Genomic DNA, 56,639 nt, shown 5'->3' with positions numbered 1-56,639 from the left:
TATCCGGCGGGCAGGGCCAGCGCGTCGCCATCGCGCGCGCTTTGGCCGGTCCGCCGGCGGTGGTCTTCGCCGACGAGCCCACCGCCGCGCTCGACCAGGCCACCGGGCACGAGGTGATGCAGCAGATCACCGCTGTGACGATGAAATTCGGGGTCACACTCGTGCTGGTCACCCACGACCCGAAGATCGCGCAGTGGTGCGACCGCCGGATCGAGATCCGCGACGGCCTCATCCACACCGAGGGCACCGCGAAGGGAGTCCCGGCATGAGCGCGGTGACCTTACTGAACGCCGCTCAGTCCTCCTCGAGCGAGGGCCGTGCGCAGCGCCAGGCCGGCGAGCGCTGGGTGCGCGCTTTATCGCTCGTGGCGTTCGCCGTGTCCACGTGGATCCTGTGCACTCTGGTGGCCGGCACGTGGATGTTCGCGCAGCGCCACTGGCACCCGCACGAGCGCCTCGTTGAGGTGCAGGAGAGCGCGGGCGGACCACTGTCCATGCCCTATATCTTCCTCGCCCTCTTCGCGTCGTTGCTGGTGGTGCCCACGTTGTTGGGATTGCTCACCCAGGCTGCGCGGGCGAACCTCGGCGGCCGCGAAGAACAGTTGGCGATCCTGCGCCTGATCGGCGCCACCTCCGGGCAGGTGCGCGGCATGATGATTCTCGACGCCCTTCGCCAGGCCCTCGTCGGCCTTGGCATCGGCACCGTTTTGTACCTGGTCAGCATCCCGGCATGGTCGCTGCTGTCGTTCCAGGAGAAGCGCATCGGCGCCTGGGAAATGCTCACCTGGTGGGTCGTGCCCGTCGCCTGGGTGGTGGTGCTCGCCCTCGCCGCCGCGTCCGTGTGGCTCGCCTTGCGCCGTGTGGCTGTTACCCCCTTGGGCGTGACTAAGAAGATTCCGCCGAAGGGGCAGAATGTGGTCACCCTGGTCATCTCATTGGCGGCGGCTATTGCCCTGTACCGCTACTTGAGCACGCTGACGATCGCGCCGGAGGCCGATGCCACCGAGTTCTTCGCGATGCTCGTTGTTGTCGCCGGCGTGCTGATGGTCAATGCTCTCATCGCCGTCGGCGCGATACAGTTGATCGCCCGCGTCAGTTACCTGCTCCCCGGTTCTGCCAACTACGTGGCCACCCGCCGCGTCGGCCGCGGGGTGAGGACGACCTGGAAGCGCGTCGCCGCGCTATACTTCGTCGCGTTCATCGCGGGTGCTGGCAGCGGGTTCTCTGCCGTCCCGCAGGTCGAGGATGACCCCGCCCTGAAGATGGTCACCTCTGACATCCCCACCGGCGTGGCCATCACCGCGATCTTCGGTGCCGTCCTCCTGATCTTCTCCACGCTGCTCACCCAGGCGATGGCCGTGGTGGAGCAAAAGCAGCTGACCAAGTCCCTCTACTTCATCGGTGCTCCAGTGAAATATCACACCTCTGTGGCTATTCGCGAGGTCGGAATCCCGATGGCATTGGTGACTCTCATGGGCTTCGGCATGGGCAGCATGATGGGACTAGTGATCGTTATCGCGCCTGTGGACGCCCTTTTTCTGCGGCACGCCTTCTTCGCCACGCTGATCGTGCTGGCACTCGCCGGCTGCGTCGCCGCCGTCGCCGCCACCGGCAGGCTCCGCGAGCGCGTGCTTTCCGAGACGGGCCGCCTCAACGACTAGCGTCTTGAACTTCCTGGCTCGAGCCCGCCGCGAGTCCCGCTGCGCGCTGCAAGGCACTCCCAGCACTTGCCCCATTTTCCGGACAGCGCAGCCCTGTTCCCGCATTGAACGGGCAAGGGCCCGCTTCGCGTCAGCGGCGTGGCGGGTAGCGGCCGAAAAGCGAAGGGTTCACTCGTTGATGAGGATGTCGGCGGTTTGGGGTGGGCGCCGACGGTTTTGGGTGGGCATGGACTGAATCGCAGGAACTCAATCTCAGGAACTCAACCTCATGAACTGAGTGAACATACGGCTGAGGCAAAAGAAACTGTTCGTCCACACGGTTGATGCTGGTCAGCCCATGGCGGACTACGCGCATCTCATGCCCCGGTGCTCATGCGGCAGTGCTCATGCCCCGGTGCTTATGTGGCACATCTCATGCTGCAGGGGAGGCATCGATGGCTCCGCACCCGCTGGCAGTGCATGCGGACAGTGCCCACCCCCTGGCAGTGCCCACCCGCGGGCAGGCCCACGGTGGGTGTCGCGGGTGCCTAGTAGGGTGAAACCCGTGGCTTTGTACCGGAAGTATCGCCCAGCCTCGTTCGCCGAGATGATTGGGCAGGAGCAGGTGACGCGCCCGCTGTCCACAGCGCTGGATAACGGGCGCGTCAACCACGCTTATTTGTTCTCGGGCCCGAGGGGGACGGGAAAGACATCGTCGGCACGCATTCTGGCACGCTCGCTGAACTGTGTTGAAGGCCCGACGTCGACACCGTGCGGGGTGTGCCCGTCGTGCGTGGCGCTAGCGCCGGGCGGGCCGGGCAACCTGGATGTGACGGAGATGGACGCCGCGTCGAACGGCGGCGTCGACGAGATGCGTGAGCTGCGTGAACGTGCGTATTTCGCGCCTGCGGAATCGCGCTACCGCGTGTTCATCATCGACGAGGCTCACATGATCACTGGTGCGGGCGCGAATGCTTTGTTGAAGATCGTGGAGGAGCCGCCGGAGCACCTCGTGTTCATTTTCGCGACGACGGAGCCGGAAAAAATCATCGGCACGATTCGTTCGCGCACCCACCACTACCCGTTCCGCCTGCTCACGCCGCAGGCGATGCGCCAGCTCGTCGAGCGCACGGTCGCGGCGGAAGGCGTCGCGGTCGACGAGAACGTCTACCCACTGGTCATCCGCGCCGGGGGAGGCTCGCCGCGCGACACGCTGTCGATCCTCGACCAGCTGCTCGCGGGAGCCGGGCCCGAGGGGTTGACGTACGAGCTCGCGTTGCCGCTTCTCGGGGTCACCGATCTTTCGCTTATCGACGCCACGGTGGACGCCCTCGCCGCCCGCGACGCCTCCGCCCTGTTCCAGGCCGTCGACGACGTGATTGAGGCCGGCCACGAGCCCCGCCGCTTCGCGATTGACCTGCTTGACCGTCTGCGCGACTTGATGATCATTCACGCTGTTCCGGACGCCTTCGGCCAGGGGCTCGTAGATGCCCCGACGGACCGTGCCCAGATCCTCGCCGCCGAGGCCGACAAATTCCCCGGCAACCAGCTCGCCGCCCTGGCCAGCGAGGTCAACGAGCGCATCACCTCCCTGCGCGGCGCGACATCCCCGCGCCTGCTGCTCGAGATCATGATGGCCCACCTCCTCGGTGTCGCCACTGGCACACAGACGCCTGCCGCTGTTGCCGGCCTGACTGAGATCCAAGATGCTTCTTCCTCGGCGAACGGCGTGGGCGACCAGCCCCGTGGTGCCGCCGCGGCACTTGCCGCGGCCGCCGCTGTGCAGGCCACTGCGAATGTCACCTCTCAATCGACCCCCGCACCCCGCGAGGTGCCGAAATCCGCCCGTGAGCAGAAGCCGCCGCGGCCGCAGGTAACGCAGGCCCAGGCCGCCAAGTCGGAGGCGGGACAGGCTAAGCCGGTGGCAGAGCAGGCCACGCCGGAACAGCGGGAGCGACCAGCCCAGCCGGAGCCTGAAGAGAAGCCGTCTGAGCAGCAGCCGCCGCACGAACCCGAGGTGCCTGCGGCGAGCGATGCCGAACACCACGTTGAGGATCGCGCTGGGAATCGCTCCGAGGACTCGGGTACCTCCCAGGCCGCTGAGGAGTCCGCGCCGCCGGCGCGGGACGTTGACACCGGTGAGCTCATGGAACGGATCCGCCGGGAGTGGATCACGTTGCGCCAGTCGGTCGGCGAGCGCAACAAGGTCGCGGAGATCATGCTCACCGAGGCGCAGCCACTCGGCATGGATGGCTCCACGCTCGTCGTCGGCCACAACACTGGCGCGCTGGCGAACAGCATCAACTCCAAGCACAACAACGACGACATCGTTGCTGTGCTGACTGAGAAGCTCGGCACCGGGGTCGGGGTGCGCTGCGTGGTGGGTACCGACCCAAAAGCCGCGGGATTTAAGGCCCCGCCACGCGCGCCGCAGGCCTGGAGTCCGGCGCGTCCGGAGCGGGAACCGGAGTCGGAGCCGGAACCGGAAGCGGAGCAAAGGCCGAGTAGCGAGCCTGAACCGGTCGCCGCGGCACAGGACCCCAGTGTCACCGGTAACACCGGTGACACTGGGGATGACCCGTACGCCGCAGATGGCAATGAGCCTACTGATCCGACCCCGACCAGCGACGGCTCGGTGGCCGGTGACCGAGAGGCCGTCACACCGGAACCGGCCCCGGCACCGGTGCAGTACGACCCGTGGGGGACCACTCCGGCGACAACCGGCGGAGCTGGTGCCGGCGCGGCCCCGGGCGCCGGTAGCGCTGCGGCTGCTGCTGCGGCCGCGGCAGCCGGAGCAGCCAACGCGAGAGGAGCGGCGACGCGGCCGGAGGGCGGCAGACCTGTTGGCCCGAAGACGGGGTTTGGCGGCGAAACGAGCTTCAGCAGCGGCGTGCCACTGCCCCCGGAACCGGAGGATGAGCCGCCGGCGGACGAGGAACCGGCGCCCTACACGCGCGAGGACGAGGAGCGGGACATGGTCGACCAGTCCCAGGAAGAAGGCTCCTTCGACCGTCGCAATCCCACGGAAGTGGCGATGGATCTGCTCGCGGAAGAACTAGGCGCACGGCCGTTGTAGGGGACTCGGTACACTAGTTCAAAGACGCCGCCGAGGATGTCGGCTGCGTGAAAAGACACAGTTAGAACACGTTCAAGAAAGGTCCACGACCATGACTCAGCCCGATCAGAACGGTATGCCCGACATGCAGGAACTCATCCGCCAGGCATCTGAGGTCCAGGCCCAGATCCAGCGCGCGCAGGAGGAGATCCTCGCCGCATCCGTCGAGGGTTCCGCAGGTGGCGGCCTGGTGCAGATCACCATGACTGGTGGCGCAGAGATCAAGGATCTGTCCATCAAGCCGGAGGCTGTGGACCCGAACGATGTTGAGACCCTCCAGGACCTCATCCTCGCCGCTTACCGCGATGCCCACACTAAGGCTGGCCAGCTGGCGCAGGAGAAGATCGGCCCGCTGACCAACCAGGGGCAGGGTGAGGGCAACGACTTCACCCAGATGTTCGGCGGAAACTAAGCCGCTCTATGTTTGAAGGCCCTCTTCAGGACCTCATCGACGAGTTCTCCCGCCTTCCCGGCGTGGGGCCGAAAAGCGCGCAGCGCATCGCGTTCCACCTGCTGAAGACTGACCCGGACGACATCGATCGTCTCCGGAGCGCACTCGGTGCAGTGCGAGACGGTGTTACGTTCTGTCGGATTTGCAACAACGTCTCCCGCGAAGAGGTCTGCCGCGTCTGCGCCGACAGCGGCCGCGATGCCGGTTTGATCTGCGTCGTGGAGGATGCCAAGGACATCCAGGTCATCGAGCGCACAGGGGAGTACTCGGGGCGTTACCACGTGCTCGGCGGGGCACTCGACCCGCTGGCCAATGTGGGGCCCAAAGACCTGGCCATTTCCTCCCTGCTGCAACGCATCGGCGGGGTGCTGCCCGATCGGGACGGCGAGGAAGCGCCGGAGATCCACGAGGTCATCCTGGCCACCGACCCTGACACAGAGGGCGAGGCCACCGCGTCGTACCTGGCGCGTCTGCTCAAGGACTTTCCGGACCTGACCACGTCGCGTCTCGCGTCCGGCATGCCACTCGGCGGCGACTTGGAATTCGTCGATGAGCTCACGCTCTCCCGCGCATTGTCGGGGCGCTTGACGCTCTAAAACCGATGAGCCTGCTGAGCCGCTGGATCCGCTGGGCTCGCTGAGCCCGCGTAGCGGCAACGCCGGGGCGTTAACGGCCCATGCGTTCCAAGCGCAGGCGGTCGACCTCGGGCAGCTCCAACGGCTCCAGCTCCGCGAGGGTAATGCCCATGGCTCGGGCGAGCACCAGATCCGCCAGCTCCGGGTTCCGGGCCAGGGCCGGGCCGTGCATGTAGGTGGCGATCACGCTGCCCTGTACGGCCCCTTCGTAGCTCTTTTCACTCTCGGCGCCGCCGTTGCCCTGGCCGTTGGTGACGGAGCCCAAGGGGGAAGCGTCGGTGCCCAGGACTGTCCCGCCCAGGTGGTTCTCGAAACCGGTGAGGGGCTGCGTCAGTTCCTTGGTCACGCCAGCCTTAGTGGGGGTCGAGGCTACCTCGCCGATGGCACGGGAGGGAAGGGGGGCGGTGGTGGCGTCGATAAGCCCTAGGCCCGCGACCTGCTTGCCGTGGGCTCGGAAGCTTTCACCGAGGACCTGGAGGCCGGCGCACACCGCGAAAACCGGGCGGCCGTTCGCCGCGGCGCGGGCCAGGCCCTTGTCTGCAATGAGGTGCTCTGCGGCGAGCACTTGCGCGCTGTCCTCGCCGCCGCCGAGCGTGTAGGCGGCGAGGTCCTCCGGGACAGCTTCGCCCAGTTTGATCGGCAGAATCTCCGCGTCGATGCCGCGCATGCGGGCTCGGCCGCGCAGCACGAGCGCGTTGCCGTCGTCGCCGTACGTGCCCAGCACGTCGGGGAGAATAAGGCCGATCGTCAACGCATTAGCCATGGGAGACCTCCTTCGCCAGCGCCTTTTTTAAGTTGAGCAGCGCAGTGTAGTTCGCCAGCACTTCCACGCGGCCGGGCGGGCAAGCCGCGATGGCCTTGAGCGGGTCGTGGATGAGCTCGTGCTCGATTTCCGCGTAGAGCAGGCGCACAGCCAAGTCGGTGCCGCGCTCGCCGGACGCCTTGACGGCGATGCCCCCGAATTCCTCGAAGCGGACGTCCCACAGCCACGACAGGTCGGCGCCGTCGCCTTCCTGCCCGTTGACGGCGATGACGAGGCCGTCGGCGTCGCGGTCCACCATGGACAGGGCTTCCTGCCACCCCGCTGGGTTCTTGGCCAGCAGCAGGTGCACGTCGTGGTCGCCCCAGGTGACCGTGGTGTAGCGGCCGGCGACGTCGTCGACGCGCTCAGCGGCACTGAGCGCAGCACGCTTATCGACGCCGAACGCCTCCACCGCCGCAGCGATCGCCTGCGCCGCATTGCCGCGGTTCGCGCGGCCGGGCAGGGCGAGTTCGAGCGGATCTGTGGCACCGTCGGGGGAGGTCAGGCCCCCATCGGTGACGCTCCAGTGGGGTGTGGGGCGGCGGAAGGTGCGGCCGTCGGCAAGCGGTTTGGTCGCGTACCAGTCATCGCCGTCGCGCACGATGTAGCCGTCGCCGCGGGGGTTGGACACGGAATCGCCGGTCCACCCTGCGCCGGCAGCGACCCACACGACATTGGGGGCGTCGAAAGCGACGGAGGTGACCAGCACGTCGTCGCAGTTCGCGATGACGGTCATGTCTGGGTGCGCCTCCACCGCGCGGCGGAGGGCGCGCTCGATGGAATTGATCTCGCCGACGCGGTCCAGCTGGTCCCGGGTGAGGTTGAGCAGCACCAGCGCGGTTGGGTTGAGCTTGTCGGCCACGGCCGGGACGTGGAGCTCGTCGACCTCCAGCACCACGTGGGACGCCTTCTCGCCGGCGAGCAGCGCGGAGATGATGCCGGCGTCCATGTTGTCGCCGCCCTCATTCGTGGCCACGGTGTAGCGCGACTTGAGTGCGCCGGCGAGCATGCGCGTTGTCGTCGATTTGCCGTTTGTTCCGGTGACCAGCACCGCGGGGCGCCCGCCGCCGAGCTGCTCCAAGATGCCTGGGTCGATCGCCCCCGCAATGAGGCCGCCGATCATTCCGCCGGCCCCGCGGCCTGTCGCGCGTGAGGCCTTCGTGGCCAGTTTCGCCGCGGTGACCGCAGTTGTGCTGCGCAGACGCTGAAACATGCCTGCCTTGCCCGCCCGGCCGCCGGGGCCGGATGTGCTCGAATTCATGGGCTAAACCCTAGTTCATCGCCGCCCGGTCATTGTTGAGTGACGGGGAGTTGCGCCACCTAGTTTTCGCGCCCGTCCTGCGCGGCGCGCACGGCGGCCAAGAATTGCTCGTCGTTGACCAGCGGGATGCCCTTGCGGTGGGCGTGCATCGCCTTGCCGCGCAGATCGTCCGGGTTTCCGGTCGCGTTGGTGACCACCAGGGAGGTCTCGCGGCTGAGTTTTTCCGTGTACGTCATCTCCAGGTCGAGCACGGCGCGGACAAGCTCGTCGTGGTCGGCGCAAATATCGTCTGAGATGGCCACCTCCATGCCGGGGCGCAGCCCCGACTTGTCGGTGAACTGGCCGGGGTTGCCGTGCAGCGCAGCGGCTTTCTCGGCGTCGACGCGCACCTGGGCGCGCTGCAGTCCGAAGCGGTCGGGGGCCAGCTCATCTGGGGTGCGCACTGCCAACGGACCGGCTTCCTCGAGGGCGAGGTACAGGCCCACCAGCGCCAGGGTGCGTTCGCGGGAGGTCTCCTCCTCGGGCTGCGTGGCGCGCACGACGGATGCTTCCGCGGCCGGGACGGCGACGCCGGAGAGGGAGGCGACGGCTTCGAGGCGTTCGTCGATAAGCACGGCGCCCTGCTTGCGCGCGGATGCGAGCGTATCGACGATTCCTTCCGGACGCGGCACGTGGCCCACTCGCTGCCTGCGGCGGCCTTGACGACGATTCCGCGAACGGTTCGCCCGCGCCGCCGCGTTCATGGCGCGGCGCGCCTCCGAGACGATGAAACCCCACACCAGCGGCGCATCGTGGACGACGAGTGTGCGGCTGTCGATGAATTTATCCAGCTTCTTCAGGTGCCTGGAGAATTTCGCGGCGCGCTCGAAATCGTTGCGGCGGACACCATGCGTGTGCGTCGGTCCTGGATCTCCGCCCACGTTGAACACGGCGTGGAATTCCTCGCCCACCACACCGGACTCGTCGAAAGCGACACCGTCCAGGGTGACCAGGCGTCCACTCGAAGGATGGATGTTGGTGGCCTGCGCCGTGAACGCGGCGAACGGGAATTCCCCGCTCAGGTCCTCCGCCGGCGGAGCGGGGTGCAGCGCGGAATTCGGGGCGGGCTTCACCGTGTCCGTGCCGCCCATATCGGGAGCGCCGGCAGCTGCGGCGGAATCGGCGTTGCGGGAAGAGTCGTTGTCTACCATTGGAGCTCGAAGATCGGTCGTGGTTGAGGGGCGTTTCCGCCACCGGAATCGTTGTCGGGGGGCGCGCCGTTCCCGGAAGGTGCAGGAGCCGGCGCCGGATTCGGCTCGGGAGCAGGGGCGGGCGCGGGTGCAGGTGCCGGTGCATGCGTGGGAGCAGGGGCGTTGCCGGGCTCCGGTTGGGCTGCTGGCCCCGGTCCGGGAGCATGCGCGGGGGCGGGGGCGGCTGGCTCCGCCGGGGACTGCTGCACCGGGGAATCCCCGGAGGAGGTGGCCCCGCTGGAACTGGTGCTGCTGGTCGGGACCGTCGAGCTAGCCGGGCTGGTTGAGCCGGTGGACTGCGTCGAGGTCGGCGGCGCGGAGCTGGTTTCCTTCTGACTTGCAGAGGTCTTGTCGTCGGAATTGATGAAGGCGGTAATCTCCCTGCCGTGCTCGACCACGCCGTAGTAGTAGCCGATCAGGCCAACCAGGCCGATGGCCAACGCGGAGGAAAGCACGGCGACCGCCTGCATATTCCTGCTCCGCGGGGCTTCGCGAACTGCAGTGCTGCCTGCCGGGGTACCCGCAGATTCATCGGCGGCGCGCGCGGCGGCCTCCGCCGCCTTGTCGGCGGCGAAGGGCTCGGTCACCGGGAACGGGTCGGTGGGCACGTGCGTGTTGTCAGCCGCGGTGCGGGCACGTGGTGCCCCCAGCGGGTCGGCGTGCACAGTCACAGCGGGCTCGCCGCCCTCAGTGGTGAACGCGCCGTGGGCGAGAGCGACGAGTCCGCGGGTCTCCAGCAAGCGCAGCGACGGGCTGAGCTCCGCCGAAGTCTCCGCGTCGAAGGCCCCCAAGACGTCACCGTCAATCTTGGCGACGACATCCCCCGCCGGGTCGAAGCCGACCTCGACCACCACGGGGTTGCCGTCGGTGAAGAGGGCTGGAGTGTCGTCGATAAGCACTGTGCGCTGCGTGCCCGAGGGGAGCCACACGCTATTCGTGTGCGGCGAAAGATCAGCGCGGCCGTTGTCGGCCTCGTGCTTAGTCATGCTGATCTCCTCGGTTCAACGCAGTGCACCCCCAGAGAACACTAGTACTGACAGGACTGACGGCAGAAATTAATCCAGTGCACGGTTCACCGCAGACACCATCGCTTTGATCGACGCGCGGGTGGTCGAGCCCGCGATGCCCACGCCCCACGCCGGGGTGCCGTTGACCTCGCTGTGGATGAAGCACGCCGCGTCGGCATCGCCGCCCGCGGTGCGCGCCTGCTGGCGGTAATCCTTGATTTCGTAGCTCAAGCCCAGCGAACGCAGCGCATCCGCGAACGCCGCGATCGGACCGTTGCCCGCGCCGGTGATCTTTCGCTCGTCGCCCTGGTAGACAACCGTCGCCGCGACTTCCGCCTCATCGTCATCCGTTTCGGCAGCGTCGACGTGCAAGCTCGTCAGCTCGAGCTGGCTGTCCAAATCCAGGTACTCGCCGGCGAAGACGTCCCACATGTTCTTGGAATTGACCTCGCCGCCCTCTGAATCCGTGATGGCCTGGACGGTAGAGGAGAACTCCGCCTGCATCTCCTTCGGCAGGTTGATGCCGTGGTCCGTCTTCATGATGTAGGCGACGCCGCCCTTGCCCGACTGGGAGTTGACGCGGATGACAGCCTCGTAGTCGCGGCCAACGTCCTTCGGGTCGATCGGCAGGTAGGGGACCTCCCACACCGTTTCGCGCAGCTCTTCCCACGCGACGTCGGTGGAATTGGCCTCGGGGCGCACCTTCTGGGCCAGCGCGTCGAGGCCCTTGTTGATCGCGTCCTGGTGCGAACCGGAAAACGCCGTGAAAACGAGCTCGCCGCCGTACGGGTGGCGCTCCGGAACGCGCAGCTGGTTGCAGTACTCGACGGTCTCGCGGATCCCGGCGATGTCGGAGAAGTCGATCTGCGGGTCCACGCCCTGGGTGAGCATGTTCAGGCCCAAGGTGACCAGGTCGACGTTTCCGGTGCGCTCGCCGTTGCCGAACAGGCAGCCCTCGATGCGGTCCGCGCCGGCCAGGTAGCCCAGCTCGGCGGCAGCGATGCCCTCGCCGCGGTCGTTATGCGGGTGCAGTGACATGATGATGGAATCGCGCTTGGCGAAGTTGCGGTGCATCCACTCGATCGAATCCGCGTAGACATTCGGGGTGATCATTTCCACTGTCGCCGGCAGGTTGATGATCATCGGGTCTTCCGGCGTGGCTTCCATGATGTCCACTACCGCGTCGCACACGTCGACCGCGAAGTCCAGCTCCGTGCCGGTGAAGGACTCCGGCGAGTACTCCCAGCGCCAGTGGGTGTCCGGGTAATCCCCGGCGATCTCCTTGATGAGCTCCGCGGCGTCGGTGGCCAGCTTCTTGACCGCCGCGCGGTCCTTGCGGAAGACCACCTCGCGCTGCAGTTTCGATGTGGAGTTGTAGAAGTGCACGATCACACGCGGCGCACCCGCGCACGCCTCGAAGGTGCGGCGGATCAGGTGCTCGCGTGCCTGCACCAGCACCTGGATGGTCACGTCCTCGGGGATCATGTCCTCCTCGATGATCTCGCGCACGAAGTCGAAGTCGGTCTGCGAGGCGGACGGGAAGCCCACCTCGATCTCCTTGTAGCCCATCTCCACGAGCAGCTTGAACATGCGGCGCTTGCGCTCCGGACTCATCGGGTCCACCAGCGCCTGGTTGCCGTCGCGCAGGTCCACCGCGCACCACTGCGGGGCGACCGTGATCTTCTTGTCGGGCCACGTGCGGTCCGGCAGCGAGATGTCTTCTACTTCTTTTGCGAACGGCAGGTAACGGTCGAACGGCATCGACGATCCGCGCTGCGTGTTCCATGCGGGTTGGCCCTCGTTGCGGGGGCCGTTCGGTGTGCGGGTTTCTGCGGGTGCGGCGAAGTGTGCGTCGGAGGGGGTCATGGCTTCGAGTCCTTTTCTGCGGGGGTGAGGGTGAATCAAAAATGGGGCGCACGGCCGGCATGCCGAACTCCGCGACGGGGCGCCGGCCGTGAAGAGAGGCCTAGAACCCGCCGCGGCGCAGAAGTAGGGCAGTTCCCGGAAGTGCCGTGATCGCCGTGGTTGCCAATGACATGGTTCACATCCTAGCCACAGTGTGGCGGAGCGCAACCATGGCCCCGTGTTGTGTGCCTACAGCGACTTCCGCGACAGGAAATAGGTGGACACGAACATCGCGGCGACAGCGAGCGCCATCAGGGCCCAGCCCCACACGGTGGTCACCGTGAATTTCTCGCCCAGCAAGGTCATGCCGAGGGTGTACGCGAGCAGCGGTTCGAAGATCTTCATCGCCGGCAGGGACTGGGACAAATCGCCCGCGCTGAACGCGTACTGCTGCACGATCGTTCCCACAACTGCCGCGCCGAGCAGGGCGTACAGCGGCCAGGTGGTCACCATCTCGGGGATGCCTCCGCGCACGAACGCATCGACGGTCGTCTTCGAAAACACCGCGAGGTAGCCGAAAATCGCGCCGCACACCGCGCCCAGCAGAAACGCGCGCAGCACTGACCGCTGCCGCCTCGCCACGGCACCAATCACCGCCATCACCGCAGTTCCGGCGCCCACAGCAACAAGCCATTCGCTTATCGACGCCTCCCTCGTCCCCGGCTCCGGCTTCCCCAACACAACCAGCACGCCCACGGTGATAGTGAGGACCGTGGCCCAGAAAGTCTCGTCGATCTCCATGCCGCGCCGCTCCACCCGCGCCGCCAGCAGCAGGGTGAGCAGCAGCGACAGCACCAGCACTGGTTGCACCACCAAGAGAGTGCCGAAAGCCAGCGCCACAGCCTGGAAGCCGTACGCAAGCCAGGCCAGTGACAACGACAACCACCACGTCGGCCGCTTGATCGCCCCGATCGCCCCCGACGAGCCCTGCTTCCCCTCGTGCTCCGCGTTGTGGCGCAGCACGATCTGGTGGCGCCATACGGTGCCGATCGCGATCGTCAGCGCGGACGCGAACGCGAACAAGACGGCGAGGGCATTACTGTGCACCCGGATCATAGTAGTGGCACCGGATTGCAACTTAATGGCGGGATTTATAGGTGTGTCCGGGTATCCTGATTCACACAGATTGACCGCTTAGCAGTAAAAGCGCACATAGACGCAGAAAGGCGGACCAGGGTGGCACTGATCGTCCAGAAATACGGCGGATCCTCGCTCGAAAGCGCGGACCGGATTCGTGCCGTAGCGGAAAGGGTCGTGGCCACGCACAAGGCCGGCAACGATGTCGTGGTGGTGTGCTCCGCTATGGGCGACACCACCGACGAGCTGCTGGATCTCGCTGCACAGGTCAACCCGACTCCGCCTCCCCGTGAGATGGACATGCTGCTCACCGCCGGCGAGCGCATCTCCAACTCGTTGGTGGCCATGGCGATTGCCGGTCTGGGTGCCCCGGTGCAGTCCTTCACCGGCTCCCAGGCGGGCGTGATCACCACCGAGCGCTACGGCAACGCGCGCATTCTCGAGGTCACCCCGGGACGCGTGCAGGAAGCTATCGACGCAGGAAAGATCGCCATTGTCGCCGGTTTCCAGGGCGTCAACCGGGACACCCGCGACGTGACCACCCTGGGCCGCGGCGGCTCCGACACCACGGCGGTGGCGCTCGCCGCAGCCCTCGGCGCCGACGAGTGCGAGATCTACTCGGACGTCGACGGCATCTACAGCGCTGACCCCCGCATCGTCTCCGACGCCAAGAAGCTCGAGCACCTGAGCTTCGAGGAGATGCTCGAGCTCGCCGCGTCGGGGTCGAAGATTCTGGTGCTGCGCAGCGTCGAATACGCCCGCGCGTTCAATGTTCCCATGCGAGTACGCTCGTCTTACAGCAACGACCCCGGCACGCTCGTGTCCGGAGCGATGGAGGATATCCCTGTGGAAGAAGCAGTTCTGGTCGGTGTGGCCACCGACGATTCCGAAGCCAAGATCACCGTGTTCGGCATTCCCGACGTCCCCGGCGAGGCGGCGAAGGTTTTCCGTGCGCTCGCGGACGCCGAAATCAACATCGACATGGTTCTCCAGAACACCTCCACGCAGGGCGACAACGTCACCGACATCACCTTCACCTTGCCGATCGCGGACGGCCCGCGCGGCATGGAACTGCTCACCGCTCTGGTGAAGAGCGAAGGCTGGGAGGACGTCACCTACAACGACGAGATCGCCAAGGTCTCCCTCGTGGGAGCTGGCATGAAGTCCCACCCGGGCGTCACCGCGGACTTCACGGAGGCGCTCCGCGACAAGGGCGTGAACATCGGGATGATGAACACCTCCGAGATCCGCATCACCGCTGTTGTGCGCCGTGCGGACATGCAGGAAGCGGCGCGCGTCATCCACGAGAAATTTGACCTCGGCGGCGATGAGCCCGCCGTCGTCTACGCGGGCACCGGACGCTAAGCCGCACGGTCGATTCTTCGATTTCCATTCTCGAGCAAAGGAGACATGACATGACCACTGTCGCTGTCGTTGGAGCCACCGGCCAGGTGGGGCGCGTAATGCGGGAGATTCTCCAGGAGCGCGACTTCCCGGCGGACGCAGTGCGCTTTTTCGCCTCCCCGCGTTCTGCGGGCAAGGAGTTCGAGTTCCGGGGCGAGAAAATCGTGGTTGAGGACCTCACCCAGGTCACTGCCGATGCTGTCAAGGACGTCGACATCGCGCTGTTCTCCGCCGGCGGCTCGACATCCAAGGAGTGGGCGCCGGTTTTCGCGGAGGCAGGCGCGGTGGTCGTCGATAATTCCTCCGCGTGGCGCAAGGACCCGGATGTGCCACTCATCGTCTCCGAAGTCAACCCGGGCGAGGCCAGCAACACGCCCAAGGGCATCATCGCGAACCCGAACTGCACGACGATGGCGGTCATGCCGGTAGCCAAGGCGCTTGACGACGCAGCGGGGCTGACCACCATGCGCGTCGCCTCCTACCAGGCGGTGTCGGGGTCGGGTCTGGCTGGTGTCGACACGCTCGCGGCGCAAGTCGCTGACATCGGCGACCGGAATGTCGACCTCACTCACGACGGCTCCCTGCTCAATCCGGCTGACCTCGGTCCGTACGTCGCCCCGATCGCGTTCAACGCGCTGCCGATGGCCGGCAACCTCGTCGACGACGGAACCTTCGAGACCGACGAGGAGCAGAAGCTGCGCAACGAATCCCGCAAGATCCTCGGCCTGCCCGACCTAAAGGTCTCCGGTACCTGCGTGCGCGTACCCGTCTTCACCGGCCACACGATGGTCGTTCACGCGGAATTCGCGCGCGCGATCACGCCCGAGGAGGCGAAGCGCGTGCTTGCCGACGCCCCCGGCGTCACTGTCGTCGACGTCCCGATGCCGCTCGCCGCCGCAGGCAAGGACAACTCCCTCGTCGGCCGTATCCGCCAAGACCAGACTGTCGACGACAACCGCGGCCTGATCTTCGTCGTCTCCGGCGACAACCTGCGCAAGGGCGCTGCGCTGAACACCATCCAGATCGCGGAGCTGCTGGTCTAGACCTCCGCGGCCCCCGGCACCCCACCTCAATCCGCCCCGCCGGCCATGAGGTCCCGCCGCGCACGCGCCACTCGCGAACGGATGGTGCCCACACGCACATTCGCGATTTTCGCCGCTTCCTCGTAGGTGTAGCCGAGCACCTGGGTCAGGATGAGGGCTTCACGGCGTTCGGGAGCCAGCGCGTCGAGAAGCACGCGGGCATCCATCACCTCGGACCACGTGTTCGGGTTGTCCCGGCTCGGCTGCTGCGCCGCCACGTCGTCGTATTCCGCCGCCGCCTTCCGCGGACGCGCCATGTCGTGACGCACCGAATCCACCCACGCCCGCCGCGCGAGCGAGAGCAACCATGTCCGCGCGCTCGAACGGGCCGCGAAGCGGGGGAGAGCCCCCAAAACCCGCAGGTACGTCTCCTGCGTCAGGTCATCTGCCTGCTCCCGGCCCGCCAAGTGGGCCAGCAAGCGCCACACGTCGTCGTGCGTCAACCGGATGAACTCGGACAACGCCTGTTTGTCCCCACGGCCGGCCCGCAAGGCCAAGTCCGTGACATACGCGTCGTCCCTTTTATTCACGGGTGCTGACGTTACCAGCAGCACCCGACGTGACCTGCGAACGATGTTCCCGGTGCCCACTAAAACTGTTGGCCCGACTGCCTCTCGGCTGCCAGTCCGCTGAGACATCAATCAAACAAAGGAATGAGTTAGGGTCAACTTGGTTGAAGGGCCTATAGAGCGTGCGTAGTGTCGGATCTACCAGTGAATCATCTCTGATTTAACGAGGAGGGCCACCTAATGGCTGACAACAAACCCGCAGAAGAAATTGTGAAGAAGGGCGAGCGCGCTGCCGGTAACGGCAAGACCACCCGCCTGGGCGGCCAGCCGGTCGCATCGGAGAACATCTCCGCCACCGCCGGTCCGCAGGGCCCGAACCTGCTCGACGACATCCACCTCGTCGAGAAGCTCGCCCACTTCAACCGCGAGAACGTCCCGGAGCGCATCCCGCACGCCAAGGGCCACGGCGCATTCGGTGAGCTGCACATCACCGAGGACGTCTCCAAGTACACCAAGGCCAAGCTGTTCCAGAAGGGCACCGTCACCCCGATGGCCGTGCGCTTCTCCACCGTTGCCGGCGAGGCTGGCTCCCCGGACACCTGGCGCGACGTCCACGGCTTCGCACTGCGTTTCTGGACCGAGGACGGCAACTACGACATCGTCGGCAACAACACCCCGACGTTCTTCCTCCGCGACCCCGTTAAGTTCCCGGACTTTATCCACTCCCAGAAGCGCCAGCCGGACTCCGGCCTGCGCGACGACGAGATGCAGTGGGACTTCTGGACCCGCACGCCGGAGTCTGCTCACCAGGTGACCTACCTGCTCGGCGACCGCGGCACCCCGAAGACCTCCCGCCACCAGGACGGCTTCGGCTCCCACACCTTCCAGTGGGTCAACGAAGAGGGCGACGCAGTCTGGATCAAGTACCACTTCAAGACCCGTCAGGGTTGGGAGACCTTCACCGACGAAGAGGCAGGCAAGATGGCCGGCGAGAACGCCGACTACCACCGCCAGGACCTGTTCGAGGCCATCGAGCGCGGCGACTACCCGATCTGGGACGTCAAGGTCCAGATCATGCCGTTCGAGGATGCGGAGAACTACCGCTTCAACCCGTTCGACCTCACCAAGACCTGGTCCCAGAAGGACTACCCGCTTGTCGACGTCGGCTACTTCGTCCTCAACCGCAACCCGAAGAACTTCCACGCCCAGATCGAGCAGCTGGCGCTGGATCCGGCCAACATTGTCCCGGGCGTCGGCCTGTCCCCGGACCGCATGCTGCAGGGCCGCGTGTTCGCATACGCTGACCAGCACCGCTACCGCATCGGACCGAACTACAAGGACCTGCCGGTCAACCAGCCGATCGTTCCGGTGAACACCTACGCAGAGCGTGGCCCGATGGCCTTCTTCTTCAACAACGAGGGCGAGCCGAATTACTCCCCGAACCGCACCGACAAGGGTGCCGGTTACCTGGACAACGGTGAGGACTCCTCCTCCAACCACACCACCTACGGCCAGGCTCACGACCTGTACGTGAACCCGGATCCGCACGGCACCGATCTCGTCCGCGCCGCTTACGTTAAGCACGCCGAGGACGACGACTTCGGTCAGGCAGGCACCCTGTACCGTGAGGTCTTCGACGACGCAGCACGTGAGCGCTTCATCGACAACGTCACCAACAAGATGCTGCCGATCCAGGACAAGGACGTCGAGGAGCGCACCTTCGCCTACTGGGGCAAGGTCGACGCTGACCTCGAGCCGAAGCTCCGCGAGGTGCTGGCGAAGAAGCGAGCTGACGCTTCCTAAGCCACTTGCTTTAGGGGCATGAGCCCGGCTGAGCTCTGATCAGCCGCAAACACCCCGCAGGGGGCGAGCCACGATGCTCGCTCTCTGCGGGGTTTTCTCGGTGTGCCGGCTCCACCACACGGTCTGTGCTTCGGCACTCGCGTAGGTGGCGCGTGCAGTAGAGCCGTGTCTCAAAGGCAAAACCAGCTACCTGGATCCAGCTATCTATGCCTTTGGGGCCTGTTAGCTGGATCCAATTAGCTGGATCTGTGGGGCTGAGTTTTTCAAGCTGAGCGCGGCGGGGGAGGGGGCCGCCCGCACGAGCCAGGCCCGGAGTATCGGGTCAGAGCCCTGCTTGTTCGGCGGCGTCCTGCTCGCGGTGGGCTAAGTCGTCGCTGAGGCCGTGGTCCTCGCGGTCCTCGCGGTCCTCACGGTTCAGCACCGCGCGAGGATCGACGACAGTCACGCCGTGGATGGAGCGGCCCATGATGAACGAGCCGACGGAGCCGACAATCCACACACCCAGGATGGCGACGACGGCGCGGATGAAATCGCCCGCACTGAATCCCTCGATGGCCCAGTCGGCGATGAGCTTGGCCAGGATCAAGGACGGGAACGCCAGGCACACGAGCGGGCCCATCAGGTTCACACGCGTCAGGGCGTTGGGGGCGCGCAGCTGCAGGATGAGCGTCGCGACGGTCATAAACACGGCGATCGCGACGAAGATGAGGACGATGATCTGCCACATAGCCATTAGCGGCGCCCCCTCGAGATGATGCGGGACATCGACAGGGTCGGGATCGCGCCGCAGACGAGTGCGGCGAGAATCGCGATCTCGTAGCCGATGAACGTGTCGTGGAACAAGGTCCACACGAAGTAAATGCAGACCATCAGGTAGAAGATGAAATCGGCGAGCACGGCGCGGCTCAGTTCGTCTTTGACGCGCAGGATGGTCAGCATGCCGATGATCAGGCAGACGGCCATGATGCAGATGCAGACGGTGAGGATTGTTTCAAACGTCGAGTCGAACATGGCTAGTTCCTCTCTTTCGCGGAGCGGCCGTAACCGTTATCTCGGCGGTCGCGGGATCGCTCACGTGCGCGGGCGCGACGCTGCCGGCGGGCGTTGTCGGCGGCGTCGACGGGGTCAGTCGCGTTGGGGTCGACGCGGTCGCGGAAGTCCTGGTACGGCTCCCACAGGACCGCCGCCGGGTCGATGGGGGTGTCTTTGACGCGCGGGTTGACATGCTCCTCCATGTCGGCGAGTCCAGCGACGATGTCCTCAGGGTTGGAGCCGAAGGCGGCTTGGACGAGCATCACGCGGGGTTTGCCGGGGATATTGTCGCGGAAGCCGAAGGAGAGGGTCGACGGGGTGGCGGTGACGGAGGTGGAGAACCAGAAGAGCTCCCAGTCGCCGTCGATACGCAGCGGGTAGTAGATGATGATCGGCTCAATGCCGGAGTCCGGCCGGAACGCGGCGAGCGCGGTTGAAACACCGGCGACGACGATCTCCTTGATGATCCAGAAGAAGTAGCCGATGGCGTGCAGGATGGTCTTCATTACTGGCCCCCTTGCAGGCTAGCGGTGTCGGGCAGCCCGACGGGGTCGGGGCCCAAGACGGCGGAGGTGTAGGAGGGGACGTCGAGAAGCGCGTCCACGGAGTCGGTCGCCGCGCCCCACAGCGGGCCCGCGGCGAAGAACATGGCGAGCGAGATGAGCATCAAGCTTGCCGACGGCGCCAGCAGCGCCCCACGCACGTTTAGATTGGCCGGGAACCGTTGCATGGGCTTGCCCCAGAACACGTCGCGCCAGACACGGAACATGGCCAGCATCGCACCGAAAGAGGCGATGATGATCGCCGCGATGACGATCCAGGAGCGTTCGTCGCCGCCGCGGGCCGCCGCGAAGATGATGGTGAGCTTGCCCCACAGACCGGAGAACGGCGGGAAGCCGATCACCGAGAAGGCGCCGGCGGCGAAGACTGTCGCGGTGAGCGGGTCGCGGCGCGCCAAGCCCGAGAGTTTGGAGAGGGTGCCGGTGCCGTAGGTCTCCTCGATGGCGCCGGAGTTGAGCGTCAGCGCGCCGATGGTGACCATGTGGTGCAGCGTGTACATCAGGCCAGCGGCGAGCGCGTAGCGCGGATCATCCTGCGTGAACGCGAGCATGACCAGGATGAACGGCATGCCGTTGACCATCTGGTAGCCGAGCACTTGGCGGATCGTCGATTCCGCGAGCCCCGCATAGGCACCGACGAGCATGGAGACCACCATTACGGCGATGATCAGCCAGTTCCAGCGGGCGTCCATGTCGAAAATGACGACCCAGATGCGGAACAGCATGTACACCGCGACCTTGGTGTGCAGGCCGGAGAAGAGGCCCATGACGGCGGCGCTTGTCGACGTGTACGTCCGCGGCAGCCACGTGTGCAGCGGGAACACGGCGGCTTTCGCGCAGATGGCGGCCACCACGATCCCCATGGCGACGGTGACGGGGCCGTTGCCCGCCGCGGCGCCCTGCAGTGCACCGATATTGACTGCCCCGGTGACCGCGTACACGTAGCCGACACCTGTGACCAGGAACGTCGACGCCGCCAGATTCACGAGGACGAACAGGCGCGCCGACTGCAGGCGGTGCCGCGTGCCGGTCATGGCGATCAAGCCGTAGGACGGCAGCAGCATGACCTCGATCATGACGAAGAAGTTGAACAGGTCAGCAGTGAGCAGCGCACCGGAGACACCGGTGAGGAGCACCAGGGTCAGCGGGGTGTAGTACCGGGCCTGAGTCTCGCCCGAAACGATGGCGAACCAGTTGGAAATCAGCGCCACCAGCATCGTGGTGACCAGCATGATCGCGGAGAACTGGTCGCCCGCGAACGAGATGCCGGCACCGCCCTGGTACAGGCCGATGACGTGGCCTATCGTGCCGTGCTCGGCCGTGTAGGCGTAGAGCCAGACACCGCCGGTGAGGTTGACCGCCGGGATGATCAGCGACAACGCGCTGTTGAGAACCCGCCACGGAGACAGTGCCGTCACCGCCGCGACGATGAGCGGCAGGGCGACGAAAACGGGGAGTAGAGCCTCGGGAGTCATTTAGTTGTGCACCCCCTTGTGGGCGTTGCGGCCGGCCGTCGTCAAGGCGTGCGGGCCGAGCTTGGCTGCCTGTTCGGTGTCGAGAATATTGTCGATGGTGTCGTCGTCACGCCCCAGTGCCGCCAGCAGGAGCAGGATCGTGGTGGTGGCCATCGCGATGACGATGGCTGTCAGCACGAATGCCTGGGGGAGCGGGTCGGCCATCTGGTCCATGGACGTCTGGGAGGGGAACGCCTCCCCGCGCCAGGCGCCGTTGCCCGCAGCGAGAAGCATCAGGTTGCTGGCGTGGCCGAGCAGCGACATGCCGAGGACGATGCGCACCATGCCGCGTTGCATGATCAGGTACACCGCCCCTGCGACGAGGATTCCGATGGTGGCCGCGTAGATCATTATGCGCCTCCGTTCTGGCCGTTGTCGTCCGTCTTCTCCCGTGTCGGGTTGCCGCGCGAGCCGGAAATGACAGCGCGGGCGAGATCCACCGGTTCGGATGACGGGTTGATGGGACGCGGGTGCGGGTCCACTGCCTGGTCTTCCATGTCTGCGGGGATGTCCGGGAGCGGATTTTCCTCGCCGCGGTGGTAGACGAGTTGCTCACGGTCCGCGCCGGGACGCAGGTAGCCGCCCATGCCGTTGATGGCCATGGTAAGCATGCCCAGCACCGCGAGGTAGATGCCGCCGTCGAAGATCAGCGACGTGGTCATGTGCTCCCCGGCGATCTCGCCGTGGATGGCATAGAGGAAGCCGCCCTCGACCAGGCCGAGGAAGCCCGACGAGATCGCGACGATGATGCCGATTCCGGCGAGGCGGATCGGAGTCTTCTCGCCGACGGCATTCGTGTCGGAACCCTGCGAGAGGTAGCTCAGCACGAAGGCGGTGGCCAGCACCAGGGCGGCGATGAACCCGCCGCCGGGGGCGGTGTGGCCGCGGAAGAAGATCAGGACCGACAGCACGACCAGGACCGGGATGATCAGTTTGGTCACCTTGCGCAGAGGCAAGGTGTTCAGGCGCGACTGGCCGAACGGCGCTGGACGGGTGCCCTTCTGGAAGTCGTGGCGGGGCACCGAGGACGTCACCGCGGCGATGACCACGGCGGCCATGCCCAGCACGGACAGCTCGCCGAGGGTATCGAAGCCACGGAACTCCACGATGATCACGGCGACAATATTGTCTGCGCCGGTCATCTTCCCGCCCTCGGTCAGGTACCACATGGCCAGGTCGGAGCGCTCGCGGCGGCCCGTCAGGGCGTAGACACCGGCGAATGCCACCAGGCCAGCCGCGACGGCGAAGATCGCCGACAGCGTCTTGCGGCGCTTGGACACATCCGGGAAGAGACGCGGCTGGTAACGCAGCACCATCATGATCACCACGACGGTGAGCGCCTCCACCGTAAACTGCGTCAGAGCGACATCGGGCGCGCCGAGCAGCAGCATCTGCAGGCTCACGCCGACACCGACGGTGCCGAGCAGGATCGCGGCGGTCATGCGCTTCGGAGTCGCGACCATGCCGACCACCGACACCGCGACAATCGCCAGCGGCAGCAGGTCCCAGTAGTTGTCCAGGCCTTCGGTGCGCGGTGCCGGCACCACACCGTCCACGCCAGTGGTGAACAGTGCGGTCACAGCACCCAGCAGCACAACCACACCGACGAGCCACTTCAGGTGGCGCGACGGGTTGTAGGAATCAGCCATGGAGCCAGCGAAGCGGCCGGCCTTCTCCGAGGCGTTCACGATCATCCGCAGAACGTCGTTGCCGGAGTAGGGGAGAAGCACCCTGTTCTCCAGGGCTGCAAAGACCGTCTTGCGCACGAAGATGAACCCGATGCCCGCAGCCAGCACCAGCGCAGACACGATGAACGGCCACGTGACACCGTGCCAGAGAGCCAGGTGGGATTCGAACGTGGAGCCGCCGCTGATGGAGTGGACGGCGCGGGTGATGGGGGCGTCGATAAGCGAAAGCCCGAAGACCACCGGGACGGACATGAGGCCCGGAACCGCGGCCGGTAGCCACAGCGAGACCGGCGCTTCGTGGACGTGGCTCATGTCGCGCGTGCCGTCGATGAACGCACCGAAGACGATCTTCGCGGAGTACACGAAGGTCAAAAACGCCGCCATGCCGGCGACGACGAGCAGGACCGCGCCGTACCGGCTGGAATGGAACGCCTCCAGAATCGACTCCTTAGACACGAAGCCGAACAGGGGCGGGACCGCAGCCATCGATGCGGCCGCCACAACCACCGACGCGAACGTGAACGGCATTTTGTCGTAAATCTTGCCCAGGCGGCGGATGTCGCGGGTACCCGTTTCGTGGTCCACGACACCGATGAGCATGAACAGCGACGACTTGAACAGCGCGTGCGCGAGCGTGTGCACGAGTGCCGCCGCGTACGCCGCCGGGGTGCCGATGCCCACCGCAGCGACAATCCAGCCCAGGTGCGAGACCGTCGAGTACGCGGTGAGGTGCTTCAGGTCCGTCTTCGTGATCGCGAACAGTGCCGACATCAGAGCCGTGCCCAGGCCGAAGGTGACGAGGATCGTGTTCCACGCCGGGTTCGAACCGAAGATCGTGGAGAAGCGCAGCAACAGGTAGACACCGGCCTTGACGACGGCCGCCGCGTGCAGGAATGCCGATACCGGGGTCGCCGCCGCCATCGCCTCCGGCAGCCAGAAGTGGAACGGGAACTGCGCGGCCTTGGTGAAGCCGGAGAACGCGATCAGCACAGCGACCGTCGTGGTCAGCTGCGGGTCCGCGGCCCACACAGAGGACGACAGAATGCCGTCGAGCTGTGTCGTTCCAGTCTTCACTGCAGCGACCGCCAGTGCCGCGAGCAGGGTCAGGCCGCCGAAGAACGTCAGGGCGAGCGTGCGGAAAGAGCCCGCCTCGCCCGAGGAACCGGAGCGGGCGATGAGCAGGAACGACGCGATCGAGACGAGCTCCCAGCCGATGAAGAGCACGACGACATCGCTCGCGGTGACCAGCAGCAGCACGGACAGCGAGAAGGCTGTCATGATCGTGTAGAAGCTGGTGTTGCCGTCGTTTTCCGGCAGGTAGGCCGCGGAATATAGCATCACCATGCCGCCGATGACGAGTGCGAGCAGCGCGAAGAACAGGCTCAGCCCGTCCGCGCGCATCCCGAGCTCGACCACGGTGCCCGGCCCGAGCAAATCATTCGCCCAGGTGGTTGAGAACGCTGGTGTCGCGCCGCCTTTCGCGGCGTTGGCGAGGATTCCGGCGGCGGCGAAGAACACCGGCCCGATCACCCACCCCGCCCGGCGGTCGATTGCGCGCACCAGCGCGGGCGATAGCACCACTGTCGCGGCGACTAGCCCGAAGACTAAGAGAAGAGCCATGTGTGCTCCAGCCTGTGTAGCGGTTGGCAAACATTTCAAGGGTAACAGTTCACCAGCGTAGAGCCCGATACGCGGTGTGTCACATACACAACATTCGCCACAATCATTACATTGCTCGTTATGAAGTGGAATGTTCTACTCGCCTTCGCCGTCCTTGTCGTCGCAGCATTCGCGCCCATGAATCCAGCCACGACGTGGGTGCCGCGCGGCGCCGAGAACGCATCCGGCGCGCCCGCTGCCTACTCCGGCGCCGACAACCTCGGCAACGCCCGCCGCGCCGCCGGCGACGCCAGCGCCCAAGCAGGGTTCCTCACCCAAGGTACGAGCAAGCTCAAGGACGGCACGGAACAGCTCCGCGACGGCTCCGGCGAGCTCGCCGACGGCGTGAAGTCCGCCAAAGAAGGCGCGGACCAGCTCTCCCAGGGCATGACCGAGCTCCAGGCCGGCACCGGCCAGCTTGCCGACGGAGCGACCCGCCTCGCGGACAGCGTCGGCGGCACCGTCGACCAGGTCGTCGGGTTCGACGCTGTGCGGGGCCAGGTCCTCGCCGCCATCGACGAGACCCTGGAAAGCACCCGCGGCAGCAACGACCCCCAGGTCAAGGATCTGCGCACGCAGCTCGAGGATTTGCGCAAGCAAGTCGACACCGCCGAACTCCCCGCAGACTGGACCGCCCAGCTTACCGAGCTCAAGGATGGTTCCCGTGAGCTCGCCAACCAGCTCTCCACGCCGGGCTACGCCTACCACGACGGTGTGTACACTGCGACCAACGGTGCCGCCGACCTCGCCAATGGCCTCGGCGAGATGAACGACCGGGTCGGCGAAGCAAAGGACGGCGTCAACGAGCTTGCCGACGGCGCCGCCAAGGTCGACGACATGGCCACCTCCACCAAGGACCGCATTGGAGATGTCCAGCGTGCTCTGCCTGCTCCGGCGCCGGTTGCGGGGGCTGGGGGAGCGTCGGCAAGCAATGCCCCGACCTCAGCCCTCCCGCCGCTCGCCGCGATGCTCGTTAGCGCTCTCGCAGTGCTCGGCGGAGTCGCCGCGGCGCACGCCGCCTACGGTGAGACGCGGTCCCGTTGGAGCGTGCTCGGGCTCGGCACACTGCTCGCCGCCGGTGCCGGCACCATCCTCGTGACCATTCTCGGCACTGGGCTGACCCCCACCGCGATCGCGGTCACAGGCGCCGCGCTCGTCCTGGGCACCCTCGCCTCCGCCGGTATCACCTGGGTGCTCCGCGACGCCTTCGGCGAACTCGGCGGCACCGCCAGCGCCGGAATCTTCGCGCTGTTGCAGACCGCCGCCGTCGGCTGGGTGTGGTCCCGCGCCGCCACCGGCGATGTCGCTCCCATCTGGCGCGCCGTGTCCTCCGCGATGCCGATGCACTGGAGCACCTCCGCAATCTCGGCCGCCGGCAACAACGGATCCACCACCGCTATGTGGGTCGGCCTGGGGCTGTCGGCGCTGCTCGCCGCCATCGGACTGGTGGCCATGCGCATGAGCCGCCCCTCCGCCGTCTCCGCGCTTGATGAGGCCGACTCTGACTACGGCTCCGATGACGGCGACTACGGCGACGATCACTACGTCGCCGACGACGAAACCGTTTTCGACGACCGCGGCGACACTGCCGTCCTCGAGGCCGAGGACGTTATCGAACACAAGCGCTAAACCGCGCCCTTCTTCGTCGCGGCCGCCATGTAGGCTCCTGCGCTGTTCCCCACAACCGGGAGGACGCCCCGCATAACTGAACAAAGGAGTCGCGCATGACCACTATCACCGCCCGCCAGATCCTTGAGCGGGAAGGTCGACCGCTCACCGCCGACGTGCTCGGACCCGTCAGCGGTTACCGCCATTCGCCCAACTCTGTGCGCCGATGCTCGAAGTGCTACGACGAGATCATTCTTCACGGCCGCTTCGGATGGCTTCACGCCGAATCGCTCGAGCACGACTGCCTCGACGCCGAGAACACGGCCACCTGCGCCCGCTAGCGGCGGCGCAAAGATCCGGGGCGAGAAACGGCCTTGTGCGCGGATGATTGTAACCGTGCACAAAACCAGCTCTGAGACCGCAGGGCCTCCAAGGTTTTAGCAACCTACTGTTCTCCTGAATGTCTCCTTGCTGTATAGCAGCTGTGTTTTGGTTGGGAATTGGATGGCTTCCAATCCATCTAGTTCTCATTTTCCCAGTCACAGGCACCTTCCCGGAGCCGCAGCGACTACAGCGAACAGGAAGACTTCATGCGCGCAGCAACATGGAAATCCGTGGCCGCGAGTGTGGGCGTCATTGCTCTCACCGTTGCCACGACACCTACATCTCAAGCAGCAATTGATCTTGATTACGAGGGCTACAACGGCAAGCCGTCGTGCATCTCCATCGACAGCAACGGCAACGTCAAGGCTCCGAAGCCTGGCGAATGCGCCCAGTTCGGCAAAGGCGGTCAGGGCCGCTCCGACGAAAAAGCCAAGAACGTCATCATGATCGTCGGCGACGGCATGGGGCACCAGGAAATCACCGCGGCCCGTAACTACCTGCTCGGTGCCGGCGGCCGCTTCGACGGCCTGGACAACCTCACCTCCACCGGTGCCTACACCACCTTCGCCATCGACGAAGACGGCAAGAAGAACTACGTCACCGACTCCGCGGCTTCCGCTACCGGTTGGGCGACCGGCACCAAGAGCTACAACGGCGCGCTCGGCGTGGACATCAAGAAGAACGCCCACATCAACCTGCTCGAGATGGCCAAGAACTCCGGCATGCGCACCGGTAACGTGACCACCTCCGAGATCCAGGACGCCACCCCGGCCTCCATGGGGTCCCACAGTTCGCAGCGCGGCTACTACGCGCCTTCCGGCGACACTAAGCCGGTCAAGGGCGGCGAAGCCCGCGAGAACGGCGGCATTGGCTCCATCTCCGAGCAGCTCATCGACACTCGCGCAGACGTCACTCTCGGCGGCGGTGCCAAGTACTTCGACACCAAGGTGATGGCGGACAGCGGCAACACCAACCCGTTCCTCGAAGGCGACGCGAAGTTCGACACCAAGTGGGAGAAGGACAAGACCGTCGCAGAGAACGCCGAAGCTAACGGCTACAAGATTGTCCGCACCCGCGACGAGCTCGCCGCAGTCACCGAAGCGAACCAGGACAAACCGGTTCTGGGCCTGTTCCACGACAAGAACATGACCCGCCGCTTCGAGTCCTCCACCCCGACCAAGGGCGGCGCGACCGCCGAGCCCACCACCTGTAAGGAAGCCAATATCGGCAACGAGCCGGAGTTGGCGGACATGACCACTAAGGCCATCGAGCTGCTGGACAAGCCGAACGAGGAGAAGGGCTTCTTCCTGCAAGTAGAGTCCGCTTCGATCGACAAGGCCGACCACGATGGCGACGCCTGCGGCTTCATCGGCGAGCTCAAGCGTCTCGAGGATACAGTGGACGCCGCTGTCGATTTCGCCAAGAAGGACGGCGAGACCCTGGTAGTCGTCACCGCAGACCACGCCCACACTGCGCAGATCGTTCCGGACGGCCAGGATTCCCCGGCCGCGACCACCCGCCTGCACACCCACGACGGCGCGAACATGTCCGTCGCATTCGGCACCGTGCCCGTCCCCGATGTGGAAAAGGGCGACTTCTCCATGCAGCACACCGGCGCCCAGGTGCGCATCGCCGCGTTCGGCCCGGCATCGGAGAACGTCTTCGGCCAGATCGATCAGACCGACGCTTTCTACGTCATGGCCAATGCCCTCGGCCTCGGCGACTGGGAGGTCAACACGAACCCGGTCGCGCGCGATGTCACTGCCCGCAACGAGGCTAACGGGGAACTCTGCTACCAGCTCGCACCAGGTGAGGCTCCGCAGGTCGGTGACTGCACGAAGTTCGGCAAGAAGGGCCAAGGCCTCGACGACTCCAAGGCGAAGAACGTCGTGATCATGCTTGCCGACGGCACCGCCGACGCCGACATCACCGCTGCCCGCAACTACCTGCACGGCGCTAACGGCCGTTTCGAGGCCGTGGACAACCTCGAGTACACCGGTTACCACACCACGTACTCCCTGAATAGGGAGACCGGCAAGCCGGATTACGTCACCGACTCCGCTGCGTCCGGTTCCGCCCTCTACTCCGGCATCAAGACCTACAACGGCGGTCTGGGCATCGACAACAACGGCAAGCCGGTTCCGACCATGGCTGAGCTTGCAAAGGCTGCCGGCATGAAGGTCGGCAACGTTTCCACCGCGGAGATTCAGGACGCCACCCCGGCGGCATTCGCCGTCCACGCCCTGGACCGCGCGGACTACGCGCCATCCGGCGAGAAGAAGGTAGCGCAAGACGCACAGCGTCGCGAAAACGGTGGTCTCGGCTCCATCTCCGAGCAGCTTGTCGACGTCCGCGCCGACGTCACCCTCGGCGGCGGCGCCGAGTACTTCGACACCGAGGTGATGGTCGACGGCAAGAACGGCGACACCACCTGGACCAAGGGCAAGACCGTTCTGGACAATGCGCGCGACAACGGCTTCGAGATCGTCAACGACGCTAAGAGCCTCGACGCAGTGAAGAACTCCGACAAGCCGGTCCTGGGCCTCTTCTCCCCGAGCCACATGCCGCGCATCTACAAGGAGACCGTTCCGACGGAAGATGGCGCGATGAAGGAAGCACAGCGCTGCGAGGCTAACCCCAAGTACACCGACGATATCCCGACGCTTGCGGCCATGACCCGCAAATCCCTGGAACTGCTTCAGAATGACAAGGGCTTCGTCCTCCACGTTGAGGCGGCGTCCCCGGACAAGGCCAGCCACGGTGCCGACGCCTGCGGAATGATCGGCGAGATCCGCCAGTGGGACGAGTCCATCAAGGTCGTCCAAGACTGGGTGGAGGAGACCGGTGAGCCGACCCTGATCGTCGCCACCGCCGACCACGCCCAGACCCCGATGATCACCTACAACCAGAAACCGACCGCCGGCTTGACCACCAAACTGAAGACCGCGGACGATGCTGACATGTCCCTGCTGTACTCCACCGCGAAGTCCAACGACCCGAAGGACGCCCTCGGCGGCCAGCAGCACACCGGTGCCCAGGTTCGCGTCGCGGCCTCCGGCCCGGGGGCGGCGAACTTCACCGGCCAGATCGACGAGACCGACATCTTCTTCGGCGCGATGAACGCTGCCGGCGTCGACACTGAGCAGGACATCGACCTCATTTCGCCGTGGGCGAAGGATGGGTCTGGCTCCTCGAATTCGTCTGACGGATCTTCCGGATCTTCCGGGTCTTCCGGTTCGTCGAATGGAAACGCTGGTTCGTCCATTGGCGTGTTCTTCGGCGTGCTCGCAGCTCTGCTGGGTGTGGCTGCTCTCCTGAGCCCGCTGTTCCCGCAGGCACGCGAGATGTTTGAGAACTTCCGCAAGACCCTGCCGTTCTAACGCTGCGCGGGTAGCACTTCCGCTGAAATGCGGCCCCGAGCCGCAGACCTGCTCCCCGCTGGTCGTACTGTGAACACAGATCCCGACTAGCGGGGAGCTTCTGTATTGCGGTGCCTGGGCAGAACGACAAAAGTAGCCGCTGAAATCCAGCGGCTACTTTCTCAATTTGGTCGGGATAACAGGATTTGAACCTGCGACCTCTTCGTCCCGAACGAAGCGCGCTACCAAGCTGCGCCATATCCCGGTGCACTTAATGAGTACCCGGGATACTTTAGCCCACCGCCCCGCCAAGGCCAAAACGCCTGTTCGGAGTGGCTTCTGTGCGGTGGATCGGGCTCGGCTGCAATGGCGGTTCCGGCGGCTTAGCTATCCCGCGCAGTGAGCGTCAGCAGCGCCGCGGACGGGCGGCAGAAAATGCGCACGGGGGCGAATTTCGAGGTGCCCAGCCCGTTAGAGACTTCGAGCCACATGTCGCCGTAGCGGTGCAGACCGGAGGCGCGTTCGCGGTCGATGTCGGCGTTGGTGACCAGGGCGCGTTCGCCGGGTAGGCAGATCTGCCCGCCGTGGGTGTGGCCGGCCAGGGTGAGGGCGTAGCCGTCGGCGGCGAACCGGTCGAGGACGCGCCGGTAGGGGGCGTGGGTGACACCGAGGGCGAGGTCCGCGTCGGGGTTGGGGGCGCCCGCGACAGAGTCGTAGTCGTCGAGGTCGTGGTGCGCGTCGTCGGTGCCGGTGACCGCAAGCCGCAGCCCGCCCACCTTGAACTCGAGGCGCTGGTGCGTGGCATCGCGCCAGCCGCGCTCGATGAACGCGGCGCGCATGCCTTTCCACGGCAGGTCGACGTAGCTGGGTTCGCGTTTCTGGTCGAGCAGGTATTTCACCGGGTTGACGAGACGGGGTGCCCAGTAGTCGTTGGTTCCGAACACGAAGACACCGGGCCGGTCGAGCAGAGGGCCTAAGGCGGCGAGGACATCGGGGACGGCGCGGGCATCGGAAAGATTGTCGCCGGTGTTGACCACCAGGTCGGGGTTCAGGGCGTCGAGGGCGGAGACCCACGCAATCTTGGTGTTCTGCCCCGGGATCATGTGCAGGTCGGCGACGTGGAGGATCGTGAACGGCTCGGCGCCCTCCGGCAGGATGGGCAGTTCGTAGCGCTTCAAGCGGAATTTGGTGAGCTCGCTGACGCCGTGCGCGAAGGTCGCTGCGCCGAGGGCGGCGGTCGCCCCGGCAGTGATGCCGAGACGCTTTAGAAAGCGCGCACCGCGGGTGGTGTCCTGTTTTGTCGTCATTGCTCCGAGGGTACCGGCACCCGCGCTACGCTCGTGGACATGAGTGACTTGAAGAACCAGATCCGCGCCGACCTCAAAGAAGCAATGAAGGCGAAAGAAAAGGAACGCACGGGCACGATCCGCATGCTGCTCGCCGCCATCCAATCCGAGGAGACGGAGGGCACGAAGCATGAGCTCACGGATGAGGAAGTGCTGAAGGTCATCGCCCGCGAGATCAAGAAGCGCCGCGAGTCCGCGCAGGTGTACGCCGACAACGACCGCCAAGAGCTTGCCGACGCTGAACTCGCGGAAGTCGCGGTCCTCGAGGGTTACCAGCCGAAACAGCTTGACGACACCGAGCTTGCCGAGCTTGTCGATGCCGCGATCTCCCAGACCGGCGCCACCTCCATGAAGGAGATGGGCCAGGTCATGAAGGTGGCCACCGAGAAGGCCGCCGGCCGCGCGGACGGCAAGCGTCTGTCCGCCGCGGTCAAGGAGCGCCTGGGCTAACCGAAGAGGTTCGCCAGCTCGTCGGCGAGCTGCCCCAAATCGACCTCAGCGGGGGCCGGCTCGTCCGCCGCGGACGCCCCCGTGGTGGGGGAGGGGGAAGAGGTTGAGGGGCGCGTCGATACGCGTGCCTTCGTGCCGTCGGACACGACGAGCGTGATGGTCGAACCGGGCCCCGCGTCGTCCGCCGAACGGGTGTCCACCACCTCGTCGCGCGGTGCGTTCTTGCCCGATGTCGTGGTCTCGCGGACCTTGAACCCCGCCTCCTCGAGCATCGACCGCGCCTCATCCTTCTTCATGCCCACCGCACGTTTGAGCAGTTCATCGCGCGCCTTCGGGTCGAATAGCGGGCTCGGCGCCGGAAGGCCAGCATCCTCCGCACCCGGCATCCGTTTCGCCATGCGGAACCACGACTCCGCCGCCTCCTGGCCGCCGAACAGCGAGCCCTCCGAGCACTGGCGCACCGGGCCCGTGCACAGCGGGGTCGTTTGAGTGCCGTCGTTGTAGATGTACGTCGCGGCGGCGAACTTCTTGTTGAAGCCCAAGAACGCCGACGACTGGTGCGACTCCGTCGTACCCGTCTTCGCGGCGACAGCACCGTGCCACCCCGCCGAGTTCGCGGCCTTCTTCGCGGTGCCCGAAACGGCGTCCTCCGCCATGCCCCCGGCGAGACCCGCGGCGAGCTCTGGCTCCACCGCCTGTTCGCAATCCGGGCGGTCGATCGCGACTTCGTCGCCGTAACGGTCCACGATGCTCTTGATGGGATTCGGTTCGCACCATTTACCGTCCGAAGCGAGTGTCGCCGCCACGTTGGACAGCTCGAGCGGGTTCACCGCCGTCGGGCCGAGCGTGAAGGAACCGAGGTTGTGCTGGCGGAAATAGTCCGCGACGGAATTCTCCTCGTCGAACGTGCCCTGCTCCTCGTACGAGCGCAGGCCCAGGCGAACGGCCATATCCACCGTCGGTTCCACACCCACGGCCTCGATGAGCTTCACGAACGGCGTGTTCGGCGACTTCGCCAAAGCTTCGCGCATTGTCATCTCGCCCGGGTACCTCCCGGCGTTTTCCACGCAGTACGCCCCTGACGGGCAGTTCTTCGCGCCGCCTTCACCCATGCCGTAGACCACGGCACGGTCCGGCACTTCCAGCTTCGACTCGAGGTTGTAGCCGTTTTCCAGGGCTGCCGCCGCGGTGAAAATCTTGAACACCGAGCCGGCGCCGTTGCCCACCATCGAGGAAGCCTGCGGGAGAACCGTCTGGCTTTCGTCCAAGTCGAGGCCGTAGTCGCGTGACGACGTCATCGCCAAAATATCGTGGCTCTCCTGCCCCGGCTGGATCACGTTGATCACTTCGGCGACACCGGTCTGTCCCGTGTTCACGGCGCTCGTCGCCGCTTCGTGGGCGGCTGCCTGCACCTTCGGGTCGAGGGTGGTGGTGATGGTGTAGCCGCCGTGCTCGATCTCCTCTGTGCTCAGCCCTTTGTCGGCGAGGTACTTCAGCGCGTAGTCGCACAGGAAACCCGCGTCGCCCGCTGTGATGCAGCCGCGGGGGAGCAGCGACGGCTCGTCGAGCACGCCCAGCGGTTCGTCGGCGTACTTGTCTGCGTCGGCCTGGCTTAGATAGCCCGTTCCTACCATGGCCTGCAGCACCGTGTTGCGGCGCTCCTTCGCGCCGTCCGGGTTCGTGTACGGATTCAGCATTTCCGAGGACTGCAGCATGCCCACGAGCAGCGCCGACTGCGGCACTGTCAGTTCCGCGGCCGACGTGTCGAAATAGGTGCGCGCCGCCGCCTCGATGCCGTAGGCGTGGTTGCCGAAGGAGACCAGGTTCAAATAGCGCGCCAGGATCTCCTCCTTGGACAGCTGCTTGTCCAAGGAGGAGGCCATGCGCATCTCGCGTAGCTTGCGCGGCACCGATTGCTCGACGGCCGCCGACTGCTCCTCGGTCGTGTCGGCGTTGACAAGGAGCAGGTAGTTCTTCACGTACTGCTGGTCGATCGTCGAGGCGCCTTCTTCCACGCCGCCGGCCAAGACGTTCCTCACCATAGCGCGGGCGAAGCCTTGCATATCGACGCCATCATGCTCGTAGAACCTGCGGTCCTCGATAGAGACCAGGGCGTCCTTCGCCGACTGGGCGATCTCGTTGGGCTCCACTTCGTAGCGGCGCTGGGCGTAGATCCACGCCATCGGGTCGCCGTTAACGTCCGTGATCGTGGTGACACCCGGAGCCGTCCCGTCCGTCAGGTCGGACAAATTGGACTGCATCGTGTTATCGACGCGCGTCACCGCGGCCCCTCCAATACCCGCTGCGGGGGCGAGGCACAGGGCGATGCCGAGACCCGCGGCGATGAGGCCGAGGAGCAGTTTTCCCAGGGAACTTAGCGCAGACACCTCTCTTACACTACGGCCTTGAATCCGTCAGGGGAATCACCACCTACCCCCGCACGTGTGATCTATTCGACAAAAACAAGTGCGCGTGAATACACTTACATAGGAACAGCTTGGTGATTGAAGCCCTGCTGATAACGGACAGATATAAAGCCCGGAAGGAGACTGTGGTGACCGCAACGATCAGCAACCGCGCACTGGAAAACGCCAACCCAGCCCTACGAGCAGGGCAGCAGGTACGCCAGCGTTCCATTGCCGATTCCGAGAGGTCTTTCGAGCGCGGTGAGTGGGTGACCATGGCGGTCTGCCGTTCCGGCGACCCCGACGCACTGTTCGTCCGCGGTGCTGAGCAGCGCAAGGCCGCAGCGATTTGCCGCCGCTGCCCCGTCCAAATGGAATGCCGTGCCGATGCCCTGGACAACAAGGTCGAATTCGGCGTCTGGGGTGGCCTGACCGAGCGCCAGCGCCGCGCAGTCCTGCGCAAGAACCCGCACGTGACCGACTGGGCTGAGCACCTTGCAGAAGGCCGGGAGATCATCGGGCTCTAAGCGCCCCGCCCGGCCGGTAACGCCTGGGGCCAGTGCTCCGGGCTGTAGGGTGGTGCCCATGAAGAAATGGGAATACGCCACCGTTCCGCTGCTCACGCACGCCACCAAGCAGATCCTCGACACCTGGGGTGAAGACGGCTGGGAGCTCGTCGCCGTTACCCCCGGCCCGAACCCGGAGAACGTCGTCGCCTACATGAAGCGGGAGCTCTAATGGCCGCGAACACCCCCGCGAATATCAAGGCGCGTCTCGACGAGCTCGGCATCCAGCTCCCCCAAGTCGCCGCGCCCGTCGCCGCGTACGTGCCCGCAACCCAGGTGGGCAACCAGGTATGGACCTCAGGCCAGCTCCCCTTCGCCGACGGTGAACTACCCGCCACCGGCAAAGTCGGGGCAGAGGTGTCCGCCGAGGACGCCTACGGCTACGCCCGCACCGCAGCACTCAACGCGCTCGCCGCTGTCGACGATGCTGTCGGCCTGGACAACGTCACCCGCGTGGTCAAGATCGTCGGCTACGTGGCTTCGGCACCGGACTTCGGGAGACAGCCGAGCGTCGTCAACGGCGCATCGGAGCTCATCGGCGACATCTTCGGCGAGGCGGGCGCCCACGTCCGCAGCGCCGTCGGCGTGGCGGTCCTCCCTCTGGATTCGCCGGTGGAAGTGGAGCTGATTGTGGAGGTCGAGGGCGTCGATAAGCGCCCCGCGTAATGCCCGCGTAAAGAACGTGATCGCCGTAACCTGCCGAGAAATGGCTGTTACACGGTGATTGACGGTAGGGTTGGGGGCATGCAGCATCCTGCCTACAGTCAACTGCGTCCTGTCACCCCCAACGCCGCCGTCGTGCTGGCGCCGAATCCCAGCTACGCCGCGCTGGAGGGAACGAACTCGTGGGTCATCCGCGACCCCGAAGACGAGTTCAGCATCGTCATCGACCCGGGCCCGGAGGATGAAGGCCACCTCAACGTTCTGCAGGCCGCCGCGGACAAGGTGGCGCTCGTGCTGTTGACACACCGCCACCACGACCACGCTGACGGTGCCCAGCGATTCCGCCAGCTTACCGGCGTGCAGGTCCGTGCATTCGACGAGCGCTACTGCATCGGCGGTGAGCCCCTCGAAGACGGCGAGATCATCTCCGTCGACGGCGTCACCCCGCGCATCAAGGTCGTGCACACGCCTGGCCACACTCGCGATTCCGTGTGCTTCTACATCTACCCCGGCGACCCGGAGACGACGGAGCTCGAAGGCATTGTCACCGGCGACACCATTGCTGGCCGCCACACCACCATGATTTCGGAGACCGACGGCGACCTCGGCGCGTACCTCGAATCCCTCGCGGAGCTCGAGGAAGAGGGCGCCGGCATCAAGCTGCTGCCCGGCCACGGCCCCGAAGGTGAGGATCTTGCAGAGTTCGCCCGAAAATACATCGACCGCCGAAATTACCGACTCGACCAGATCCGCCAGGTGCGCGAGGAACGCGGCACGGACCTGAGCATCAACGAGCTTGTCGACGCGATGTATGACGATGTCGACCCCGTCCTCCGCGGCGCCGCCGAGCAGTCCACCCGCGTCGCACTGCGTTACCTCGACGGCAAGAACTAAGCTTCGACGCTTATCGACGGGCCCCTTCCCCAAGGTGCCCGTCTTTCCTTTCATATACTGCCGTATATACGGCTTATATATTGCGCGCATGGTCGATCCTGCCTCCCGGCTTTCCAGTAATCGCGAACCCGATGCTGAGCGGGGGTCCGACGCGATTCCGGGGTCAGCCATCGGCCCGGAGTCTCTCCCACGCAGGTATCGGATCTGTGCCCATTGCTCCAAAGGAATCACCCATCCAATTTTTCGATGGGCTACTTTTCAGGGAGCGCTTTGGGCTACTTTCCAAAGAGCGCTGACAATCCGGCCGGATTTTTGCCCAGTGTTTTCGGGCGTGGTTGATCGGCGGTCCTGCGTGGTGTTTCGCGGGATCGCCGTATCAGCAGTCGAGTAGTCGGGTACGCCCCAGCATCAGAGACGCGCCAGTGTCGGGTTCGTCCCAGCAGCCAGGCATGTGTCTGCAATCGGGTGCGTGTCTGCAGGCAAGGAGTCCGGCTGTGCCGGGATGGTGCTTATGGTCCTGCTTGTGTCCCGAAGAGCTGTTTCATTGCCCCGTAGGGGTGGCGGTTATTCGCCACTGGTGTGCCCCTGGGCGATACCCAGGTCGGTGTTCCGGCCCTGATCTCAATCCGGCCCCTAGTCCTCTTGCCCGGGTCATCGTCGTTGGTGCGGTTGTGGTACCTGCACAGCACCGACAGGTTATCCATATTCGTCAACCCACCCCGCGACCAGGCAGTGACATGGTGGACCTCGCAGTTATCCGCCGCGTGCCGGCAGCCTGGTACCGGGCAGGTGGTGAGCACCATCCGGGCTAGATCCCGCTGCTTGGCATTGGCCAAGCGCTTGGTGTCATACAGGTTCACTGCACCTGCCTGTGGGTGGAACACCGCCACTTCCAAGGTGGTGCCGTGAAACCGCGCTAAATACTGCGCCCCGGTCATCGTGGTGCCATCGGATAACCCCAGCACCACATCATCACCGTCACCGGCAAGGATCCTGGTGTACTCATCGAGCGGGATGAGCACCACCGGGCGTGGCACCGCCGCGGCCACACCACCACCAGCACCAGAACCACCAGCACCGGCACCGGCACGGTCGCCGTTGTTGTTGGTGGTGTGGATCAGGTTGACGAACGCGTCATACATCTGGCCTGCCACCGGCCTATCTGGGCGCAGATCACGCCGCAAGGCGAATTCCACCGCTGCTATAACGTGTTCATCCCCGGTCACCGTCATCGTGCGGGTGCCTTTGAAAGACCCGGTGAACCGCACACCCAGTGCAGGGGCACCACGCCCACCATCACCGCCCCCGTCGCTGTCACTGTCGCCGTGGTTGGGGAGGATGTCGGCGGCTTTGCGCTTCAAGGTGTCGTAAGTACCACGCACCGACAACAACGCCAGACGCAACCCCCACTTACCGGCATCATCAGCAACGCCACGTACACAGGACTCGATGAAGACTAACTGGTCCAACGACTTCGATGTTTCGCGTGCCAGGCGCACCGCGTGGCGTTGCTTGCGGGTAAACCGCGTCGGCCCGAAATACACCCTCGCCAAACGGGCCCACCTGCGTACCGTGACCGGGTTGATGCCGGCACGCACCGCCACCTGACGGTCGAACCCCGCCAAGACCCCCATCGGGGAAGACACAGAAGCGATGAAAGCGTCGAAATCGTTCATGACCCCGAGCATAAAAACAACCCCGACACCACAAAACACCCCCAACCCACACCTGTGGATAACTCCCTCTTATCCAGATGCCTCGGCACCATCACCACCCACATCAGGGCGATGACATGCGAAAAGAACCGGTTCCACGAAAAGCGACAAAACTGCGGAATCGGCGGCGGACGCGGCGGCCGAAGCTGCCGGAAGCGGGCTGAGCGAACGCCAGGTGAGCGGGAATGCGAAAACCGCCCCGGAGAACGGAGGGGCGGCGTGAAAGAGCGGTAGGAACTAGCGTGCGCGGCGCGCGAGGTGCTCGGTGTCTACAATGACGACAGACTTGCCCTCGAGGCGGATCCAGCCGCGCTGGGCGAAGGTGGCAAGGGCCTTGTTGACGGTCTCGCGGGATGCGCCGACGAGCTGGGCGATCTCTTCCTGGGTGAGGTCGTGGTTGACGCGAAGACCGGAGCCTTCCTGGGTGCCGAAGCGGTTGGCCAGCTGCAGGAGGGTCTTGGCGACGCGGCCGGGGACGTCGGTGAAGATGAGGTCCGCGAGCGAGGCGTTGGTGCGGCGCAGGCGGCGGGCGAGGACGCGCAGCAGCTGCTGGGAGATCTCCGGGTGGTCGTTGATCCAGGTGCGGAGCATCTCGGAGTCCATGGTGGCGGCTTGGACTTCGGTGACGCACACGGCGGAGGAGGTGCGCGGACCCGGGTCGAAGATGGACAATTCGCCGAACATGTCGGAGGGGCCCATGACGGACAGGAGGTTCTCGCGGCCGTCGGGGGCGTGGCGGGCGAGCTTCACTTTGCCTTCGACGATGATGTAGAGGGTATCGCCGGGTTCGCCTTCGTCGAAGATGGTTGTGCCGCGTGGGAACGACTCGGTCTGCATCTGTGAGATCAGGTTGATCACGGCATCGGGGTCGACGCCTTGGAAGATTCCTGCGCGGGCTAGTGTCTCCTGCACGCTTTGCATCGAAGCTCCTTGTCGTTCGCGGTCTCTGTGGAGTTGGTCACCGGCGCGTCAACTCGCGGGCCAAGTCACACCTGCCAACACTATCATTTCGCCGGTGGTGTGCCCGGCATTTGCCATAGGCGAATTTTTATTGCTCGGTGTGAACAACCGCGATCTCGAGGCGTTCCATGGCGACGAGGAAGACAGCGAGGAACGCGGGCGCAAGTAGCGCGAGGAGAATGCTGAGCATGGTGTCTAAGTATAGTTAACGCCATGTCTGTTTCTGCTTCGACGACGCCTGTGCGGTTCCGTCGTCCGGGTTCGCACCCGGCTGCGCGGGGGACGGAAACGGAGTTGGGACGTGTGCGCCGTGCGCGCCGAGTGAACCGGACGTTGGCGGCGATGTTTCCGGATGCGCATGCTGAGCTCGACTTTTCGACGCCGCTCGAGTTGCTCATGGCCACGATGCTCAGCGCGCAAACGACGGATGTGCGGGTCAACCAAGTCACGCCGACGCTTTTCGCGCGCTTTACGACGGCCGCGGACTACGCCGCGGCGGACCCCGCCGAGCTGGAGAGCATCATCAAGCCGGTCGGGTTTTACCGTGCGAAAGCGGGGCACCTGAAGGGCATCGGGGAGATGCTGGTGGCCAAGTACGACGGCGAAGTGCCGGTGGCGATTGAGGACCTGGTGAAGTTGCCGGGGGTGGGTCGCAAGACGGCGCATGTCGTGAGGGGGAATGCGTTCGGGCTGCCGGGGTTGACCGTCGATACGCATTTCCAGCGTTTGGTGCGCCGCCTGGGTTTGACGGATGAAAAGGATCCTGTGGCGATTGAACGGGCTATCGGCCAGTTGATCGAGAAGCGCGAGTGGACGATGTTTTCCCACCGGATCATTTTCTGTGGCCGCCGGGTCTGCCATGCGCGGAAGGCGGCGTGCGGGGCGTGCCCGTTGGCGTACGACTGTCCGTCGTTCGGGCAAGCGGGTCCGGTCGAGTGGGCGGACGCGGAGAAGCTGGTCACGGGGCCGGAACGGGAGCATATTCTGTCCATGATGGGGGAGGGCCGCGAGTGACGAAGCAGGCCTGGCTGAGCGTTGCCGCCCTGGTGGCGGTGACGGTGCTGGTGGTCGCGGCGGCGGTGTCGCTGCTGCGTCCCGCCGATGCTCCTGATGGGGGAGAACAACCCCAGCAGAGCCACGCTGCGGTCCCGGCGCGGCCGGACTGCCCGGGCGGCGCCGTCGGGGGAGTGGAGCTGCCGTGCCTCGGGGGCGCGGACAGCGGGCGCCCGGACAACGAGATCACCGTGGTCAATGTGTGGGCATGGTGGTGCGAACCCTGCCGGGAGGAGTTGCCGGCTCTCGACGAATTCGCCCGGGAGCACCCCGAGTACACGGTTGTGGGCGTCCACGCGGACACGAACGCGGCGAATGGAGCGGCCCTGCTCAACGATCTGGGGGTGGGTCTTCCCAGCTACCAGGACGACGACAATTCTTTCGCGGGCACGCACGGTCTGCCGGGGGTCGTGCCGGTCACAGTGGTGTTCCGGGGAGATGAGAAGGTGGGGGTTGTGGGGAAGGCTTTTTCGTCGTCAAGCGAAATTGTGGGCGCCGTGGAGGGGTTGTTGTAGATGGCGCTGTGGCTGAACGGGCTGGTGGGGGTGCTGTCGGCGCCGGGTAACGCGAGGCTGGTGAACAAGATGCAGGGGCATATGCGGTTGGCGTCGCGGAAATCGCGTCGGTCCGCGGTGCTGATGTGCTTCACGGGGGATGCTGATGCGCGCGAGCTGCCCGACGACGCGCAGATCCTGCTCACCCACCGCGCGCCGACTTTGCGGAACCACTCGGGCCAGATGGCGTTTCCCGGCGGGCGGCTTGAGCCGGAGGACGCAGGCCCGGTCGAGGCCGCCTTGCGCGAAGCCCACGAGGAGACCGGGCTGGAACCTGCCCGCGTGACAACGCTGGCCGTGCTCGAAGACATCGCTGTCGGCCCCTCCGGCCACCCGGTGAACCCGGTGCTGGCGTATGCGCAGGACCCGGGGGAAGTGTGGTGCGCCAGCCCGGAGGAGAACGACGACGTCTTCTTCGTCGATCTCGCCCAGCTCATCGACCCGGACAACCGTTACCGCGTCGCGCGGCTGGGATGGTCGGGCCCGGCTTTCGACGTCGACGGCTACCTCGTGTGGGGTTTCACCGCCTCCCTGCTCGCGGTGATGATCCGCGAGGCCGGCTGGGAAGAGCCGTGGGAGCACAAGGACGCGGTGGATCTGCGGAAAGCGCTGGGGGAGTCGCGCAACGGCGAGGGACACGGGTTTTAGCCCGCTGCCCGGCTAGGGTAGCCTTCCGTGACTGCTCTCATCGTCGATCTCGTACTCGTGGTGCTCTTCTGCGCCGCGGTCGCGGGCGGTTGGCGGCAGGGAGCTTTTTCGGCGTGTTTCGCGGCGGTGGGGGCATCCGCTGGCCTGGTCGTGGGGCTCGTTGCGGCAGGACTGCTGGTGCGGGTGTCGGACACGACGAGCCTCCGGCTGCTGCTTCTGCTGGCCACGGTGGTGACGTTCGTCGGGGTGGGCAACATCGTCGGCGCGGCCATCGGGGCGACGTTGCGGGACCGGCTGCGTTCGAAGTCGACGCGGCGGTGGGATTCCGCAGTCGGCTCTCTGGTGCAGCTGCTGCTGGCGGCAGTGGTGGTGTGGCTGGTCGCAGTTCCTGTCGCGGCGAATGTTGGCGGTCCGGCGGGTAGTGCGGTCCGTGGTTCGCGTATTCTCGCCGCGATCGACAGCGTGGTTCCGGAGTGGGGAAACAAGGTGCCGCAGCACATGGCCAGGCTCATCGATGTCACCGGTCTTCCCCCGTTGGTGTCCCCGTTCCAGGGCGGCGCCGAAGTGGATGCGCCGGACCCCACGAGCATTGATCCCGGTGTTGTCGAGGAGGTGCGCCCCAGTATTGTGCACGTGCTGGGCGACTCGGAGAGTTGCCGCCGCCGGTTGTCGGGTTCCGGTTTCGTGTCGGCGCCGGACTACGTGATCACCAACGCCCACGTGGTCGCGGGCACGGAGACGGTTGAGCTGGACACTGTGCTGGGACTGAAACGGGTGACGGTGGTGCTCTACGACCCGGAGGCGGATATCGCGGTGCTGCACGTGCCGAATCTGGGCATCGACCCACTGCCTACTGCGCCGGGCACCGCGCGCAGCGGCGACGACGCGATGGTGATGGGTTTTCCCGGTAACGGGCCGTTCGCAGTGTCCGCGGTGCGCGTGCGGGAACGCCTGAATATCTCGGGGCCGGACATTTACGCGACGGGACGCACCGAGCGCGAGGCGTTCACCCTGCGCGGCAGCATCCGCCAGGGCAATTCGGGAGGGCCGCTGCTGTCGCCCTCGGGGGAGGTGCTGGGCGTCGTCTTCGGAACGGCAGTCGACGGCACCGACACCGGCTACGCCCTCACGGTCCGTCAAATGGAGAAGGTCGTGGGGGACTATGTGGGGCTCACCGAACCGGTGGACACCCGCGAGTGCGTGGCTTAACGCAGAAAAGCGGCGAGCGTATCGACGAACCCCGCCGCATCCTCCACATGCGGCACATTCTTCGTTCCGGGGACGTGGAGAACAGTCAGGCCGGATGCGGCCGCGGGGGTTAAGCGGCGTCGGGTCCGGGCGTCGATGCGGTCCCAGACGGACTGGTGGGGGTGGATGAGGAGGACGGGGGCGTCGATAAGCGTGCCCGTTCCTTTCTGTTTGTGCGCTGTGAGCAGGCGCGTGTTGCGGATGATGCCGCGCAGGGCGTTGTCGATGCGCGCGGCTTGAATGCGCAGGCTCAGTGCATCGTCGAATTCGGGTGTGTCGGCGAAACCGGGGGCGGTGTTGAGGACGAGTTCGCGCCGCCAGACTCGCGGGATAAGGGGCGTGCACGCGAGCAGAAGTCCGGTGGGCAGGCGACCCACCGCGAGGCGGACCAGCATGAACATCAATTCCCAGGGCCGGGACCGCACGTGTGCGCGCAGGTCTGCGGGATGCGCCGCGGAAACGGAGACGAGACTCGCGGTACGCTCCGGGTGCGTCGCCGCGTACACCCAGGCCACGGCCCCGCCAGTGTCGTGCCCGACGAGGTGAGCGCGGTCGTGGCCGAGTGCGGTGATCACCCCGTCGATGTCCCCGACGGCGATGAGCATGTCGTCGCCGGCGCGCGCCGGGGGCTTGTCCGACATCCCGTAGCCGCGCATGTCCACCGCCGCGGCATGGAAACCCAGCTCCGCCAACGGCCCGATGACGTGCCGGTAGTCCAGCCACGCCCCGAAGGTGCCGTGGAGTAGCAGCACGAGCGGGTCGGCAGGGTCGCCCGCCACCGTCGCATGCAGGCGGATGCCTCGGGTGTGGAGCCACACATGCTCGAAGGGGCCGTCCACAGCCACCGTTTTCGGCGACACGGGCTGACGGTTGCGCGCGCGCTTCGTGCTGCTGGTCATGGTGCCACCGATTCTGGCATGAAAAAGCGCCCGGGGACACTGCCCGCCGGGCGCTTGGGCGCACGCCGTCCGCGTGCTGGACGCTACGGACCTACTTGACTGCCGTGGAACCGTTCGCTGCGTGGCCACCCGGAACCGTCGTGCCGGTGCCGTAGGAGGTGTACAGCTCCGAGGTGTCCTTGGTCAGGTTCTTCTGGGCCTGGCCCGGGACGAGGTTCTTCAGCTCGTTGACGGACTCGATGGTCTTCTCCGGCTTGCTCATTGCCTTGAAGCGCTTGACGCCGATCAGGGCGAGGATGCCGGCAATGATGAGCATCAACAGGAAGACGATGCCGAAGCCCCAGGCGTCGTTCGTCCAGATGGCGATCAGCTTGGCCAGGAAGAAGAAAAAGAAGAAGGAGGAAAACGCCGCCACGACACCTGCGGCACCGAGCAGGCCGCCGCCGACAGCCGCTTTCTTGGCTTCGCCGACAACCTCGGTCTTCGCCAGCTCAATTTCGCTGCGGACCAGGCTGGACATCTGCTCGGTAGCGTTGGACACGAGGGTGCCCAGGGAGTCGCTGCCCGGCTGCGTCACGTCCGTGTCGCGGAGCGGGATGGAGTCGACCTTTGCCTTGTAGCTGGTCGACCCGCTGGTGTACAGACCCTTGTCGCTCATTTCTCAACCTTCCTCGGGGCGCACCGGCTCTTCCGGTGTGTAGTCAGTTCAAACCGATCTTATAGTAACGCACAGCACATTATGAGGTGGTGCCGCCGCGGCCGCGCTGTGCCAACCAGATGCCGAAGCCGGTCAGGGCGGTCACGGTGACGACGACACCGGCGCCGATGCCGATCTCTTTCGCGCCGGGCGGGTTGAAGAGGGGCTCGGGGTTTTTGAAGCTGCGCATCTCCCAGCCGTTTTCCGTGGCGTGCTTTTTCAACCCGCGTTCAGGGTTGACAGCGACGGGGTGTCCGACGAGGGAGAGCATCGGGACATCGGTGAGCGAATCCGAGTACGCATAGCTGGAGGCAAGGTCGTAGCCGCGCTTATCGACGAGCTCCCTCATCGCCTCCGCCTTCTGCTCCCCCTTGAGGTAGCGGGTGATGGCGCCGGTGAGTTTGCCGTCGATAACTTCGACCTCGGTGGCGACGATGGTGTCGATGCCCAGTTCTTCCGCGATCGGTTCCACCAGGAGTGATGCCGAGGCCGAGAGGATCACGACGTCGTGGCCGCGCTCGCGGTGCCACTCGATGAGCTCGCGCGCCTCCCGGTAGATTGCGGGGGTCACCACCGTGTTCATGGTGTCCGCGACGACGGTGCGCACGTCGGCGACGGGCCATCCGGCCACCATGTCGGCGAGGCGGTCGCGCGTGGCGTCCATCTTCGAGCTGGACTGGCCGTTGAGCATGTAGGATGTCTTGGTCAAGAACAGCTCGAGAGCTTCGGTGCGCGTGATCATGCCACTGTCGAGGAACCCGCGGCCGAATGCGAAGGCCGAGGATGTGGCGATGATCGTTTTATCCAGGTCGAAAAACGCCGCCACGCGGTTTTCAGCGCCCGAATCTGTCATGGGGGATAGTTTACGCCCGTGGTCAAGGTCGGCGGTCGAACGAATATTTGAAGTTCGGCGCGGGTCGCCGTTGTGTTCGGTTGCCGGGGTGTGCCATAATTATGCCCGCACGGCCCCGATATACAGTGCGGCCGGCCCCGGCCCTCCTACCCCCCCCTTGTGGCCGGGTTACGGCGGCCCGCGCACCCCCCGATAGCGCGGGCCGCCCCTTATTTTCCACAGTTTTTTGGTGACGCGTCCCGTAAAACCGGGGTTATCCACAGTTGCGCGGAGGGGACCTTGAGCAGCCGTGGGAGCTGGGCGATGGTGAAGCCATGACCAGCGAAACAGCACCGATTCTCATCGCCGTCGACGACGCGCTCCTGCACCCTGAAGCCACTCACCTAGCGGCGGCGACGGGGCGCCCGCTCATCGATTCGCGGGGGCCCGATGATCTTGTCCGCCATTATGCCCGGGCATTCGCCGTGCTTATCGACCGCGCCCGTGCCCCCGACCTCGACTCCCTTCCCCCGCGTGAGGGCATCTTTTTCGTGAGTGGCGATGCCGACCCGGCGGCGGCCCCTGAGGACACCTTCATTCTTCCCGCCCACGCCGCGGACCTGCTCAAGGCGCTGGGAAAGCTGGCGCTCGCGAGCTCCCAGGGGGCGGGGCAGACACGGGAGCCGCGGTCGGGAAGGAGCGTGGTCGGCCGCCGAGCCGCGTCGCCGACCGTCGGGGCTGTCCTGACGTTCGTGGGTGCCGCCGGCGGGGCCGGCACGTCGACGCTGGCTGCGGCGGTGGCTCGGACGGCGTCGACAGACATGGAACCGGTGGTGGTGGATGCCCACCGCTATTCCGGCGGTCTGGACTTGCTGTTCGGCGTGGAAGAGGAAGTGGGTGCGCGGTGGGGTGAGATCGACATTGGTGAGGGCTCCGTCGACAGAGCCCAGCTGCGCAAGGCACTGCCGCGGACTTCTGACGGAATCGCGGTGCTCACTGGGCCGCGGACAAAAGTGACTGTCTCCACGGCCGGTGCCGCTGCCGCGGGACTGACCGGTGAAGTCGACCGCGTGACCACGGTGCTCGGCGCCGCGGGACTGACCGTGGTGGATGCCCCGCCGGATGCGTTGCCGAACAGGTGCGACCATGCCTTCGTCGTCGTCCCGGCAGAAGTGCGGGCGGCGGCAGCGGCAGCGCTGATCTGCGCGGAATGCCGCGCGGCGGACACCCCGGTCTCATTGGTCCTGCGACACCGTGGGTGGTCGGGGTTGAGCGCGCGGGAAGTGGAACGCGTCGCGGGAGCGGACGTCATCGCGGAGGTCAAACATCTGCCGCGGCTCGTCCGCGGCACCGAGGTTCACGGACTTCCAGTCCGGCTCCCCCGCGCGTTAGCCGCCGCCGCGGAGGCTGTCTTGGAGGTGGCCAATGGATAGGGCATCCATCTTGGCGAAGGTTCAGCGGCGCCTCGCCGACTCCCCGCAGGAGCACAGTCCGGCGCAGCTGGCGGCACTCATCCGCGAGGAAGCGGTGGTGATCAGCGATCTCGACGTCCTCGACATCATGCGGACGCTGCGCGACGAGACCGTCGGCATCGGCCCACTCGAGCAGGTCCTCGCCATCGACGGTGTCACGGATATCTGCGTCAACGGGCCCGACGACATTTTCTTCGACCGCGGCCGCGGCCTGGAGCGCGCGAGCCTCACCCTGGTCGGGGAGGCGGAGGTCCGGCGCTTGGCCACCCGTCTGGCCAGTAGTTGCGGGTGCCGCCTGGACGATGCTCGCCCCTTCGCCGACGGGCATATTCCGCGCGACGACGGCACTGTTCTCCGCTTCCACGCCATCCTTTCCCCCACCGCCAATTGCGGCACGTGCATGTCCCTGCGCGTGCTGCGGAACAAGACAGCCACGCTGGACCAGATCCAGGCCTCAGGGGGCGTGGATGGGGAAAGGGCGGGGGTGCTTAGGGGGATCGTCGAGAAGCGGAAAGCTTTCCTCGTCGTCGGCGGAACCGGGACGGGAAAGACGACCTTGCTCGCCGCGATGCTGGCGGAGGTCGCCGCGCACGAGCGCATCGTGGCGATCGAGGACACCGTCGAGCTCACGCCCGCGCACCCGCACGTGGTGAACCTGACGTCGCGCGGCGCGAATGCGGAGGGTGCTGGCGAGATCACCATCTCCGACCTGCTGCGACAGGCGCTGCGCATGCGGCCCGACCGGATCGTGGTGGGGGAGATCCGCGGCGCCGAAGTCGTCGACTTGCTCGCCGCGCTGAACACCGGGCACGACGGCGGCGCGGGCACCGTGCACGCGAATTCGATCGAGGAAGTCCCCGCCCGCCTCGAGGCTCTTGCCGTGCTCGGCGGGCTCGGCCGTGAGGCGCTGCATTCGCAGCTCGCCGCCGCCGTCGATGCCGTGGTGGTCATGCGGCGCGGCGCGGACGGCAAACGGCGTGTCCACCAGATCGGCGTGCTCGACGGAAACCCCGTGACTCCCCACGTCGTGTGGGACGCCGACACCGGTCCGCGCGAGGGATACAGCGAGCTCAAAGACGAACTGGGGCTGCCATGACACTCTTCCTTCTCGCCGCCGCTGCCGCCGTCGCGCCCGCCCACCCCGCGCGGCGCGTCGGGAACCTGGCGCCCGGTCGTTCGCGTAGCCTCGCTTCACTGCTTCCGGCTCTGCCTGTTGTTTCCGCCACGGCTGTGCCTCTGATCTTGGCTGCCGACCGCATGCTCGTCGTCCTCGCGGCATGCGTGGCGGGCGCGACGGCCGCGCATAGCGTTGTACGCTCCCGCCGGGCGAAAGCCGCCACTGCGCGCATGGAGACCACCGCTGCCTACCTCGGTCATCTTGTCGCCGCGGTGCGCGCCGGATCCACCGTCGCGGACGCGTGCGCGCGTGCCGTCGGCCAGCTTCCCGACGGCGCCCCCGCCGACCTTGTTCGTGACCTTGAACGCGCCGCCGCCCACGCCCGCCGCGGCGGGACCGGTGCGGCCGCACTCGCCGACTCCTCCTCCGCTGAACTCCGCGGCGCGGCGAGCCTCTGGCTCCTGTCGGCCCGCCTCGGCATCCCCATGGCGGACCTTCTGGACAGCGCCCGCTCCCGCATCGACAACGCCCTGCGTCACCGCCACGCCACCTCGGCGGCGCTCGCCGGGCCGCGGGCCACCGCCGTTGTCCTGTCCGTCCTGCCTCTGGCCGGAATCCTCATGGGGCAGGCCATGGGTGCGCGGCCGGTGGCGCTGCTCACCGGCGGCGGGCTCGGCAGTATGCTCCTGCTCGCCGGAACGGTGCTGGTCTGCGCCGGGTTCCACACCTCCCAATTCATCATCGGGAGGGCCGCCGGATGACCGGATTCGCTACCGCCGTGCTGCTCGGTGCCGCCCTCGCCGTGCCTCCCGCCCCGGTCGCCGGGCGTTTCACCCCGCCGGCCGGCGGCCGCGGCGCCGCCGGCTCCAAGACCCCGCGCGACGGTCCACCGGACCGGCACCGGATCGCCAGCGACATCGAGCTGTTCGCCGCCTGTTTCCGCGCCGGGTTGCCTGTCCCCGTCGCTGCCGAGGCAGTGGCCGACAGCTACGGTGCCCCGGGCGCACCGGGGGAGGATGCGGCCTCACCGCTCGCCGAGAAATGGCGCCGCGTGGTTGCTTTCCACCACCTCGGCGTCGAACCGGAACGCGCCTGGTCCGCCATGGACGGGGTGCCCGGGTGCGGGGAGCTCGCGTCGCTCGTCGCGTTGTCCCACGCATCCGGTTCCGCCGTTGCCGACGGGTGCGACCGCCTCGCGGCAACACTCCGCGAGGAAGCCGCCGACGACGCGACCGCAGCCGCCGAACGCGCAGGGGTCCTGATCAGCATTCCGCTCGCCGCCTTCTTCCTCCCGGCCTTCTTCGTCCTCGGGCTTGCACCCGTGGTCATCGGTCTGGGCTCGCAGATGTTCGGCGGGCAATGAGGGGAGGGAACACAACCACAACCGCAGCAATCACTCGACCACCATTTAGCGACCAAACAGACCGACAGCCGGAATAGGCCAACAGGCCGACAAGCACACGCATTCACACAAGGAGAAAACACAATGACCGCAGCAATCACGAACACCACTGAGTCCATCAACGAGAAGATCACCCGCCTCTACATCGAAGCTGCCGCGCGTGCGGCGCGTCTGGGCAGGGACGACGGGATGTCGACCATCGAATACGCCATGGGGAGCCTGGCCGCGGCGGCGCTTGCCGCGGTGCTCTACATGGTCATCAACGGTAACGGGGTGGTGGACGCGATCGAGGGGATCATCACCGACGCGCTGTCGAACAAGCCGTCCTAGGGAGAACGTCATGTCACGGCGCATTCCGCTTATCGACGACCGCGGCTCCGTCACCATCGAAGCCGCTCTCGCCCTGGCTGTTCTGGTCACGGTGGCGGCGGCGATCGTGGCGGGGATCGCGACGTTGGGTGCGTATATCGCGGCGGTGGACATCGCCGGTGCGGCCGCTCGGTCGCACGCCATCGGCGTGCCGTACGAACCGCCGCGCGATGGCGTAACCGTCACCGTTTCGGAGTCCGCCGGGGTGGTGCGGGTGACCGCGCAGGTCCCGGCACCGGTGCGCGCGATGAGCGCCACCGCCGCGTTCCCCGTGGAGGCACCGTGACAACCGCAGCGCGTTCCTGGCTCGTCCGGCGAGCTCGGCGAACCCGCTGCGGGTCCGACTGCGGCTACGCCACCATCGCGTCGGCAGGCATCATCGCCGCAGTGGTGGCGTTGGCCCTGGTCGTCGCGGCGTTGGTGAGCAGAACGGCGGACACGCACCGCGCGCAGGTCGCCGCTGACCTCGCCGCGGTCGCCGGGGCGACTGCCGTGTACGCCGGTTCTGACGCATGCTCAACGGCGCGGCAGACCGCGGAGCTCAACGGGGCGGAGCTTGGTCAGTGCGCCATTACCGGGGCAGACGTCGTAGTTTCCGCCACCGTGGGGAAGTCAGAAGCGGTTGCCAAAGCAGGACCGATCTAGACAAAACCGGGGCTGACTTAAGAAACCGACTGGAGGGATGACCTCCGGCAGTCACGGGCGCGGCAGGAGCACCGGCGAAGGCGGAGCCGATCTAGGAAGCTCCGGTGTCCGCTCCGGCAGTCATGGTCACCAGTGCGCCGAGGAGCTTCAGCGCTCCGGCCTTGTCTAGGGGCTGGTTGCCGTTCCCGCATTTCGGCGACTGCACGCACGAGGGGCAGCCGGCAGCGCAGCCGCAGGACTTCACTGCCTCGAACGTGGCGGAGATCCACTCGTGGAAGCGGTCGTAGCCCTCGTCGGCGAAGCCGGCGCCGCCGGGGTGGCCGTCGTAGACGAACACGGTCGGCAGCATGGTTTCGGGGTGCAGGGCGGTGGACACCCCACCGATATCCCACCTGTCGCAGGTGGCCAACAGGGGCAGCAGGCCGATGGCGGCGTGCTCGGCGGCGTGCAGGGTGCCGGGGGTGTCGCCGGCGGTCACCCCCATCTTCTCCAGGGCCAACGGGTCGATGGTGTAGGCGACGGCGCGGGTGAGAAGCTTCTGCTCGGGCAGGTCGAGGGGGATGTGCTCGGAGGTGGTGCCGTCGGCGAGTGTGACCACGTAGCCCGTGACGCGGTCCGTGACCTCGACGTCGACGCTGGCCACCCACAGTCCGGGCGACGGGTTCCAGCGGGCGTGGGCCTCGCCGATAATTGCGATGTCGGTCGTCGAGCGTGCGGTGGTGCTGTAATCGGGCACTTCCGGGTGCGCGAGCGCGACGTAGTTGTCCAGGTCGAGTTCGTCGGTGATGAAGTACTCGCCTTGGTGGATGTACACGGCACCGTCGTGGACCTGCGACATCGCGCGCGCGGAATCGACGGTGCCGAGCAGGCGGCCGTCTGTCGCGTCGACGATCATGACCTGCTCGCCGGTCCCGCCGCGCAACGATACCGAGCCGTGGGCGGTCTCCGGCGAGATCGGCCCCGTGAGCTGGGGGACCGCGAACCAGCCGCGCGCACGCTTGCGCAGCAGACCGTCAGCTTCCAGCTTGTCGACGACATCCCCCGCCCCCAGCTCCTCCATATCCGCCTCCGTGAGCGGTTTCTCCACGGCGGCGCAGTAGACATGACCACGGAGAATATACGGGTTGGCGGGGTCGAAAACGCTGTTCTCCACCGCTTTGTCCAATAGAGCTTCGGGGTGGTGGACCAGGTAGGTGTCCATGGGCTCGTCGCGGGCGATCATGACCACTAGCGACGACTGCCCGCGGCGCCCCGCCCGGCCGGCCTGTTGCCGGAACGATGCGACGGTGCCCGGGAACCCGGCCATGACCACCGCGTCCAAGCCGCCGACATCGATGCCCAGCTCCAGCGCATTCGTCGTGGCCATGCCCAGCAGGTCGCCGTTGTCCAGGGCACGCTCGAGCGCCCGCCGGTCCTCGGCGAGGTAGCCCGCCCGGTAGGAGGCGATTCGGCGGGCGAAATCGGCGCGCCCGGCTGCCACGAGATCTTCGGAGGCGCGCATCGCAACGGTCTCGCTGGCGCGCCGGGACCTCACGAAGGTCAACGTCCGGGCACCCGCCGCGACGAGGTCCGCCATCATCGCCCCCGCCTCGGTGGTGGCGGCGCGGCGCACCGGTGCCCCGTTCTCGCCCTCGGCGCCCTCGATGAAGCCGGGCTCCCACAAGGCGAAGGTGCGCTCGCCGGTGGGTGCCCCGTCCTCCGTCACGGCGGTCACCTCCCGTCCGCACAGCCTCGCCGCGTGCGCCGCCGGGTCCGCCGCGGTGGCGGAGGCGAATATGAATGTGGGGCGCGCCCCGTAGGCTCGCGCGATGCGGTCGAGGCGGCGCAGCACCAGCGCCACATTCGCCCCGAACACCCCGCGGTAGGTGTGGCATTCGTCCACCACCACGTATTTCAGGTGGCGCATGAACCGCGCCCACCGCACGTGGGAGGACAAGATGCCGGCGTGCAGCATATCGGGGTTGGTGAAGGCGAAGCGGGTGGTTTCCCTGATCGTCGACCGCGCCTCGGTGGGGGTGTCGCCGTCGTAGGGCGTCGGGTTGATGCCTTTCGGGCCGCTCAACCGGGGGTGGCCTTTGATCAGGTTGCTCACCGCCAACAGCTGGTCGGACCCCAGGGCCTTGGTGGGGGTGATGTACAAAGCGCACGCAGTGGGGTCGTCCGCGAGCGTGCTCAGCACGGGTAGCTGGTAGCCCAGGGACTTGCCTGACGACGTGCCTGTCGCCACCACGACGTCCCGGCCTTCCCAGGCCAAGTCGGCGCATTGGCGCTGGTGGATGTAGAGGTGGGGGATGGAGGCGTCGATAAGCGTGTTCTTTAAGTCTTCGTCGACCCAGTCCGGCCACGGTGCCGTCCGCGAGAGCTGCGCGGCGACAGTGCGCACATGCGTGAGCGTTCCCGACGGGAGAGCGCGGGCGAGGCCGTCGATGAGCTCATCGGCGAAACCGCCGGATCCGCTGTGCGGCATGCGATCTCCCTCCCCGCGTAAATTAAGTCCGACGTAAAAGCATAAATCATGGCAAGATAATCAGTGGTCGCAGATTTTGTGTGCGCCTTTCACGGGGTGCTCGCGAGTTTTGCCAGCACGACCGCGAACAACCGGCACAGGCCGGAAATCACGAAAGGTTTGATCACAATGGCTACTGGAACAGTGAAGTGGTTCAACGCCGAAAAGGGCTTCGGCTTCATCGCTCCTGACGACGGCTCCGCCGACGTTTTCGTCCACTACTCGGAGATCCAGGGCAGCGGCTTCCGCACCCTCGAGGAGAACCAGCAGGTCGAATTCGAGATCGGCGAAGGCAGCAAGGGCCCGCAGGCACAGCAGGTGCGCGCGCTCTAACACCTAATAAACGTCCCGCACAACCCCGGCTCCTCCACCCCTTTGAACGGGGGAGGGGCCGGGGTTGCGCTGTTAAATCACGGACGTGCCCCGCCGCACGTCGTTCCACTCCGCAAAACGCAACTGCAGCTTCTGGATGGCGAAGCCGACCAAGGAGCCCAAGGTCACACCCACCAGCATGGCCAGCAGAGGGAAGTCGGAGAGGATGGAGCCGCCGACGTAGCCGACACCGACGCCGATGGTGACCCAGAGCAGGACGCCGATCGTGTCGTAAATGAAGAACAAGAACCAGTTGTAGCGCACCGAACCCAGGACAATTGTGGCCACCCAGCGCGCCCACGGCAGGAAGCGCGCCACGATGATGGTCACCCCCGCCCGCTTGTTCTGGTTGGCGCGCACCCACTCGATGGTCTTGCCGGCGCGCGACTCGGGGTCGAGCTGGTTGACCACCCGGATGAGTTTGCCGCCCAGCATGAAGCACAGGTTGTCGCCGATGATCGCTCCGATCGCCGCGGCACCGAAAATCCACCGCACATCCGGAATGCCTTGAGAGCCGGAAAAAGCGCCGGCCAAGTTGAGGACAGTCTCGGACGGCACCAGCGGGCACAGCGCATCAACGCTGATCAACAGACTCAGCAGCGGGTAGAAGAACGGGGTGGTCATGAGCTGCTCCAAGAATGCGACCAGCGAGTCCACTACTCCACTCACAGCGGCTAATCCTTCCCGTTTTCGTACCGTGCCGGCCCCGAACGCGGGTGCGGGGCAGACGTGACCTCTTGCGGAAAGTGTAGTGGGGCGGGAGTGGTTGGGGGTGGGCAGTGTTAACGTCGATAAGCGAAAAAGCGCTACCCCTCGTTTACGCCGCCGCGAAAATAGTGGTAGTTGTCTTTGAGAGAATCGTTGACGCGAATATTTAAGGAGTCACCCGGCGTGGCTGAGCAGAACGGACAGGGCAAGACCCTGGTCATTGTGGAGTCGCAGACGAAGGCGAAGAAGATCCAGAAGTACCTGGGTGATAGCTACTTCGTCGAGGCGTCTGTGGGCCACATCCGCGATCTTCCCGGCCGCGCTGCGGACATTCCCGCGAAATACAAGAAGGAGCCGTGGGCGAAGCTCGGCGTCAACCCGGAGGCCGAATTCCAGCCGATCTACGTGGTCAGCGCGGACAAGAAAAAGAAGGTCACGGACCTTAAAGCCAAGCTGAAAAAGAGCGACAAGCTCCTCCTCGCGACAGACCCGGACCGCGAGGGCGAGGCGATCGCGTGGCACCTGCTCGAGGTGCTCAAGCCGAAAGTGCCCGTCGAGCGCATGGTGTTCAACGAGATCACCGAATCCGCGATCCGCGAGGCCGCGGAGAACACCCGCGAGCTGGACATGGACCTCGTCGACGCGCAGGAAACGCGCCGCATCCTCGACCGCCTCTACGGCTACGAGGTCAGCCCCGTGCTGTGGAAGAAGGTCATGCCGCGCCTGTCCGCCGGCCGCGTGCAGTCCGTGGCCACGCGCGTCATTGTGGAGCGCGAACGTGAGCGCATGGCGTTCATCCCCGCGGAATACTGGGACCTCACCGCCTCGCTTGAACGCTCTGGCGAGACCTTCGACGCCAAGCTCACGCTTATCGACGGCTCCCGCATCGCCCAGGGCAAAGACTTCGACGACCGCGGAAAACTCAAAAATGACGAGCTCGTGGTGGTCGATGAGCAGGATGCCCGCTCCCTCGCGGATGCCTTGACCGGCCAAGACATGACAGTCACCGGCGTGGTGTCCAAGCCGTACACCCGCCGGCCGTACCCGCCGTTCATGACCTCGACGCTGCAGCAGGCCGCCGGTGCAAAACTACACTTCACGTCGGCCCGCACCATGCGCATTGCGCAGCGCTTGTACGAAAACGGCCACATTACCTATATGCGTACGGACTCGACATCCCTGTCCAAGCAGGGGCTCGACGCCGCGCGCTCGGCCGCCCGGGAACTCTACGGTGCCAATTTCGTGACCGACGCCCCGCGCCGCTACGACCGCAAGGTGAAGAACTCCCAGGAGGCGCACGAGGCGATCCGCCCGGCCGGCGAACGCTTCGCCACTCCCGGCGAGCTCGCCCGCTCACTGGACGCTGAGGAATTCAAACTCTACGAGCTGATCTGGCAGCGCACCGTCGCCTCCCAGATGGAAGACGCCCGCGGCACTTCGGTTACCGCGACGATCGCGGGCGCGGCGACTTCCGGCGAGAACGTCGAACTGTCCGCCTCCGGCCGCACCATCACCTTCCCGGGCTGGCTGCGCGCCTACTCCGACAACCAGGACAGCAAGGAAAAGCATCTGCCGCAGCTCGCGGAGGGCGATGCACTCACCGCCCAGGATGTCACCGCCGACGGCCACTCCACGAACCCGCCGGCACGCTACACCGAGGCCAGCCTGGTCAAGAAGATGGAGGAGCTCGGTATCGGGCGTCCGTCGACGTACGCGTCGATCATCAAGACCATCCAGGACCGCGGCTACGTCGCTCCGCGCGGCAACGCCCTGGTGCCGACGTGGGTCGCATTCTCCGTCGTGGGACTCATGGAGCAGAACTTCGACGCCCTCGTCGACTACGAGTTCACCTCCTCCATGGAAGACGAGCTCGATGAGATCGCCCAGGGCAACGAGAACCGCACACAGTGGCTGACGGGTTTCTACTTCGGCGACGCCGATGCCGACGAGACCACCGCAGAGGCCATCGCGCGCCGCGGCGGCTTGAAGGCGATCATCGAGAACAACCTCGAATCCATCGATGCCCGCCGCGTGAACTCCCTCGAGCTTTTCCGCGACGACCAGGACCGCCCGGTCTATGTCCGTGTTGGCCGCTACGGCCCGTACCTGGAGCGCCAGGTGGGCACGACTGCCGAGGGGGAGCCCGAGTACCAGCGCGCCAACCTGCCCGAGTCCACCACCCCGGACGAGGTCACCGAGGAGATGGCGGAGAAGCTCTTCGCCACCCCGCCGACCGGCCGCGAGCTGGGGGAGAACCCCGCCAACGGACGCACCGTCGTGGCCAAGGAGGGTCGCTACGGCCCGTATGTCACGGAGCTCGTGCGCGACGACGAGCGCGCCAAAGCGGAGGCCCGCGCTGAGGAGATCATCGCCGCCGAGCGCGCCGAGGAGGATGCCCAGCGCGCAGCCGAGGGAAAGCGCGCCAAGAACTGGGAGACCAAGACCGCGGCCAACCAGAAGGCGAAGCGCACCGAGCAGCTTATCGACGAGCAACTCAAGCCCTCCACCGCCTCCCTTTTCTCCTCCATGGAGCCGTCCTCGGTCACCCTGGAGGAAGCCCTGAAGTTGCTGTCCCTGCCACGCGAAGTCGGCGAGGACCCGGCCGACGGCGAGATGATCACCGCCCAGAACGGCCGCTACGGCCCCTACCTTAAGAAGGGCAGCGACTCACGTTCCCTGGCCTCCGAGGAGCAGATCTTTTCGATCACGCTCGACGAGGCACGCCGTATCTACGCGGAGCCCAAGCGCCGTGGCCGTGCTGCCGCCAAGCCGCCGCTGAAGATGCTCGGTGACAACGACGTCTCCGGCAAGCCTATGATGGTGAAGGACGGCCGCTTCGGACCGTACGTCACCGATGGCGAGACCAACGCGTCCCTCCAGCGCGGCGACACCCCGGAGACCATGACCGACCAGCGCGCCAACGAGCTGTTGTCCGCCCGCCGCGCCCGCGAGGCCGAGGAAGGCGCAGGAGGCGCCAAGAAGAAAGCCACCAGGAAGAAGGCGACCAAGAAGTCAGCTGAGAAAACGGCAAAAAAGACTGCCAAGCGTGCGGCGAAGAAGCCGCCGCAAACCACCAAGCGCGTGGTCAAGGCTGGCTCGCGGAAGAAGTAGCGCCGCGCCCCGCTTCCACGGCGGCGGGGTGTGGGCGTAAGGAGGGGCGCGTCTAGTACTTGTCCGCCATTGTCGCGCGGACAGGGCGGGCCAGCTGCGTCATCTTGTTGCGGCCGCGCAGCTCGATCGACTTCATCACGGTCCAGCGTGCTTTCTCGATCTCGTTGGCGCCCTTGAGCGTGGACAGGTTCGTCAGGACGCGGCCGGGGGAGTCCTTGGCCAACTCCGTCAACCGGGCCGCGGTGTTCACGGCATCGCCGATCACGGTGTACTCGAAGCGGTCC

52 protein-coding genes and 1 tRNA gene (2 of these 53 running past the window's edge) are annotated in these 56,639 nt (G+C 66.1%); 29 read left to right on the top strand and 24 right to left on the bottom strand.

Features of this window, described 5'->3' with window-relative positions; translation table 11 throughout:
- From QYR03_RS07560 to recR, 5 genes are all read left to right on the top strand, one after another.
- A protein-coding gene (locus QYR03_RS07560) for an ABC transporter ATP-binding protein (RefSeq protein ID WP_301712606.1) crosses the window boundary here: on the top strand, positions 1-269 show its final stretch. 412 nt of this gene lie to the left of the window's left edge; only the last 269 of its 681 coding nucleotides appear in the window; the start codon falls outside the window, past its left edge; its stop codon occupies positions 267-269.
- On the top strand, positions 266-1,660 hold the full coding sequence (locus tag QYR03_RS07555; RefSeq protein ID WP_301712605.1) for an FtsX-like permease family protein: 1,395 nt from the start codon (positions 266-268) through the stop codon (positions 1,658-1,660). Before QYR03_RS07560 ends, QYR03_RS07555 begins: the two co-directional genes overlap by 4 nt.
- A 544-nt stretch (positions 1,661-2,204) precedes the next feature.
- Positions 2,205-4,715 (top strand): DNA polymerase III subunit gamma and tau, encoded by a 2,511-nt coding sequence (locus QYR03_RS07550; RefSeq protein WP_301712604.1) that lies wholly within the window; start codon positions 2,205-2,207, stop codon positions 4,713-4,715.
- A 91-nt stretch (positions 4,716-4,806) separates the two neighbouring features.
- Positions 4,807-5,166 (top strand): YbaB/EbfC family nucleoid-associated protein, encoded by a 360-nt coding sequence (locus QYR03_RS07545; RefSeq protein ID WP_301712603.1) that lies wholly within the window; start codon positions 4,807-4,809, stop codon positions 5,164-5,166.
- 8 nt (positions 5,167-5,174) lie between these two features.
- Positions 5,175-5,801 (top strand): recombination mediator RecR, encoded by a 627-nt coding sequence (recR, locus tag QYR03_RS07540; protein WP_259849078.1) that lies wholly within the window; start codon positions 5,175-5,177, stop codon positions 5,799-5,801.
- A 70-nt stretch (positions 5,802-5,871) separates the two neighbouring features.
- On the opposite strand, the gene QYR03_RS07535 is transcribed toward recR, so the two are convergent.
- From QYR03_RS07535 to QYR03_RS07510, 6 genes are all read right to left on the bottom strand, one after another.
- Positions 5,872-6,603, bottom strand: coding sequence for a type 1 glutamine amidotransferase (locus tag QYR03_RS07535; RefSeq protein WP_301712602.1), 732 nt, complete (start codon positions 6,601-6,603; stop codon positions 5,872-5,874).
- Positions 6,596-7,903: a MurT ligase domain-containing protein gene (locus QYR03_RS07530; protein ID WP_301712601.1), complete on the bottom strand. Its 1,308-nt coding sequence runs from the start codon at positions 7,901-7,903 to the stop codon at positions 6,596-6,598. Before QYR03_RS07530 ends, QYR03_RS07535 begins: the two co-directional genes overlap by 8 nt.
- Before the next feature lie 59 nt (positions 7,904-7,962).
- Positions 7,963-9,093 carry a DNA polymerase III subunit epsilon gene (locus tag QYR03_RS07525; protein ID WP_301712600.1) on the bottom strand — a complete coding sequence of 377 codons (1,131 nt, stop codon included), beginning with the start codon at positions 9,091-9,093 and terminating at the stop codon, positions 7,963-7,965.
- Positions 9,087-10,118 carry a hypothetical protein gene (locus QYR03_RS07520; RefSeq protein ID WP_301712599.1) on the bottom strand — a complete coding sequence of 344 codons (1,032 nt, stop codon included), beginning with the start codon at positions 10,116-10,118 and terminating at the stop codon, positions 9,087-9,089. Before QYR03_RS07520 ends, QYR03_RS07525 begins: the two co-directional genes overlap by 7 nt.
- A 69-nt stretch (positions 10,119-10,187) precedes the next feature.
- The gene (gene leuA, locus QYR03_RS07515; RefSeq protein WP_259849065.1) at positions 10,188-12,005 is read right to left on the bottom strand and encodes a 2-isopropylmalate synthase; all 1,818 of its coding nucleotides are present in this window, start codon (positions 12,003-12,005) and stop codon (positions 10,188-10,190) included.
- 228 nt (positions 12,006-12,233) lie between these two features.
- On the bottom strand, positions 12,234-13,091 hold the full coding sequence (locus QYR03_RS07510; RefSeq protein WP_301712598.1) for a DMT family transporter: 858 nt from the start codon (positions 13,089-13,091) through the stop codon (positions 12,234-12,236).
- Positions 13,092-13,220: 129 nt separating this feature from the next.
- Between QYR03_RS07510 and QYR03_RS07505 the strand changes: the two genes are divergently transcribed.
- Positions 13,221-14,486: an aspartate kinase gene (locus QYR03_RS07505; protein WP_301712597.1), complete on the top strand. Its 1,266-nt coding sequence runs from the start codon at positions 13,221-13,223 to the stop codon at positions 14,484-14,486.
- 50 nt (positions 14,487-14,536) lie between these two features.
- The gene (locus QYR03_RS07500; RefSeq protein ID WP_301712596.1) at positions 14,537-15,568 is read left to right on the top strand and encodes an aspartate-semialdehyde dehydrogenase; all 1,032 of its coding nucleotides are present in this window, start codon (positions 14,537-14,539) and stop codon (positions 15,566-15,568) included.
- 26 nt (positions 15,569-15,594) lie between these two features.
- Here QYR03_RS07500 and QYR03_RS07495 read toward each other — a convergent pair whose 3' ends face one another.
- Positions 15,595-16,137 carry an RNA polymerase sigma factor gene (locus QYR03_RS07495; RefSeq protein WP_301712595.1) on the bottom strand — a complete coding sequence of 181 codons (543 nt, stop codon included), beginning with the start codon at positions 16,135-16,137 and terminating at the stop codon, positions 15,595-15,597.
- 219 nt (positions 16,138-16,356) lie between these two features.
- Here QYR03_RS07495 and QYR03_RS07490 point away from each other — a divergent pair, with 219 nt between their 5' ends.
- Positions 16,357-17,919 (top strand): catalase, encoded by a 1,563-nt coding sequence (locus QYR03_RS07490; protein WP_259849051.1) that lies wholly within the window; start codon positions 16,357-16,359, stop codon positions 17,917-17,919.
- A gap of 322 nt (positions 17,920-18,241) precedes the next feature.
- On the opposite strand, the gene QYR03_RS07485 is transcribed toward QYR03_RS07490, so the two are convergent.
- From QYR03_RS07485 to QYR03_RS07460, 6 genes are read right to left on the bottom strand one after another with little or no spacing between them, the layout of a single operon-like run.
- The gene (locus QYR03_RS07485; RefSeq protein ID WP_301712594.1) at positions 18,242-18,652 is read right to left on the bottom strand and encodes a Na+/H+ antiporter subunit G; all 411 of its coding nucleotides are present in this window, start codon (positions 18,650-18,652) and stop codon (positions 18,242-18,244) included.
- Positions 18,652-18,930: a cation:proton antiporter gene (locus tag QYR03_RS07480; protein WP_301712593.1), complete on the bottom strand. Its 279-nt coding sequence runs from the start codon at positions 18,928-18,930 to the stop codon at positions 18,652-18,654. The genes QYR03_RS07485 and QYR03_RS07480 overlap by 1 nt, the downstream gene beginning before the upstream one ends.
- A 2-nt stretch (positions 18,931-18,932) precedes the next feature.
- Positions 18,933-19,457, bottom strand: a complete 525-nt coding sequence (locus QYR03_RS07475) for a monovalent cation/H+ antiporter subunit E (protein WP_301712592.1) — start codon at positions 19,455-19,457, stop codon at positions 18,933-18,935.
- Positions 19,457-20,986, bottom strand: a complete 1,530-nt coding sequence (locus tag QYR03_RS07470; RefSeq protein WP_301712591.1) for a monovalent cation/H+ antiporter subunit D family protein — start codon at positions 20,984-20,986, stop codon at positions 19,457-19,459. The genes QYR03_RS07475 and QYR03_RS07470 overlap by 1 nt, the downstream gene beginning before the upstream one ends.
- Positions 20,987-21,376 carry a cation:proton antiporter subunit C gene (locus QYR03_RS07465; RefSeq protein WP_259849035.1) on the bottom strand — a complete coding sequence of 130 codons (390 nt, stop codon included), beginning with the start codon at positions 21,374-21,376 and terminating at the stop codon, positions 20,987-20,989.
- On the bottom strand, positions 21,376-24,333 hold the full coding sequence (locus QYR03_RS07460) for a DUF4040 family protein (RefSeq protein WP_301712590.1): 2,958 nt from the start codon (positions 24,331-24,333) through the stop codon (positions 21,376-21,378). The genes QYR03_RS07465 and QYR03_RS07460 overlap by 1 nt, the downstream gene beginning before the upstream one ends.
- Before the next feature lie 120 nt (positions 24,334-24,453).
- Here QYR03_RS07460 and QYR03_RS07455 point away from each other — a divergent pair, with 120 nt between their 5' ends.
- The 3 genes from QYR03_RS07455 to QYR03_RS07445 all read left to right on the top strand — a co-directional run bounded on the left by QYR03_RS07455 (position 24,454) and on the right by QYR03_RS07445 (position 29,744).
- On the top strand, positions 24,454-26,001 hold the full coding sequence (locus QYR03_RS07455; protein ID WP_301712589.1) for a hypothetical protein: 1,548 nt from the start codon (positions 24,454-24,456) through the stop codon (positions 25,999-26,001).
- A 95-nt stretch (positions 26,002-26,096) separates the two neighbouring features.
- Positions 26,097-26,321: a hypothetical protein gene (locus QYR03_RS07450; protein WP_076598141.1), complete on the top strand. Its 225-nt coding sequence runs from the start codon at positions 26,097-26,099 to the stop codon at positions 26,319-26,321.
- 249 nt (positions 26,322-26,570) lie between these two features.
- Positions 26,571-29,744 carry an alkaline phosphatase gene (locus tag QYR03_RS07445; RefSeq protein WP_301712588.1) on the top strand — a complete coding sequence of 1,058 codons (3,174 nt, stop codon included), beginning with the start codon at positions 26,571-26,573 and terminating at the stop codon, positions 29,742-29,744.
- 167 nt (positions 29,745-29,911) lie between these two features.
- Here the strand turns inward: QYR03_RS07445 and QYR03_RS07440 are convergent.
- Positions 29,912-29,988, bottom strand: a tRNA-Pro gene (locus QYR03_RS07440).
- 118 nt (positions 29,989-30,106) lie between these two features.
- The gene (locus QYR03_RS07435; protein WP_301712587.1) at positions 30,107-31,030 is read right to left on the bottom strand and encodes a metallophosphoesterase; all 924 of its coding nucleotides are present in this window, start codon (positions 31,028-31,030) and stop codon (positions 30,107-30,109) included.
- Positions 31,031-31,069: 39 nt separating this feature from the next.
- Between QYR03_RS07435 and QYR03_RS07430 the strand changes: the two genes are divergently transcribed.
- Positions 31,070-31,519, top strand: a complete 450-nt coding sequence (locus tag QYR03_RS07430) for a GatB/YqeY domain-containing protein (RefSeq protein WP_301712586.1) — start codon at positions 31,070-31,072, stop codon at positions 31,517-31,519.
- On the opposite strand, the gene QYR03_RS07425 is transcribed toward QYR03_RS07430, so the two are convergent.
- The gene (locus QYR03_RS07425; protein ID WP_301712585.1) at positions 31,516-33,906 is read right to left on the bottom strand and encodes a penicillin-binding protein; all 2,391 of its coding nucleotides are present in this window, start codon (positions 33,904-33,906) and stop codon (positions 31,516-31,518) included. The two genes, QYR03_RS07430 and QYR03_RS07425, sit on opposite strands and share 4 nt — an antisense overlap.
- A 248-nt stretch (positions 33,907-34,154) precedes the next feature.
- Here QYR03_RS07425 and QYR03_RS07420 point away from each other — a divergent pair, with 248 nt between their 5' ends.
- From QYR03_RS07420 to QYR03_RS07405, 4 genes are all read left to right on the top strand, one after another.
- A complete protein-coding gene (locus tag QYR03_RS07420) occupies positions 34,155-34,451 on the top strand; it encodes a WhiB family transcriptional regulator (RefSeq protein WP_301712628.1) in 297 nt (98 codons plus the stop codon).
- Between the two features lie 58 nt (positions 34,452-34,509).
- Positions 34,510-34,662, top strand: coding sequence for a DUF4177 domain-containing protein (locus QYR03_RS07415; RefSeq protein ID WP_087117007.1), 153 nt, complete (start codon positions 34,510-34,512; stop codon positions 34,660-34,662).
- Positions 34,662-35,156, top strand: a complete 495-nt coding sequence (locus QYR03_RS07410) for a RidA family protein (protein ID WP_259848991.1) — start codon at positions 34,662-34,664, stop codon at positions 35,154-35,156. Before QYR03_RS07415 ends, QYR03_RS07410 begins: the two co-directional genes overlap by 1 nt.
- 78 nt (positions 35,157-35,234) lie before the next feature.
- A complete protein-coding gene (locus tag QYR03_RS07405) occupies positions 35,235-36,047 on the top strand; it encodes an MBL fold metallo-hydrolase (RefSeq protein WP_301712584.1) in 813 nt (270 codons plus the stop codon).
- A 509-nt stretch (positions 36,048-36,556) separates the two neighbouring features.
- Here QYR03_RS07405 and QYR03_RS07400 read toward each other — a convergent pair.
- Positions 36,557-37,723: an HNH endonuclease signature motif containing protein gene (locus tag QYR03_RS07400; protein WP_301712583.1), complete on the bottom strand. Its 1,167-nt coding sequence runs from the start codon at positions 37,721-37,723 to the stop codon at positions 36,557-36,559.
- A 276-nt stretch (positions 37,724-37,999) separates the two neighbouring features.
- Positions 38,000-38,683: a CRP-like cAMP-activated global transcriptional regulator GlxR gene (gene glxR, locus QYR03_RS07395; protein ID WP_259848985.1), complete on the bottom strand. Its 684-nt coding sequence runs from the start codon at positions 38,681-38,683 to the stop codon at positions 38,000-38,002.
- A 252-nt stretch (positions 38,684-38,935) separates the two neighbouring features.
- On the opposite strand from glxR, the gene nth reads away from it, so the two are divergent.
- From nth to QYR03_RS07375, 4 genes are read left to right on the top strand one after another with little or no spacing between them, the layout of a single operon-like run.
- A complete protein-coding gene (gene nth / locus QYR03_RS07390) occupies positions 38,936-39,736 on the top strand; it encodes an endonuclease III (protein ID WP_301712582.1) in 801 nt (266 codons plus the stop codon).
- Complete coding sequence (locus QYR03_RS07385) at positions 39,733-40,290, top strand: TlpA disulfide reductase family protein (protein ID WP_301712581.1); 558 nt, start codon at positions 39,733-39,735, stop codon at positions 40,288-40,290. Before nth ends, QYR03_RS07385 begins: the two co-directional genes overlap by 4 nt.
- Positions 40,291-40,977: a CoA pyrophosphatase gene (locus QYR03_RS07380; RefSeq protein WP_301712580.1), complete on the top strand. Its 687-nt coding sequence runs from the start codon at positions 40,291-40,293 to the stop codon at positions 40,975-40,977.
- Positions 40,978-41,004: 27 nt separating this feature from the next.
- Positions 41,005-42,186, top strand: a complete 1,182-nt coding sequence (locus tag QYR03_RS07375) for a MarP family serine protease (protein ID WP_301712579.1) — start codon at positions 41,005-41,007, stop codon at positions 42,184-42,186.
- Here the strand turns inward: QYR03_RS07375 and QYR03_RS07370 are convergent.
- The 3 genes from QYR03_RS07370 to QYR03_RS07360 form a co-directional block, all read right to left on the bottom strand.
- A complete protein-coding gene (locus QYR03_RS07370) occupies positions 42,183-43,124 on the bottom strand; it encodes an alpha/beta fold hydrolase (protein ID WP_301712578.1) in 942 nt (313 codons plus the stop codon). The two genes, QYR03_RS07375 and QYR03_RS07370, sit on opposite strands and share 4 nt — an antisense overlap.
- A gap of 91 nt (positions 43,125-43,215) precedes the next feature.
- Positions 43,216-43,782 carry a phage holin family protein gene (locus tag QYR03_RS07365; protein ID WP_259848979.1) on the bottom strand — a complete coding sequence of 189 codons (567 nt, stop codon included), beginning with the start codon at positions 43,780-43,782 and terminating at the stop codon, positions 43,216-43,218.
- Between the two features lie 79 nt (positions 43,783-43,861).
- A complete protein-coding gene (locus QYR03_RS07360; protein WP_259848978.1) occupies positions 43,862-44,674 on the bottom strand; it encodes an HAD family phosphatase in 813 nt (270 codons plus the stop codon).
- Between the two features lie 314 nt (positions 44,675-44,988).
- On the opposite strand from QYR03_RS07360, the gene QYR03_RS07355 reads away from it, so the two are divergent.
- From QYR03_RS07355 to QYR03_RS07325, 7 genes are all read left to right on the top strand, one after another.
- The gene (locus tag QYR03_RS07355) at positions 44,989-46,086 is read left to right on the top strand and encodes a hypothetical protein (RefSeq protein WP_301712577.1); all 1,098 of its coding nucleotides are present in this window, start codon (positions 44,989-44,991) and stop codon (positions 46,084-46,086) included.
- A complete protein-coding gene (locus QYR03_RS07350) occupies positions 46,079-47,221 on the top strand; it encodes a TadA family conjugal transfer-associated ATPase (protein WP_301712576.1) in 1,143 nt (380 codons plus the stop codon). The genes QYR03_RS07355 and QYR03_RS07350 overlap by 8 nt, the downstream gene beginning before the upstream one ends.
- Positions 47,218-48,003, top strand: a complete 786-nt coding sequence (locus QYR03_RS07345; protein WP_301712575.1) for a type II secretion system F family protein — start codon at positions 47,218-47,220, stop codon at positions 48,001-48,003. Before QYR03_RS07350 ends, QYR03_RS07345 begins: the two co-directional genes overlap by 4 nt.
- Positions 48,000-48,605, top strand: coding sequence for a type II secretion system F family protein (locus QYR03_RS07340; RefSeq protein ID WP_301712574.1), 606 nt, complete (start codon positions 48,000-48,002; stop codon positions 48,603-48,605). Before QYR03_RS07345 ends, QYR03_RS07340 begins: the two co-directional genes overlap by 4 nt.
- A 123-nt stretch (positions 48,606-48,728) precedes the next feature.
- Positions 48,729-48,974, top strand: coding sequence for a DUF4244 domain-containing protein (locus tag QYR03_RS11040; protein WP_301712573.1), 246 nt, complete (start codon positions 48,729-48,731; stop codon positions 48,972-48,974).
- A 10-nt stretch (positions 48,975-48,984) separates the two neighbouring features.
- Entirely contained in the window at positions 48,985-49,299 is a 315-nt protein-coding gene (locus tag QYR03_RS07330) for a hypothetical protein (RefSeq protein ID WP_301712572.1), read from the top strand.
- On the top strand, positions 49,296-49,658 hold the full coding sequence (locus QYR03_RS07325) for an Rv3654c family TadE-like protein (RefSeq protein ID WP_301712571.1): 363 nt from the start codon (positions 49,296-49,298) through the stop codon (positions 49,656-49,658). The genes QYR03_RS07330 and QYR03_RS07325 overlap by 4 nt, the downstream gene beginning before the upstream one ends.
- 91 nt (positions 49,659-49,749) lie before the next feature.
- Here QYR03_RS07325 and QYR03_RS07320 read toward each other — a convergent pair whose 3' ends face one another.
- Positions 49,750-52,125, bottom strand: coding sequence for a DEAD/DEAH box helicase (locus QYR03_RS07320; RefSeq protein ID WP_301712570.1), 2,376 nt, complete (start codon positions 52,123-52,125; stop codon positions 49,750-49,752).
- Between the two features lie 168 nt (positions 52,126-52,293).
- Here QYR03_RS07320 and QYR03_RS07315 point away from each other — a divergent pair, with 168 nt between their 5' ends.
- Positions 52,294-52,497 (top strand): cold-shock protein, encoded by a 204-nt coding sequence (locus tag QYR03_RS07315; RefSeq protein ID WP_076598122.1) that lies wholly within the window; start codon positions 52,294-52,296, stop codon positions 52,495-52,497.
- A 72-nt stretch (positions 52,498-52,569) separates the two neighbouring features.
- On the opposite strand, the gene QYR03_RS07310 is transcribed toward QYR03_RS07315, so the two are convergent.
- A complete protein-coding gene (locus QYR03_RS07310; protein WP_301712569.1) occupies positions 52,570-53,205 on the bottom strand; it encodes a DedA family protein in 636 nt (211 codons plus the stop codon).
- Positions 53,206-53,427: 222 nt separating this feature from the next.
- On the opposite strand from QYR03_RS07310, the gene topA reads away from it, so the two are divergent.
- Complete coding sequence (gene topA / locus QYR03_RS07305) at positions 53,428-56,355, top strand: type I DNA topoisomerase (protein ID WP_301712568.1); 2,928 nt, start codon at positions 53,428-53,430, stop codon at positions 56,353-56,355.
- A 52-nt stretch (positions 56,356-56,407) separates the two neighbouring features.
- Here the strand turns inward: topA and QYR03_RS07300 are convergent, their stop codons facing one another.
- Positions 56,408-56,639: the 3' portion of an adenylate/guanylate cyclase domain-containing protein gene (locus tag QYR03_RS07300; RefSeq protein ID WP_301712627.1), read on the bottom strand. The gene runs 1,262 nt beyond the window's last position; the window shows 232 of its 1,494 coding nt (coding positions 1,263-1,494); its start codon lies off the right edge, out of view; its stop codon occupies positions 56,408-56,410.

The sequence above is a fragment of the Corynebacterium sp. P4-C1 genome (assembly GCF_030503595.1).
Classification (GTDB): domain Bacteria; phylum Actinomycetota; class Actinomycetes; order Mycobacteriales; family Mycobacteriaceae; genus Corynebacterium.
This window is presented reverse-complemented; position numbering and strand designations above follow the sequence as displayed.

What these genes read in the sequence shown, in the direction of transcription:
- QYR03_RS07555 (WP_301712605.1), top strand. Translation starts at nt 266, where the DNA reads ATGAGCGCGGTGACCTTACTGAACGCCGCTCAGTCCTCCTCGAGCGAG.
- QYR03_RS07545 (WP_301712603.1), top strand. Translation starts at nt 4,807, where the DNA reads ATGACTCAGCCCGATCAGAACGGTATGCCCGACATGCAGGAACTCATC.
- recR (WP_259849078.1), top strand. Translation starts at nt 5,175, where the DNA reads ATGTTTGAAGGCCCTCTTCAGGACCTCATCGACGAGTTCTCCCGCCTT.
- QYR03_RS07535 (WP_301712602.1), bottom strand. Translation starts at nt 6,603, where the DNA reads ATGGCTAATGCGTTGACGATCGGCCTTATTCTCCCCGACGTGCTGGGC.
- QYR03_RS07530 (WP_301712601.1), bottom strand. Translation starts at nt 7,903, where the DNA reads ATGAATTCGAGCACATCCGGCCCCGGCGGCCGGGCGGGCAAGGCAGGC.
- QYR03_RS07525 (WP_301712600.1), bottom strand. Translation starts at nt 9,093, where the DNA reads ATGGTAGACAACGACTCTTCCCGCAACGCCGATTCCGCCGCAGCTGCC.
- QYR03_RS07520 (WP_301712599.1), bottom strand. Translation starts at nt 10,118, where the DNA reads ATGACTAAGCACGAGGCCGACAACGGCCGCGCTGATCTTTCGCCGCAC.
- leuA (WP_259849065.1), bottom strand. Translation starts at nt 12,005, where the DNA reads ATGACCCCCTCCGACGCACACTTCGCCGCACCCGCAGAAACCCGCACA.
- QYR03_RS07500 (WP_301712596.1), top strand. Translation starts at nt 14,537, where the DNA reads ATGACCACTGTCGCTGTCGTTGGAGCCACCGGCCAGGTGGGGCGCGTA.
- QYR03_RS07490 (WP_259849051.1), top strand. Translation starts at nt 16,357, where the DNA reads ATGGCTGACAACAAACCCGCAGAAGAAATTGTGAAGAAGGGCGAGCGC.
- QYR03_RS07485 (WP_301712594.1), bottom strand. Translation starts at nt 18,652, where the DNA reads ATGGCTATGTGGCAGATCATCGTCCTCATCTTCGTCGCGATCGCCGTG.
- QYR03_RS07480 (WP_301712593.1), bottom strand. Translation starts at nt 18,930, where the DNA reads ATGTTCGACTCGACGTTTGAAACAATCCTCACCGTCTGCATCTGCATC.
- QYR03_RS07475 (WP_301712592.1), bottom strand. Translation starts at nt 19,457, where the DNA reads ATGAAGACCATCCTGCACGCCATCGGCTACTTCTTCTGGATCATCAAG.
- QYR03_RS07470 (WP_301712591.1), bottom strand. Translation starts at nt 20,986, where the DNA reads ATGACTCCCGAGGCTCTACTCCCCGTTTTCGTCGCCCTGCCGCTCATC.
- QYR03_RS07465 (WP_259849035.1), bottom strand. Translation starts at nt 21,376, where the DNA reads ATGATCTACGCGGCCACCATCGGAATCCTCGTCGCAGGGGCGGTGTAC.
- QYR03_RS07460 (WP_301712590.1), bottom strand. Translation starts at nt 24,333, where the DNA reads ATGGCTCTTCTCTTAGTCTTCGGGCTAGTCGCCGCGACAGTGGTGCTA.
- QYR03_RS07455 (WP_301712589.1), top strand. Translation starts at nt 24,454, where the DNA reads ATGAAGTGGAATGTTCTACTCGCCTTCGCCGTCCTTGTCGTCGCAGCA.
- QYR03_RS07450 (WP_076598141.1), top strand. Translation starts at nt 26,097, where the DNA reads ATGACCACTATCACCGCCCGCCAGATCCTTGAGCGGGAAGGTCGACCG.
- QYR03_RS07445 (WP_301712588.1), top strand. Translation starts at nt 26,571, where the DNA reads ATGCGCGCAGCAACATGGAAATCCGTGGCCGCGAGTGTGGGCGTCATT.
- QYR03_RS07435 (WP_301712587.1), bottom strand. Translation starts at nt 31,030, where the DNA reads ATGACGACAAAACAGGACACCACCCGCGGTGCGCGCTTTCTAAAGCGT.
- QYR03_RS07430 (WP_301712586.1), top strand. Translation starts at nt 31,070, where the DNA reads ATGAGTGACTTGAAGAACCAGATCCGCGCCGACCTCAAAGAAGCAATG.
- QYR03_RS07415 (WP_087117007.1), top strand. Translation starts at nt 34,510, where the DNA reads ATGAAGAAATGGGAATACGCCACCGTTCCGCTGCTCACGCACGCCACC.
- QYR03_RS07410 (WP_259848991.1), top strand. Translation starts at nt 34,662, where the DNA reads ATGGCCGCGAACACCCCCGCGAATATCAAGGCGCGTCTCGACGAGCTC.
- QYR03_RS07405 (WP_301712584.1), top strand. Translation starts at nt 35,235, where the DNA reads ATGCAGCATCCTGCCTACAGTCAACTGCGTCCTGTCACCCCCAACGCC.
- QYR03_RS07400 (WP_301712583.1), bottom strand. Translation starts at nt 37,723, where the DNA reads ATGAACGATTTCGACGCTTTCATCGCTTCTGTGTCTTCCCCGATGGGG.
- glxR (WP_259848985.1), bottom strand. Translation starts at nt 38,683, where the DNA reads ATGCAAAGCGTGCAGGAGACACTAGCCCGCGCAGGAATCTTCCAAGGC.
- nth (WP_301712582.1), top strand. Translation starts at nt 38,936, where the DNA reads ATGTCTGTTTCTGCTTCGACGACGCCTGTGCGGTTCCGTCGTCCGGGT.
- QYR03_RS07380 (WP_301712580.1), top strand. Translation starts at nt 40,291, where the DNA reads ATGGCGCTGTGGCTGAACGGGCTGGTGGGGGTGCTGTCGGCGCCGGGT.
- QYR03_RS07370 (WP_301712578.1), bottom strand. Translation starts at nt 43,124, where the DNA reads ATGACCAGCAGCACGAAGCGCGCGCGCAACCGTCAGCCCGTGTCGCCG.
- QYR03_RS07365 (WP_259848979.1), bottom strand. Translation starts at nt 43,782, where the DNA reads ATGAGCGACAAGGGTCTGTACACCAGCGGGTCGACCAGCTACAAGGCA.
- QYR03_RS07360 (WP_259848978.1), bottom strand. Translation starts at nt 44,674, where the DNA reads ATGACAGATTCGGGCGCTGAAAACCGCGTGGCGGCGTTTTTCGACCTG.
- QYR03_RS07355 (WP_301712577.1), top strand. Translation starts at nt 44,989, where the DNA reads ATGACCAGCGAAACAGCACCGATTCTCATCGCCGTCGACGACGCGCTC.
- QYR03_RS07350 (WP_301712576.1), top strand. Translation starts at nt 46,079, where the DNA reads ATGGATAGGGCATCCATCTTGGCGAAGGTTCAGCGGCGCCTCGCCGAC.
- QYR03_RS07345 (WP_301712575.1), top strand. Translation starts at nt 47,218, where the DNA reads ATGACACTCTTCCTTCTCGCCGCCGCTGCCGCCGTCGCGCCCGCCCAC.
- QYR03_RS07340 (WP_301712574.1), top strand. Translation starts at nt 48,000, where the DNA reads ATGACCGGATTCGCTACCGCCGTGCTGCTCGGTGCCGCCCTCGCCGTG.
- QYR03_RS11040 (WP_301712573.1), top strand. Translation starts at nt 48,729, where the DNA reads ATGACCGCAGCAATCACGAACACCACTGAGTCCATCAACGAGAAGATC.
- QYR03_RS07330 (WP_301712572.1), top strand. Translation starts at nt 48,985, where the DNA reads ATGTCACGGCGCATTCCGCTTATCGACGACCGCGGCTCCGTCACCATC.
- QYR03_RS07320 (WP_301712570.1), bottom strand. Translation starts at nt 52,125, where the DNA reads ATGCCGCACAGCGGATCCGGCGGTTTCGCCGATGAGCTCATCGACGGC.
- QYR03_RS07315 (WP_076598122.1), top strand. Translation starts at nt 52,294, where the DNA reads ATGGCTACTGGAACAGTGAAGTGGTTCAACGCCGAAAAGGGCTTCGGC.